Source organism: Flavobacterium hungaricum (genome assembly GCF_015182285.1).
Lineage (GTDB): Bacteria > Bacteroidota > Bacteroidia > Flavobacteriales > Flavobacteriaceae > Flavobacterium > Flavobacterium hungaricum.
In genome coordinates this window covers 692,060-747,453 of the sequence record NZ_PRDM01000003.1, presented here as the reverse complement: position 1 = coordinate 747,453, position 55,394 = coordinate 692,060, and the positions used below count along the sequence as shown (strand labels likewise).

The window sequence follows — 55,394 nt, the reverse complement described above, 5'->3', positions numbered from 1 at the left end:
GCATACGCGTTACGCACCCGTGCGCCGGTCTCTATATCCGAAGACATATACCCCTCGACTTGCATGTGTTAAGCCTGCCGCTAGCGTTCATCCTGAGCCAGGATCAAACTCTTCATCGTATATTTTTATATTATTAAACGATAAATACTATCAGTCTCTCTCGAATCTTACGACTCTATTACTCTTATTTTTTTGTCCCGATGTAATCGGGACGGCTGTCAATTCAATATGTCTACGAACGTGTATTTCTTTTTGTCTCGCTTGTTTCTCAAAGCGGGTGCAAAACTAAAAATTCTTTTTGTTTCCTGCAAGAAAAATTTAAAAAAATTTGAAACTTTTTTTTTCGTCTCTTTTTCTTAATTTCTCTATCAGTATCTCAAGGAACTTTCCGTGTTTCTGTTTAGTCAACTTCTCTTTTAAAAGCGTTTGCTAAACGTCGTTTGCGGGGTGCAAAGATAGGCTGTTTATTTAGATAAACAAGCGCTTTGCTCTATTTTTTTCTCATTATTTTTGATTTTTTTTCCTCCTTTTATATAACCTTCTGATTTATCATTATTTAGAATTAAAGCTTTTTTAGAAGCATCTTCTATTTTTCATTATAAAATCTCTTTTTAGTGATTATTCACTATTCAAAACAACAAAATTATAAGTCATTCAAACGTTTTTAGTCCTTAATCTATCTCCAAATCCTCGAAAATCTCAAATTATACTAGAAATAAACATACTTATATAGTATCCGACGAAATATCGTTGCTTTTGAATTTGAATATTTTTAAGTTAAATATTCTTATTATCAATATCTTCGTATAGCCATTTACAATCAAAAGTGTATATAATCCAATGCTAATACTTTTTATCGCATTTCATTTTGCTTACCCATACAAATCTCTATGCCTTAAATCTGCTGCAATGTGAAAGGAGTCAGTTGTATTAAAAAATACATCAAGCTGCGCTTCTCATAAATCTAAAAGCAAAGGAAAAATCTACAATTTAATTTATAAGTACTCAAAATTAGATATGAAAAAACACAAAGGCGTTAGTTTTAAACGAAAAGATGAAATTGCAAAAATGACGCTTCAGGATAAAACGTCCATTCGAGAATAGTAAAAAATGGAGAACATCATAATTCTCCATTTTTTATTTTATTTATTTGAAAATTCTACCAATGATTTTTCCAATTTCAGCAAAATCATCCAGATTACTTACTGCTCTTTTTTCAGAAGCATTTTTATATGTTTTAGAAAAAGGATAAATCAGCAGATAATTATTATTTAATTCTTTATTGAGTAATTCAGGCACTTCGCGCATTTGAGGAAAATAAGAGTACATGCCTCTATCGGCCATCATAACAATAAGTCCTTCATCTTCTTTTAGACTGTAGGCTTTTTGTACTGCTTCAGACCATGAAGAAATGGTATTAAATTCGGCTTCCAGATTGGCATTTTTTGCAATTCTTATTAGAATTTCGAGGGTTTTATCATTTCCAAAAAAACTCATTTTCGCACCAGAATTACGTCCGATATTCCAAATTCGAAGCATGGAATGAAAAAATCCAGCATCTTTTTCTGCATTTGAAGGAATCAAAACAACGTACCTCTTTATTGTTGATAATGGCTGTACACCGTGATACACCAAAACATTGATGTTTTTATTGTGCAGATAACCATTATACAAATTGTATATAAAACTAGGCGAAAAACCTTTTTGCCCTTCTAGTCCAATAATAAGATCGGTGATTCCTTGTTCTTTTATAACATTGCTAATGCCGTTTACAACATCATTATCGTGTCTTGTAATTGCTTTTAACTTGACATCTGCTCCAGCCGCCATTTGGCTTGCAGCGCCTAATATTTTTTCTGCATTTTTTTCAGACGATTCATTGGCTTCATCATTGATTATATTAATGGCAAAGAGATTTTTGTTCGCATTCGTTTTTACCATTAAACCCAGATTAACCATTTTTTCTACAGTAGCTTCATGATTTACTGCAAGAAGGATTTTTTCATCATCTTCGTTTTTTCCAGAAACGGTGTCGTCTTTATCAGCTTCGGCAATACGCTGCGCACTGGCCATAGAAACAAAAGAAGATATGGTACACGAAATCAAGATTAAAAGAATACTTCCGTTTAGAACGTGTTCGTTTAAAAGTCTTATTGGTTCTCCCGTTTCAGTTTCAGAAATAATAATATTATATCCTACCATAACCGAAGCTAAAGTTGCCGCTGCAGATGCTGCACTCAAACCAAAAATAAGCTGTCCTTCATCATTCGTCAAGCGAAAGGTCTTTTTAGTCAGCATTGCCGCAATGTATTTACCGCCGATTGAAGCAACTAACATTATCGACGCAACGCCCAGAGTTTCCCAACTTTTGAAAAAGGCTTTAAAATCAATCAGCATTCCGACACTAATTAGGAAGAAAGGAATAAAAATAGCGTTTCCCACAAACTCCACGCGATTCATAAGTGACGAGGTATGCGGAATCAATCTGTTAAGTGCTAATCCAGCAAAAAAAGCACCGATGATTGCTTCTATTCCTGCAAGTTCTGCCAGCAGAGCGGCAAGATAAATCATTACAATTACAAAAATATATTGCGAGATTTTGTCTTCGACATTTTTAAAAAACCATCTTGCTATTATCGGAAACAGCAATAAAACGATCGAAGTAAACAAAACCATTGAAACCGATAATTTGATCCAAAAAGCGGCACCGACTTCTCCCTGCGACATTCCCACAACAACTGCCAATACCAAAAGCGAAAGTACATCTGTAATCATAGTACCGCCGACTGTAATATTAACCGAAAGATTTTTGGCAATTCCCATGCCGCTTACCATGGGATAAACAATTAAGGTGTGTGACGAAAAAAGACTTGCGAAAAGAATAGACGTGAGAATTGAAAAATGTAATATATAATAACCTCCGACAAAACCCATAATAAAAGGTGCTGCAAAAGTGTAAATAGAAAAGGTAATGCTTTTCCATTTATTCTTCTTAAAATCTCCCATATCAATTTCCAGTCCCGCCAGAAACATTATATACAAAAGTCCGGTTGTTCCTGTAACCACAACACTGCTGTCTCTGGAAAGAACATTAAATCCGTTTGGGCCTATTACGGCACCTGCAATAATAAGACCTAATAAATGTGGTACTTTTATTTTGTTGAGTAAAAGCGGAATACATAAAATGATGATCAATTCTATGAGGAATTTTAAAAGCGGATCATCTATAGGAAGTGTAATATGTTGTATACTTAAAAACATGTGTTATTTTTTTGAAGAAGGTGTAAGTTCGACAGAGAATTTTGCGGTACAATTATCCTGTCCGATAATGGTTTGTGTGCCCTTTATAACACTTTCTTTAACATCATCAAGTACTATATTTATTTTTAATTTGTTTTTGGCAGTATTGTCTTCAGTAAAATCAAGGGTAATTTTTTCTGCATCATACAAGCCTGAGTAAACACGAATCAGTTTGTTGTTATTAATGACATTTGCATAATTTCCTGTAGAATCTGATACAAATTGCCAGACTTCATTTCGCTGGTCGCCAATAACATAATTACTGCAATTCGATTCTCTACAGACAATTTTACTGTTCCAGGACACTGCTATATTTTTTGGCCAGTTTTTAATTTTCGGAACAGAATCTTCTACCGTTTTAAGAGCGTTCAAACTGTCTCTCATATCAAGCAGTTTTTGGTATTCAGCTTCCTTGTCGGCAAATTGTTGTTCTCGTTTTAAAATTTCATTTTCTCTTGCTGTCAATTCCTGTTCTTTTTTGTGGCCGCAGGAAAGTAAAACAGAGAAAAAAAATAGTAAAAGTAGTTTCTTAAAAAGCATAAAAATGGTGTTTAGTCTTTACAATTTAAGGATTTTATTTTTTAAAATCGTTTAAAAAACAAATAAACAGCCTTAGACGCATCAGAAATGACACACTTCTTTCGCTAAAAAAACAAAATAATAACCTTCATTTAAAACAATAAAAACAACTTCAATTGGTATTTTCAGCCGTATTTTCATTTAAAAAAAAGCGATCTAAAAAACTTTCACAACTAACTATAAATCAATATTTTAAATAATTAAAAAAAGGGGATTTTTCCCCTTTTCTTGTACCTGTTGGTTTATCTATCTTCGACAAACTCTATAAGCCTCAATCTTTTACAATTTTAAGCACAGCTGTAAAATCTTTATTCATTATGATCTGTGTGCCGCTGTTATATTTTTCAAAAAGATTTTTAGTCCTCAAAATGTCGAATATAAAATAGTATCAAAATGGTTTTTGAAGTTATTCAAATAATTACAGAACAAGTTAATAACTATCTCGAAGAAATCGGGCTGGAAAAAACCGTTGTGGCAGAAAATATTGCTTTTCTAGAATCTCAAAATGACAACAGCACAACAACTTTAGAAGATAAAGTAGCCTTGACCTTAATCAATATAGATGAAGAAGCTGCTTTAAAAAATTTTCCAAATCATACTATCGAAAACACTAAAACTATTTACAAAAACAGTGTCATTAATTTGAATCTGTATTTACTTTTCAGTGCCAACAGACTTGCTTATATCAATTCTCTCAATGATATTTCAAAAATCATTGCTTTTTTTCAGGGCAAAAAACTTTTTACACAAGCCAATACAATTTACAACAGAAATAATGTAGCAATGGCCAACATCGATAATTTCAGATTTTCGGTAGAACTCTACACTCCCACTTTTGAAGAACTCAATTATATATGGGGCACTTTAGGCGGTAAACAGCTTCCGTCTGCTTTATACAAAGTGAGCATGATACAAATAGAACGCAACATACCACAGGGAGCAGGACAATTAGTAAGTACGATTCGAGGAACAGCCAAAACAAAAGAACAGTCATGAGTTTTAGTCTAACATACAGCCTTTTGTTTGAAGTAACTATTTTTCATAATTACTTTCTCAATAACGGAGAAGAAATCTTTGCGGGCATGAATGCCGCGGCAAAAGAAAAAATGCTGCAAAACTTTAATATCGATTCTTTTGCAGTAATTGCTCCAAGCGCACAAACCAATACGGTGCTTAAAAATTATAAAATGATTTTTAAAACCACTAAAACGGGTTTTAAAGTATATGTTAAAGTAAAAGAAACTGACGATACTGATCCGTTTGTAAAAATCCCTGCTGCTTTAAACTTACAATTTATCATTTCTATAAAAGAATATCAGTTTGAAAATTACACCAATTTGGATGATGCTGCTAATCAAATCTTTTTATTCAGCAATGTAAAACCAGCAGCAGAGCCGGATACATTTCAATATATTTCGAAAATAAATGATACTAAACTCATTTCAAATGATTATCTGGTATCCAAAGTAACTACAGCCGCTCTTATGGCAGCTTTGCCGGCATCACAAAAACAAGACGTTTTCGGGATTATTTCACTAAATCTTCAGGGCGATGCTGTTTCGGGAAACATTATAACAAACGCGGGAAAAATTGTTCATCCAAATTTTAAAATTCATTTCGATAATCGAAAAACATTTTGGAAATACATCAATCATAAAGCATCTACAGCAATTGAAACCAATGCAGCAAAACCGCTTACACGTTCTGGTTTTGTCGAAATTGATCCGCTCCTTGATTTTACGCCGCCGCAAGCTGCAGACAGTCATTATCCTAATCCATCTGTAAAATCAATACTAAAAATCGACGGTGATTTTTATTCAGAAATATTTATTTAATAATTAAATCAATTTAATCATGGCAACAACTTACAAAACACCTGGGGTATATGTTGAGGAAATCGTAAAGTTTCCTCCTTCTGTTGCTCAGGTAGAAACAGCGATTCCTGCTTTTATCGGCTACACAGAAAAAGCTGCTAAAAAAGTCGATAACGACTTAGACAGGGTTCCTACCCGAATTACTTCTTTACTGGATTATGAAACTTATTTTGGTTTTGCTTACCCAGAAGATTCTATTTCGGTAAATGTAACCGATGTGGTAACAGACAATATAGTAACAGAAAGAAAGATTGTGGTGAATCAGCCAAGTTCTCCAAAACCATTTTTAATGTATTATGCACTTCAAATGTATTTTGCAAATGGCGGCGGACCATGTTATATTGTTTCTGTTAGAAATTATGAGGATGTAAACAGCAACGAAAATCCTGTTGTTTTTGCCGATTTGACTGCAGGATTGAATTTATTAAAAGCAGAAGACGAACCAACTTTAATTTTATTTCCCGATGCTAAAGCGCTGTCTGAAATAGAATTTTATACTTTATATTCTAATGCATTGATTCAATGCCATGATCTTCAAGACCGATTTACTATTATTGACACCTATAGTTCTACTGATATTGGTGCCGATTCTTTGGCTTTAAGAGGCCAGATTGCGCTGGAGAAAGATTATTTAAAATATGGGGCGGCTTATTATCCGTATCTGGATACCATTCTGGATTACCGCTATAATGAAGACGATATTCTAATCAACCACGTTACGAATGTTCCCGACGCTATCGCCACGGCTTTTGGCGAAGTTGTAAATGCTTTGACCACTTTACCGCTTACTGTAGCTAGTCTGGTTACTGTAACCGACGACAGTGGTGATACTGTAAATGATTTAATTTCTGGAACCGTTGCCGATGCACTCACTTATATTGACAGTGCCGCTGGTTTTAACAATGCAGCCACAGGATCCGAAACTTTTCAGGTTGCCAAAACAGCCGCTTTTATTCCGATTTTAGAAAAGCTTACTAAAGATTTGAGCTCTTTAATTTCGGATAAAGATAAAATACAAAACGCGGCAGAATCTGCCATAGCTTCTGTAGAAGAAGCTGCTGGAGCTGGAAATGCGCTTCAGACTGCTCTGGACGTTTTTGTGGGTTTATTTGAAGGAAACAATAAAATCGAAAAAGTAAGAGACAATCTTATTGATCTAACTGCTAAATTAAAAGCGGCCAATACAGATCTAAAAGTTGCACAGAACGTTAAAACCAATACCACCAACGTGATTGGAGAGATTGGCAAACTGCTGACTTTTACGGTGCCTACAGCTCCAAACAATTCTATTACTCAATTACCAAATGATAATCTGAACATTTCTGTAGATGTTTTCAATCAGGCTGCTTTGACAGACAGTCTGACGGTATTGGTTCAAAACATCCGAGACGAAATCAACGATGTAACGACTACTGATGTAAACAACGGCGCTATGAATGGGCGTTATCTTGGTGATATTGAAGGTTTTGACAATAAATCGTACAATGCTATAAAAGCAGAAATTGGTGCTTTACCGCTTACACTGCCTCCAAGCAGCGCCGTGGCGGGAATTTATGCCCGTGTAGATTCTAACAGAGGCGTTTGGAAAGCACCTGCCAATGTGGGGATTAACTATGTAATAAGCCCAACACTAAAAATTACAAATGTCGATCAGGACAATTTAAATGTCGATACCGTTGCCGGCAAATCTATTAATGCTATAAGAAGCTTTACTGGAAAAGGAACCTTGGTTTGGGGGTCAAGAACTCTGGCCGGCAATGATAATGAATGGCGTTATGTTCCTGTTCGACGTTTTTTTAACATGGCCGAAGAATCTATCAAAAAAGCTACAGAGCAGTTCGTTTTTGAACCCAATGATGCCAACACTTGGATTAGAGTACGCGCTATGATCGAGAATTTTTTAATTCTGCAATGGAGAGCCGGAGCTTTGGCTGGAGCCAAACCAGAACAAGCTTTTTATGTGAGAATCGGTCTCGGACAAACCATGTCTGCACTGGATATTCTGGAAGGCCGTATGATTGTCGAAATCGGAATGGCTGTGGTTCGTCCCGCAGAATTCATCATACTTCGTTTCTCTCACAAAATGCAGGAATCTTAATTTAACAAATAACATTTAAAAATATAAATCATGAGTTATCCGCTACCAAAGTTTCATTTCTCAGTTGACTGGAATGGAACAAAAATAGGTTTTACAGAAGTTTCCGGATTAGACGTAGAAACTGAAGTTATTGAGTACCGTCAGGGCGCTAGTCCTGAGTACAGTAAAATCAAAATGCCAGGCATGCAGAAGTTCTCTAACATTACCTTAAAAAGAGGCACTTTTAAAAGCGACAATGAATACTATAATTGGTGGAATACGGTAAAATTAAATACCATCCAAAGAAGGGACATTACCATCAAATTACTGAATGAGGAGCACGAACCAGTGATTACCTGGAAAGTAAAAAATGCGTGGCCTACAAAAGTGCAGTCAACTGATTTAAAAGCCGATGGAAACGAAGTTGCTATCGAGTCAATAGAATTGGTTCATGAAGGTTTGTCTATTCAAAATGATTAATCATGTCTAATTATTATCCACCCGTCGGTTTTCACTTTCTAGTTGAGTTCGATAAACTGGGCACAAAAGAACAAGACCACCAATTTCAATCGGTATCAGGACTTTCTGTAGATCTTGAAACGGAAGAAATTGTCGAGGGTGGAGAAAATAGGTTTAAACACAAACTTCCGGTAAAAACCAAATATCCCAATTTGGTTTTAAAAAGGGGGATTCTTATTGATTCTGAAGTAATTGACTGGTGCCGAAAAGCCTTAGAAAATTTCGATTTTAAGCCCGTCGATTTAACCGTTAAACTCCTGAATCAAAACCATCAGCCTTTGATGCACTGGAAAGTGATACATGCTTATCCTGTAAAATGGGCAGTGGAAGATTTTAGTGCTTTAGAAAGTAAAATTGTTGTTGAAAGCTTTGAGCTTGCTTATAATTATTTCACACTTCATAAAAAATAATACTGCCATGCCAATTGAAATCAAAGAGCTTCACATTAAAATCAACGTGAACGAAAACTCAAATCCAGGTGCAAAACCAGCCTCTTCTTCTACTACTGAAAAAGATACTGTGGCTGATTGTGTTGAGCAGGTAATGAAAATTATTGAACGAAAAAAAGAACGCTGATATGACAACCACTGGTGAATTAAAGAAACTGAAGATCATTGCTTACAGCGATTCTCAATTCAACAATCCTGTTTCGGATATTGAAGAGTTCATTACTTTGATGAATCCCGAAAAATATATTTTTCATTACAAAATAGCGCAAGACACAACGCAGGCTCCCGGAACAAGCAGTCCGGCGCCACGATTTGCGGCTATTGCTCCAGAGGAATTGGAATTGGATTTTGTGTTTGACCGAACAGGCGTTATTGCAGGTAAAGAAACTACCGAAAATGGTGTTATTGAAGATATTGAGCATTTTAGAAAAGTAATTTTAGACTACAATGGCACAGAACATAAGCCTAATTACTTAAAAATTGCTTGGGGAAGCCTGCTGTTTAAAGGATCTCTCACAGAAATGACGATTGAGTATAAACTTTTCAGACCCGATGGAACGCCCATTAGAGCCCTTGCAAAAGGAAAATTTAAAGGAGTTGTTGAAGATGAGTTACGGGCAAAACAGCAAAACAATCAATCTCCGGATTTAACACATACCCGAATTGTAAAAGCGGGCGATACGCTTCCGTTAATGTCTTTTAGAATCTATGGCGATTCCAAATATTATCTCGAAGTAGCAAAAGCCAACAAACTCATCAATTTCAGAAAATTAAAAATCGGCCAGAAAATATTTTTTCCACCTCTGCAAAAACAACAATAGATGAACAATAGCGGCGTCATACAAACCAGTAAAAGTGCAGATTTAGTTACGCACAAATTACTCATTGAGGGAAATGAACTCTCTGGTATTTACCAAGTAATGAGCATTGTGGTACATAATGAGGTGAACAGAATACCTATGGCGCAAATTGTTTTGATCGATGGTGATGCCGCTGCACAGGATTTTAAACTAAGTAATGAAGATCTGCTCATTCCGGGGAAAAAAATAGAAATAAAAGCAGGTTATCACAGTGACGAAGAAACCATTTACAAAGGAATTGTTGTAAAACATTCCATAAAAATAAAAGACAATTCATCGCTGTTAATTGTAGAATGCAAAGACGAAGCTGTAAAACTGACTATCGGCAGAAAAAGCAAATATTTTTATGATGTAAAAGACAGTGATGTTTTTGAAGAAATTATAGGCACGTACGGATTGCAAAAAGAGGTTGAAAGCACCAATTACAGTCACAAAGAGTTAGTGCAGTACAATACTTCGGATTGGGATTTTATAGTCTCCCGTGCGCAGGCCAACGGAAAATTATGTTTTGTTGAAAACGGAAAAATTTCGATTAAAAAACCTGATTTGGCTGCTGCACCAGTTGAAACAGTTGCTTTTGGTTCCAGTATGCTCGATTTTGATGCCGAAATGGATGCTCGAAATCAGTTTGTCAAAGTTTCATCCTATAGTTGGAATGCCTCCAATCAGGAATTATTAGAAATGGAAGCCAAAGATCCGAGCGTCAATCTCAACGGAAATTTAGCTCCTTCGGATTTATCTGATGTGGTAAAGCTCGAAAATTTAGAACTGCGTCATGGCGGTAATGTTACCGATACCGAATTACAGGATTGGGCCGATGCAAAATTATTATTTCAGCAGCTTTCAAAAGTTCGCGGAAGAGTAAAATTTCAAGGAATTCCCGCAGTAAAACCCAACACGATTATTACACTGGAAGGCGTAGGAGATCGCTTTAACGGCAAAGCCTATATTACGGGAGTCTTCCATGAAATTGCAAACGGCAATTGGACTGTAAACGCGCAGTTTGGATTGAATCCTGAATGGTTTTCTGAAACTTACGATATCAATACACCATCGGCTTCAGGAATAATTCCATCCATAAAAGGACTGCATATTGGTATTGTCACCCAGCTGCAGGACGATCCCGACGGCGAAGACCGCATTTTGGTAAAAATACCGATTATCAATAACGAAGAACAGGGCATTTGGTGCCGAGTAGCCGCTTTGGATGCAGGTGACAACAGAGGTACTTTTTTCAGGCCCGAAATTGAAGACGAAGTAATTATTGGCTTCATCAACGAAGATCCTAATGATGCAATTGTACTCGGAATGCTTCACAGCAGTGCAAAACCTGCCCCTCTAAAAGCAGTTGACGATAACCATCAAAAAGGGATTTTTACAAGAAGCGAAATGAAAGTGCTTTTTGATGATGAAAAAAAATCGATAGCTATTGAAACTCCGGCAGGCAAAAAAATAACACTGGACGAAGACAAAGGATCTATAGTTATTGAAGACGAAAATTCTAACGTGATTACCATTGACAGCGCAGGAATAAAGATGGAAAGTGCAGGCGATATTTCGATAAAAGCAACAGGCGATGTCAAAATTGAAGGTACCAATGTAAACCTAAAAGCAACCGCCCAATTTAAAGCCGAAGGCAGTGCCGGCGTAGAAATGTCATCTGCCGCAGTTGCAATAGTAAAAGGCAGCATTGTTCAAATAAATTAACTTTTTGCTTCGCTGCCTTCAGTTATTAAATTCTTAAATAGAAGGTCAACCACTAAAAAAATAAGTATGGGAGCTCCAGCCGCAAGAATCAATGATATGCATGTTTGCCCAATGGTAACCGCAACTGTCCCTCATGTGGGCGGACCAATATTGCCACCGGGTACACCAACAGTATTAATAGGCGGCCAGCCTGCAGCCTGCCTGGGAGACATGATCGTTTGTACAGGACCGCCGGACAGCATTATAGCCGGCTCCAGTACAGTGCTGATTGGCGGAAAACCAGCCGCAAGAATGGGTGATTCTACTGCGCATGGCGGCACGATTATAATAGGATGTCCAACTGTTTTAATAGGGTAATCATGGAAAATAAAGAAGCTTTTTTAGGAACCGGATGGAGTTTTCCGCCCGAGTTTAAAAGAAACAATAAAGCGGTCGTCATGACAACTGACGAAGGAGATATTAAAAGCAGTCTGGAGATCTTGCTTTCTACCAAGATAGGCGAACGCATTATGCTGCCCAGATACGGTTGCAATATGGATGAACTGCTTTTTGAAACATTAGACAGAACACTCAAAACGTATGTTTCAGAACTCATAAAAACGGCGATTTTATATTACGAACCTCGAATTGATGTCGAAAAAATTGACATCACTCAAGGTGATGATTTAGAAGGAGAATTATTGGTCATAATCGACTACAAAATAAGAAGTACAAACTCAAGAAGCAATCTTGTTTATCCCTTTTACAAAGGAGAAGGCACTAATATTTAAAGTTTAAGCTATGAGTACCAACAGCCACATAGACAATGTTATTTTTAAAAGAAATGGAGTCAATCAGGAAGAACGCTTTAGTGACGCACTAGAGCCGGGCAACTTAAAACTACATGATTTTACTATTGAAGACTGGCTGTTATTTGCTTATAATTTTGCCAGAGAAGTCAACTTTTTTGATACCAATAACGATAAAAACCCTGAAGGAGACTGGCAGGAATTTTTCAGTTATTTCGGATTTTCAAAAGAAGAGCTTCCGTTTGGCATTCCGAAAAGAACGGATAAAGAATACGCTGCTTTAAAAGAAAACATCACCAAAACATTATCGAATGCTCATATAAACCAAGACCTTACTCCTCACCTGACCTTATTTGTATGTTTTCTGAAATTATTAGAATTATCTCAAAACAAACTTAATCTTATAACCAAAAAACATTTAGATTTTTTCTATAAAGACATTCTGCAAATCGAAAAACTGCCTGCAAAAGCAGACAAAGTGAATATTATTTTTGAACTGGCGAAAAAAATTGCCGAAGAAAAAATCGCCGTAAACACAGAACTTGATGCTGGAAAAGATCCCGATGGCAAAAAATTAATATACAAAACCACCGAAGAATTTATTGCCAATAAAGCCAGCATAGCGTACCTGAAAAATGTGTACAATGACGTTGATCGAGGTAAAATAAAATGCAGTGAAATAGCAAATTCCCTTGACGGAAAAGGAGAGCCGCTAAACGAAGACGCTCCATATTGGTTTCCTTTTGGATATACAGCTGATAAAGAGAAATATCCAGAATTGGACGATGCCAAATTAGGTTTTGCAATAGCTTCAGAATTATTCAATCTTAAAGAAGGCGATAGAAATATTGACATCACCATTACTTTTGATCAGGTTTTTGATTTTTCTGATATTCCCTTTACGACAGACGAACCTTTAAAAAACATCAGCATTTTATACAGCGGTAAAAAAGGATGGATTGGAAATTTTGAACTTGGCAAAAACGTTGGTTTTAAGAATGGATTTCAATCTTCCAGCATTGGCGGTAACCAATTGAAATTAGTTTTTCAGATTCCGAAAGATGATCCGGCAATTGTGGGTTATGACCCAAAAGTTTTAGGAGAATTTTTCTCGACAGAACTGCCTGTAATTCGGTTTTTAATCAATACGTCAGATAAAAACGGACACAGTCTTTTTAGAAATTTAGTTACAAAAACAGTAAACAGCATTACTGTAAAAGTGGAAGTGAATGATGTGAAATCGCTGTTATTAGAAAGTGATACCGGCCTGCTTAACGCTGCAAAACCCTTTTTCCCTTTTACAACACAGCCCGAAAAAAACAGTTCGTTTATCATAAATTATCCTGAAATATTCTCAAAAAAATGGACCGAAGCCGACATTAACATAAAGTGGAAAAATACTCCAATTTCATTTGAAACGCATTATGCCGCCTACAAAAAGAGTTTTCTAGAAACAATAAGCAAAAAGATTTTTATTGATGCCATTTTCATCAGTGCAAACAATGCTAAACTGAATGTCAACCAGCCTGAAGATGGAGCTGCAAAAAAAAATGATCCGAAAATAAAAGCTGTTGTAGCAACTAACACTTCAACCACAGTAAACACTGGAGATCCAATTGTTACAGCCAACTATTTTAAAGCAACAGCAGCTGTTTTAGATAAAGAAGTTTGGCAGGAGCAAAAAACAGACGTCAATTTATTTGATTATTCTGCAGAAGAACAATTATTTGAATCTACTATCAATCTAAAAGGCAGCGATTATGAGATTGGCAAAAGCGGCCCGATCCGATTGACCTTAAACCAATCGTTTTTGCATTCGTTATTTCCCAAAATATATACTTTGGCGATAATGAATGTGGCGGCAGACCCTGCAACACCAATTCCGAATGAGCCTTATACACCCGTTGTAGAAAGTATCAGCCTGAATTATGCTGCTGAGGAAGCTATTGATTTTAAGTCTTCTGCATACGAGTCTAACCGAATAAAATTGTTTCATGAAGCTCCTTTTGGGCAGCGCGAAGAGCATTCTTATTTGAAACAACAAGCCCTTAACAAAGAAATCTTAGATCCTGGCACGCCTGTAACAAATTATCTAGTTCCGGATTATTGCAATGGAGGTGAATTTTATATCGGACTTCAGGATGCCGAAATAGCACAGCAGATTTCATTATTATTTCAAATATTAGAAGGAAGCGAAAATACCGCCGTACCCACTTTTACAGGAAAACAAAAAGTAGAATGGTTCATCTTATGCGATAATTATTGGAAAAATCTGGAAAAAGATATTTTGGCAAATGGTATCGATAATTTTTTAAAATCGGGTATCGTTAAATTTAATATTCCGAAACAGGCCGCCAATGACAATACACTTTTTCCAGCCAATACCATTTGGGTAAAAGCAAAAATGCATAAAGAATATGATGCAGTCTGTAAAGTTATCGATGTAAAAACTCAGGTTGTTACCGCCCAGTTTTTTAATAACAATAACAATTTATCGCATTTAGACAGCACTTTACCAGCCAAAACTATATCGAAATTAATTACCAGAGTACCGCAGATTAAAAGTATCGACCAGCCTTTTAATTCATTTTCAGGAAAACCTTTGGAGTCTGATCCCTCCTATTATCTGCGCGTTAGTGAACGTCTGCGGCACAAAAACAGGGCGATAACACTTTGGGATTACGAGCATCTTATTTTACAGGAATTCCCAAATGTTTTCAGAGTAAAATGCCTTAACCATACTTTTATTTCGGGCACCAATACCTCTTTTTTAGCCCATGGAAAAGTAACACTGGTTGTAATTCCGGATATCGTAGACAAAAATGTATTTGATATTTATGAGCCGAGAGTAAGCACCGCCGTGTTGAACAGCATAGAGCGTTTTATTAATTCTAAAAATTCAATGCAGGTGCATGCAAAAGTGATTAATCCTGATTATGAAAAAGTCATAATCAAACTGGATGTAAAGTTTTATCCGCAATACGATGAGAATTTTTACAAGAAAAAGCTCAACGAAGATCTTATAAAATTTTTATCCCCCTGGGCATTTGACACCTCTAAGCAAATCATATTCGGAGTCGAACTGCAGCGCAGTATTGTTATAGAATATATCGAAAATTTACATTATGTAGACTTTTTATCGACGCTTGAAATGGCAATCTATATCGATAAAAAAACAGATAAAGAAAACCCTAAAATACTGGACGATACCGAAAACAACAAGACCAATATACCGCTTTTAGACTTTTTAACCACACTGTCACCGTCAAGTCCAAAAAACATTTTAGTGTCTGTTAAAAACCACATTATCAGTACCAATATCACAACTTGTAAAAAACCAATACCAGAACAACCTGAAAAATGTCGATACTAAACCAACATATCACCATTCCTAAAAAAGCAGCGACTGAGGACGATTTGGATTTCTTTTATTTGAGAAAAAAAGGAATCGAATACATAGAGTCTTTTGGCAGTAAACTTTGGACTGATTTTAACGAACATGATCCCGGCATCACAATGCTCGAGATGCTTTGCTACGCCATTTCAGATCTTGGCATGAGACTCAATCTGCCTATAGAAAATATATTAGAATCAAATGACAGCAATAAAGGCATTCCAAAACAGTTTTTTAAAGCTTCAGAAGTACTGTCGTCCAGTCCGGTCACGCAAAATGATTACCGAAAACTATTTATAGACATAAAAGGAGTGAGAAACTGCTGGCTGGCAAAACATGAAAAAACGGTTTATGTAGACTGTAAAAAAGATAAACTATCTTATGACATCAAGGACTTTGAAGATCTAGCAGCCACTCCAAATTTAAGAAAGTCTTTTGAGCTCAACGGTTTGTACGATCTGTATGTAGATTTTGAAAGCTCCAAACCCTCAGAAATAGAGATCGTAAAAGAAAAAATAAGAAAGCAGTACCACGCCAACAGAAACCTTTGCGAAGATCTTGTGGATATCAAAAAAGTGACAGACTATCCTATAAAAATATGTGCCGATATTGAAGTAGCTACCGAAGCCGATGAAGAACTGGTTCATGCCAATGTCATTGATGCTCTGGAAAGTTACTTATCGACAACGGTCAATTTTTATTCTTTAAAACAGATGATGGACAAAGGATATTCAACTTTGGAAATTTTTGACGGTCCTAGTTTAGAGAATGGTTTTATTGATACTAAAGAACTGCTTACCGCCGATTTGAGAAATGAAGTACGTCTTTCTGATATTATGAGAATCATCATGTCGGTACCGGATGTCGTGCTGATTAAAGATATTTCTTTGGGAAATTGCGGCGGTGACGATCTCGAAAACAAATGGCTTATATGCCTTTCAGAGTATCAAAAACCTGTTATTTGTGCCAAAAGTGTTTTCAATTACAACAAAGGATTATTGCCCCTGAATATCAATCAGGCTCAGGTAAAAATTTATTTAGATGCCATAAAAGCCGAAAAAGACAAAGCGACAACCAATGCCAGCCAGAATAAGGAATTAGAAATACCAAATGGCGAATATCTGAACACCGATTTTTATACCACCATACAAAATGATTTTCCTGAAACCTATGGTATTGGCGAAGTCGGACTTCCTTCAAGAGCATCTATCGAACGTAAATCTAAAGCAAAACAATTAAAAGGCTATCTTTTATTCTTTGATCAGATATTGGGAAGTTATTTTAAACAATTGGGTCAGGTAAGCGAATTGCTTTCTGTAAGCGGCAATTTAACCAGAACGCTTTTTACTCAAGTCGTTAATGACATTGAAGGTGCTGATGACATTGTAAACGGCTATGAAAATTACAACGACGAAACTATTACGGCACTGCTTTTTGACCAGCAGGACAATAATATTGAACGAAGAAATAAAATTCTAGACCATCTTTTGTCTCGTTTTGCCGAAAATTTTTCGGAATACGTATTTGTCAACAAAACCATTTATGGCAGCACCACAGATCAGGTGGTACTGCGTGACAAAGAAAACTTTTTAAAAGATTACAAAGTGGTCAGCAAAGAGCGAGGCAATGCTTTTTATTATTACAAACAGCCCATTGCCAATTTATGGAATACTAATAATGTTTCAGGAGCAGAAAAAAGAATTTCGAGACTCATCGGTATAAAAGATTACAGCCGCAGGAATCTTTCTAATTCGTTTGTCCAAATGTACAATTTCATTGACACAGACAATCAATCGGTTTATAGATGGCGTATTGTAGATCATAACGATGAGATTGTACTTTCTTCCACAGCAGAATACTTTGATACTTCGGCTGCCAATAAGGAGCTTTATTTTGCCGTATTGCAGATTATTCAGACTCGGGAATATAAAATAAAAGAAGCTTTTAAAAACGGCACTATACAGGATTTATCCATTATCGATAATGTTTTAATTCAGCAGTCAGATGCGGGGAAATATTCGTACGACATTATAAATCCGGCAATTAAAGACAAGAAAAACCCAAACCGTATTATTGCCCGCAGATTTGAATACTATAATCTGAAGGATTTAGAAAAATCGATTCTGGAATTAATCCGCTTCATGAAAGAAGATTTTACCGAAGAAGGAATGTTTTTGATCGAGCACATGATGCTTCGTCCCGATGTAAATCTGACCACAGTAAATCCGGATACCTTCATGCCTATCTGCGCAGATGAGTGCGATAATTGCGAACCCATAGATCCCTACTCCTATCGTGTGAGCGTAGTCCTGCCCGGATATACATTGCGATTTGCCAATACCGATTTTAGAAATTACATCGAAAAAATAATTAAGGAAGAACTGCCCGCTCACGTTCTGGCAAAAATATGCTGGATTGGATACCGGGAAAAAGATGTAAAAGACCCCGCAGAAAACCAGCTTATTCAATTTGAAAAAGCATACAAAGACTATTTGTTCGCCAAAACGGATTTAAATCAGGAACAGCCCGAACCCCAATTAATCAGTTTTATTAAAGCGTTAACCGTTCTCGACAATGTGTACCCAACAGGACGACTGTTTGACTGCAGTGATGAAAACGAGCGATTGTCAGATAAAATTATACTAGGAAAAACGAATTTAGGATCATTATAAAAACTATTCCAATGTCAGCTAAACTTTCAACAATAACAACACAATACCGACGATTTACAAAGAATCAGGTACTTACAGAAGGAAACCTTAATGAGGTTGTAGATTTTTTTGACGACCAGGACCGCCTCTCCCGCATTTACCTGAGTGGCGTTGGTATAGTTTGCGGCTTGTATCCAGCTTATGATGCGGTTCAAAATACCATATCCATAACACAGGGAACGGGTATAACTACTGATGGTGATCTTTTTAAATTATATCAGGCAGATATATTGGGAAACAAAAAAATCGATTTTGACTCCAAAACCTATACGCACTGCAAAATTTATGATAATGCAAAAGCGGCTTATAAACCTTTTTTTTATGGTGGGGCAAACCAGCAATTGCCTCTTTTTGAACTCTTAACAGAAGAGCAGCAAAAAAAAGAAAAAGATCCCAATTTTGCTCTAGCACAATTTACCGCCAATACAGGATTTGAGTTTAACGATGCCGTAATTCTTTTGTATCTGGAGTCTTATGAAAAAGAATCTGACCTTTGTGTTAGTCTTTCATGCGACAATCAGGGATTGGAAATTGTAGGCAATTTTAGAGTTTTAATTGTCAGCAAAGCCGTTGCCGCACAAATAATGAATCACGACAGCTTAATTGGTCAAATCAATTATACTAATCTTTACCATAAATTACCCGACGTAAAATCAAACCGAATTGTACTAAAACCAGATGATTTTACCCATCTTGAAGCCATAAAACAAAATTTCACCAAGGGAATTTTCAAAAACAATGTGGTTCAGAATTTACAGGACGGCTACAATATCCTATTGACGGGCTTAAACATGCCGCTCGTTTTAGATGCTTTTCAAAAAAATATAACCGAGTTGTTTAATTTTGAAGGAGACCCGGTACTTCCTCCCGATTTTCAATATTTATACGATCTGCTTAACGATTTAGTTGATACCTACAACGAAACCAAAGCACTGTTAATCAGTATTGATGATACTTATTGTGATCCCGATATTAATGCGTTTCCAAAGCATTTAATGCTGGGCGAATTAATAAAAACCGAACCTTGTTTTGAATTCCGTCATGCTTTTTACAAATCGCCTTTGCTTGCCCGAGAAAACTTCGGCACTTGTACCGATTGTCTTGCTGATGATGAAGATTCAGAAGAAAAAGACGCAGCAACAGATGAAATCAAACTATGTTACGGCGAAAATACGACCAAGCAAAGACTATACAGTCTTATTCTGCGAAGTCTGCAATTATTAGAAAACTACAATCCTTTGTATGATTTTATAAAAATTACACCTTCTTTACAACTGGGTAAATTGGGCAAAAAAGCCATTCCGTTTTACAATACTGTAAACGATTCGCTTATTAGCGCCTGGGATTTTGATAAAACCATTTTAGGACTGCAAAAAAACAATGTTAGTTACCATGATGATTTACTAAATATTAAAAAACCGCTCGAAATTCATCTGGATAGTGATTTTTATAGAATCGAAGGACATCAGGGGCGCAACTACAAAGAAGCACTTAAAGCGATACAGCAAATCAGGTTAGAAAATGGTCTCGGATTCAATATCATGATTCTGGCAGTAAACGCTAATGAACTCGATACAACCATCCAGAATTTCACCCAATATTACCTCAACAAAAACCACGGTTACGAGCATAAAGCGGGCGTAGCTCCGGGAGGCACATTTATAATGATTTATCTGGAAGAAAAAATTCCGTATTACTATTATTACAACAGCCACAGACCTTCTTTAACTGGTGATTTTGAAAAGTTTGCTGAAGGCATCCCCATTTTAAACCCCATTGTGGCCGATTTTTCGCTGCCTTATTTATGCTGCGACGAAAACAATATCAGCCTTAGTCTGCCTGTTTCTAAAATTTGTTTTGACAGTAAAACTCCACCTCTGCCTTTTAAAGTATCGCCAGCGGGAGGTTTTGTAAAAGCCAATGTTAGATACGATCAAAACGGAGGGATTAAAGTAAATGAATTTGGAGTTCTTGTTTTTGATCCCAATTTAGTGAGCAAAGAGCTGATAGGCCAGCCCATAACCTTTACCGTTAATAATTTTGAGACTAAATGCGAGATAACCATTTTTGAAAAACCAATATTCGATTTTACTGCAGTTCCCTTAAAACCATCCGGAACCACCGAAACCGAAGTTACTTTTACCGTAAGCGGAGAAAACCTTAACGGAACAAAATTTACGTGGAATTTTGGCGACAAAACCGATCCTGTTACTGACGAAAAAACAGAGATAAAACACCTCTACCAGTACAATAGCGAAAGTCAGAAAAAATTCACTTTTGAGGTTACGCTCCATGCAGATAATGGCAATTGTGGTTTTCAAATCACCCATCAAGTAAGTTTTGAAGTGGAAGATCCAAAAGTACTGATAGATAACAGATTGCTCAATAGTATTTCTTTTTGCAAAAACGATAATACGCCCTATCCACTTGCCCTTGAACCTGCCATAAAAGGCGCAATTTTATCCGGAGAAGGAGTTAAAACATTAAAAGGAGGAAAATTTCAGTTTATTCCGGCTAGTGTAACTTCGGGTGCTGCAAGTGTAACCATTTTAATCGACGGCAAACCATCCAATCTTTCTATTACACTCTTAGACCTGCCTACTGCCAGTTTCTCTTATGATATAGATGCGAATGGAATGTTAACCTTAAACAACAACTCTGCAAACGCTGCGGCTTATACTTGGAAAATCAATGAGGAATTAGTGATTACAGATAAAAAAGATCCAATCACAAGACCAATTTCTTTATTTAATGAATCTTCTATTTCCGTTTCGCTAACTGCAGAAGGCAAATGCGGTTCAGTAATCGACGGTCCAAAATCAATTGAAATTAGAAAACCAGTTGAAGAAAATACCTGTCTAAACAATGCTATATTATTTGTACGAAATTCACTTTCAAGCATTTCCTATCTTAAAGAAATTGGTGTTTCTAATAAATTCAATAAGGATACTACTAAATTCATTACTGAAACTCAAAACAAATTTGTAGAAATTGAAAGCAACCTTGAAAGTTATATCAGCGGTAGTTTAAATGCTAAATTACCTGAATTATTCAATCAGGACTATTTCAAGACGATAGTCGCAGCTGTTAATTCTTCGGTAAAACTGCAAAATTCAAATGAGATTACTGCGGTAGAAACGCTGGTAGCGTTAAACACTTCCCTGTTTTACACTATTTTAAGATGCCAGGATACCAAAACTCTTAAAGCTTTTGAAGAACAAATTACAGCAGCAGCAGTTCTTTATACTGATTTATTTAAAGGTTTCATTGAAATAGGATTTAATACCGATAAAAACGGATCGTTGAAAGAGTTTTTGTCTGCTATGTTAAAAGTATTTGCAAAAAGCGGTTTTATAATAACCAGCCTAAATAAGCAGATCGAATACCTGACAGCTGGTGGTAAGTAATAGTAAACATATTATCAATACAGTTTTCCTTGAGATAAATACCAATTCTAAAGAAAAAGGATATTATCTCAAGGATAATATTGATGCGTTTTTGCAAAAGGAAATATTCTCGCTTTTAGAAAATTATTTTAACGAGTTGGATTCTAAAAATCCCTCACACAGCATACAATTAGAAAAGCTCAACATTGATATTGCCATCAGTCAAAATTTGGATTTTGAAGATTTCAAAGAACAAATTCTAAAAAACATTTCGAAACAAGTGGAAGAAGTTTTTGAAAAGGAAGCAAAAAATAGTGACGGTTTTAAACGCATCAGACCGCAAGAAAAAGAAATAGAACGCTTTTTTCATTTCTTGGAGACGGGCACAGATACTTGGTGGAAAACTTTAAATAATGACTTTAAAATAATTGAGGATAAAATATTTATCGAAATATTAAATGATGAAAAATTTTCTTCTAAATGGAAAAATGCAGTCCAAAAACCAATTGCGCGAACACGGTTTATCAAACAATTTACGGACAGCCAAATTGCATCCATTATTAAAAAAGGAATACTGTTTAAAAAAAACCACACAGAAAACAATTCCAAAATAAAAAGCATTGAAGCCATACAGAAACAAATGGAGACCCGTATTGCAAAAAATCTAATGATTCCGAATCAAAGATTTTTAACATGGGAAATAGTTGTTTTAAGTCTTTTAGATACAAGCGCTGCCATTGTAAAACAAAAACTTTTGAGAATGATCTGCAATGCATTTGAATTTCATAAAAAGAACAACTTTTTACAACACAGGGAACTTTTTCTGAAGGAAATTAAAAATCAGATAGAGAATAAAAACGAACTGGAAGTGCTGGCAGATCTTGAAACTTTTGTTTTGAACATCGAAAAAAAACTAGAACCAATTATTTTAAAAATAACAGGAATAGAAAATGAGAAAATTCAGGAAAATAAAGAAGAAACAACAGCCAACCCAGATTTGATTTTCTCAAATGAAAAAGATGCTGCTGTGTCATCAAATGGATCAAAAGAAAAAAATTGGAATAATAACGAAGAAATAATCGACAAAAAAGAGCTTTCTTTTGAAAAAGAAGAAAAAGAAGCAGAAATACGAGATCCAGATAACAGCGAATTCTATTTCGACAATGCAGGTTTGGTTTTGATTCATCCGTTTTTGAAATCGCTTTTTGAAAATTGCAAACTGCTTAATAAAGACAATACTATAACGGATTCCGAAACTGCCGCACACCTTTTGCATTACATCGCCACAGGAAAAGAACAGGATTATGAGAACACTATGGGTTTTGAAAAATTCTTATGCAATATTCCTTTAGCCCAGCCTATTGAACGAAACATTGTTCTCTCTGAAAAAATGAAAAAAGAAGCTGCTACGATTCTGCAAGCGGTTTTGAGCAATTGGGAGGTAATGAAAACAACATCGGCAGAATTGCTGCAAAACGAATTTTTACAGCGCCCCGGAAAACTGAGTATCAACGGAGACGAAAGTCCCACAATAATTATAGAGCGAAAAACACAAGATATTTTATTAGACAAATTAAACTGGAATCTGAGCATTATAAAATTGGCTTGGAAAAAACGAATCATTTATGTGAACTGGTAAAAATGAAAATTATGAATGTTGAAAACACCTCTTTTTTAGAATACGATAAAAAAAATATTCGCAGCTTTCAGCAAATGGCTTTAGAATTTTTATTTAATAATGTAAACATGTCTAAAGTAGTCTTTTGCGGCGGTATTGCAGACTATCTTAATCTTCGTGAATATTATGATATTACCATTAACGATATAGATCTGCTTTTTGAAAATGAAAAGGATTTACTCCCCATGACCAGCAAACTGGCCACAAAAAGATATAGTTCTAAATTTTATAAAACCAAAAACGGAGAAGCATTAGTAAACATTTTCAGAGTTGGCGACAAGTCCATCAACATAGACAGTTTTCCAAGAGATTTTACTAATGCAACTCATACACAATCGCCTTTGCTGGGTAAAATGGTCTGGCATACCTCATTTGAAGACAGTCAAAAAAATCATAATAATGAAATACATCTCAATACATCAGAAGCAAAAGGTTCTGATTATCAATGGAGACGATTGTACAAGCACAGCCGTAAAGCTTCTTTGTACAACAACATAACTTTTCTGGAAGAAAAAAAATTAATTCATACCATTAAAAAAAATATGTTATGAGGGAAGAGCCTAGAATAATTTACAGCTTAGATGCATTTCCTATTAGTAATAACCGATGGAATGAAGGAAATAAATTTAAAGAAACAATTTATTCAACCGCACTAAGCATACTATACAGCCATTTATGGTATCAGGATATCGAGCTTTATGCAGATGAAACAGCGTATAAGTTTCTTTACATGCTTCCGTGCAGGGTTACAAAAATCAGCAGTAACGAAGACACTGTCATTTGGATGAAATCGAAAATTGATGTAATGGAAAAACAAACTAAACCCTTTGTACATCTTGATAATGATGTCTTTATAAAGAAAAAAATAAATTTTGATTTTGATAAAGTAATCGTTGAACAAAATGATTACGAATTATACAGCATGTACCAATATCGCTTAGATTTTTTCAATCAATATACTAAGGATTTAGACTATTGGAAACCCGATTTGGGATATGCTTTTAACTGCGGCGTATTAGGTTTTAGAGACTTGGAACTTCGGGATCAGTTTTTAAAAGTGTACTATACGTTAGAGGAAATTTTTATAAAAAATAACAATCCCAAAATTGCAAGAATAGAACCATGTATTGTTTTAGAACAATACAATCTCGCAGCCTTATTACACCACCACAATATTAAACCAACATTACTGCTGTGGAAAAAAAACTTGTTCGAAAACAGCCAGCTCGCAGACCGAATAGGCTACACACATATTGCAGGCCAAAAAAAATACAGAATTGACATTGTTGAAGAAATAGAAAACAGGCTTTTTAAACTGTTTCCGTATTGGTACAAAGAAGTAAAGACTGCCTTAGAGAAAGAAGGCATCGCTTAAAAACTATAAATAGCTATCGATGAAACACAAGATAATTTACAGTTTGGATGTACTTCCTATAATGAGTAACAGATGGAATATGGGAGACAAACTAAAGGAAACGATCTACATGACGGCTCTAAGCATATTATACAGTCATTTATGGTATGATGAAATTGAGCTTTATGTAGATGAAATAGGATTTAAGTTCCTGTATATGCTTCCTTGTGCTGTAACCAAAGTGCAAAATGACAACAGAATCGAACTTTGGATGAAATCTAAAATTAATGCCATGGAAGTACAAACAGAGCCCTTTGTCCACATAGACACCGACATATTTATTAAGAAAAAAATAGATTTTAGTTTTGATGACGTCATCGTAGAACGCAGGGAAGATACTTATGAAATCCATTACAGGAAACAGGTAGAATTATTTACGAAATACACTCATAACCTGCCCTATTGGCATTCTAATTTAGGCTATTCCTACAATTGCGGCATATTTGGTTTTAACGATCTCAAGCTCCGTGATGAATTTATAAAAAGCTATTATGATTTGGAGAAAATATACTTAGAAAACCAAAAAAGCTTTACGGTATTAAAACAAGAAGGTTATGAAACCTGTATTCTAATCGAGCAGTATACGCTCGCATCGCTGTTGAATTATAAAAACAATAATCCCACAATTCTGCTAAAAGGAGAAAACATAACTGAACAAGGAAAACATGCCGATTCTATCGGGTATTCTCATTTTTTTGGAATGAAAAAATATGAAAAGTATGTTGTTGATGAAATTGAACTTCGCCTCTCCAAGATCTTTCCGTTTTGGTACAAACAGATAAAAAGCGCATTAGAGCAAGAAGGTGTTACGGCAAATAGTCCGCAGTTTGTTTATTAAACAAATTATGAATCCAAATGGTAAAATAATACGTCATGAGAGAATTTGAACATAAAAAAGCATCAAACGGCTCCCCTTCACCTTTTTTTGGACCGAAAGTTCAAAAAAAACTAACTACAGGAACCGTTGGGGACAGGTATGAAAAAGAGGCTGATAATGTGGCCGACAAAGTGGTAAACAAACCGAAAACAGGCGGACTTTTATCAACAAAAAGAGAAGAAACTGTACAGCAAAAACCCCTTTCTGAAACCATTTCGAAGGTCCAAAAACAAGATCTGGCACAAGAAAAATCTCTTCCAAAAAGAGATAAAGAGGAAGACAAAAAGGTACAAAAGAAATCCGATAAAGAAGAAGACAAGAAAGTTCAGAAAAAAGCAGAAAAAGAGGAAGACAAAAAAGTCCAAAAGAAATCTGATAAAGAAGAAGACAAGAAAGTTCAGAAAAAAGCTGAAAAAGAAGAAGACAAAAAAGTACAAAAGAAATCCGATAAAGAAGAAGACAAGAAAGTTCAGAAAAAAGCTGAAAAAGAGGAAGACAAAAAAGTCCAAAAAAAATGTGCCGACTGCGAAGGCGAAGACAAACAAGTTCAGAAAAAAGAAGATAAGGAAGAAGAAAAAACAGTTCAGGCAAAATTAAATGAGTCCAACTCGGTAAACGAAGGAGTTGAAAGTGACCTTAACAGCTCTAAAGGCAGCGGTAACGGAATGGACGCAACCACAAAGCAAGAAATGGAAGCTGGTTTTGGTGCTGATTTTAGCAACGTAAACATCCATACAGACAGTAAAGCGGTTCAAATGAGCGAACAGCTGGGCGCACAAGCGTTTACACACGGTAATGATGTTTATTTTAATAAAGGAAAATACAATCCAGATTCTAAAGAAGGGAAACATTTGCTTGCGCATGAACTCACGCATACGATACAGCAAACAGGCACTAAGACAGCAAATAATGTTCAGAAAAAAAATATGCTTCAATTCTCTACAATACCTTGGAACATAAGCCGATGGACCACTCAAATAAGAGAGTCTAACAACTTTAGCGTGAGTAGTGGCGGAACAGTTACTGTAACATCAAATTTAGAATGGACTGGACCGCCAAGATGCAGCAATATCGCCTCTACAATGGAGGTAAAAATATATAGAAAAAGATTTTTGATAGATAGTAATGAGCATAGTGCTGCAATTCCATTATCAGGTGGAAGTACGTCTGTTTCTAATTTGACTGATGGCACTTACTATGTGCAAATTATTCTGAGCGGGTACAATGGCGATCCAACGCACTGCAGTTTAACAGGAAGCCTCAGCATAGATGCATCATAATGAAATGATTTTCCACAAAATACAATAATCAGATATGTCCGTCTTAACCAAAAAAACAAACTCAAATCCTTCGCACTCCGCGTCACATCATGACAAGGGGAAGGAATCTTTTTTTGGGGTACAGGCAAAATTGAATATAGGAAAATCTAACGATAAATACGAAGCAGAAGCCGACAAGGTCGCAGATCAGGTAGTAACCAATAAACAGACAACAAACCCAGACGCTTTCTTTTCTCCATCGCCGGTAGTACAAAAAAAATTAGCGGGCAATGTTCAAAAACAGGAAGAGCAAAATAAAGCAATACAGCGCAAAACTGCCAACCAAACCATAACGCCCGTTGTACAGCTAAAAGAAGAACTAATTCAAAACAAACTCGATTCGCGAACAACCGAAAAACGAGAAATCAATCCGGATTTTGCTGCATCAAAAACGTTGATCCAGAAGAAAGAAGTCCAAAAAATAGAAACTGCCTCAAGAAAAATCTCCTCCTTCAAACCTTTAATTCAAAATAAAGGGGAAGAAGAAAATCTACAGCAGAAAAAAGAAGAAGACAAACAAGCCAAAGACGACGAAAAACAAATACAAAAGAGTGCTGCCGGCGATGCCAACCCCAGTGATACTTCTAATTTAGAGTCTAATTTAAACAGCAGTAAAGGTGGCGGTTCTCCTCTATCCGGAAAAGTAAAAACCGAAATGGAAACTGGTATCGGAGCCGATTTCAGCAATGTCCGTATTCATAATGATTCCAACGCGGTTCAAATGAATAAGCAATTGGGAGCTCAGGCTTTTGCAACCGGGAACAATATTTATTTCAACGAAGGAAAATACAATCCAAATTCGCAGAGCGGTAAACATTTACTCGCCCATGAATTAACGCATACGGTACAGCAGGGCGCTGCCATTAGAAAAAAACCAGACTCCATCTCTCCTGCTCCCGAAATGATTCAGGGATCCTTATTGTCCTTTGCGATTCCTGATTTTATAAAAGACAATGTCAGACATATTCCCGGTTATACACTGCTTACCGTGGTAGCGGGTTACGATCCTTTGAATGATGTAAATGTCCAAAGAAATGCCGTCAATCTTATTGAAGGATTTATGGGTCTTGTTCCTTTTGGTACAGTCCTATTTGACAAACTGCAAGAATACGGCATTATTGATCGTGTTTTTGACTGGGTCAGCAATCGCTTGAGTGAAGTCGGTCTCAGTATGGATGCGTTACTCCAACTTGTTAAAGATGCTTGGGACGAATCTTCAATTTCAACTTTTATAGATGTTGTCAGAACTAAATTTAATACCCTGGTAGGTCGGGTAACTAGTTTTGCGGCTTCTCTTGTTGATCAAATTATAACCTGGATCAAAGAAGCCTTGATTGAAGTTGCAGAACCTTTACTGGCAGAAAACAAAGCATATTCACTTCTCAAAAAAATAATCAAATACGACCCTTTACGAGATAAAGAAGTTAGTGCCACAACAGTCGAAATATTAGAAGATTTCTTAATACTAATTGACAAGCAGACAGAACTGGAGCAAATGCGCGAAAAAGGCACGCTGCAAAAAACAGCCGACTGGCTCGACACTCAGGTTGGAACTTTCAATTCGCTATTAGGCGAACTCCGAGGTCTTATTACTGCTGCCTGGGATTCTATTCAGCCTTCTAATCTTGCTAACATTGATGCTAATCTTACCGCTTTGGCATCGAATGCAGGCGCCTTCCTGCAAAGAGTTTGGGATTTTGCTTCGGGCGTAGCTTTAAAAGTTTTAGAATTGGTAAAAGATTCTTTATTAGGTTATTTGTCTGCTCAGGCTGCAACGGTGCGGGGTTATTCGTTAATTAAAGTAATTATAGGACGTGATCCTTTTACCAATGAAACAGTCGAACGATCTGTGCCTAATCTTATCAGAGGTTTTATGAGCCTCATGGACGGCGGCGAAGAACAATACGCGCAAATGGTAGAATCTGGTGCAATAGCCAGAATTACAGGCGAAATTGAAGCCGCTGTCGCAACCTTAAACATGACTCCGGAGGCAATTATCCAGCTTTTTACAGATCTCTGGAATTCGTTTACTATTAACGATCTTATTAATCCGCTGGATGCTTTTACCCGAATTATTGAAAAATTTGGCGAACCTATAGGGCGATTGATTGCGTTTGTGGCAGAGATTGTGCGAATTGTAATTATCGCGATTCTAGAGATTATGAATTTCCCATTTGACCTTATCGGAAATATCATAACAAGAGCATTGGAAGCAATTGACGATATCAAGAAAGATCCAATTGGTTTCTTAAAAAATATACTCAGAGCGCTTAAACAAGGATTCATACAGTTCTTTGACAATATCGTAACCCATTTGATAAACGGTGTTACCGGCTGGCTGATGAGCGAGTTGAAAGATGCTAATATTCCGGTGCTTACTGATTTCTCTTTACAAGGGGTTATTACCTGGGTTATGGAAGTGCTCAATATCTCGATGGAAAAAATCTGGGAAAAACTAGCCGCGCATCCGCGTATTGGGCCGGCAAGAGTAGCCAGAATCCGAAGCATGATTAATACGCTCGAAGGTATTTGGACATTTATAAAAGATGTTCAGGAACGCGGTATGGCAGCGATTTGGGATAAAATACAAGAACAGCTTAGCAATTTGTGGAATACCGTTCTCGATGCCGTGAAAAACTTTGTCATGGAGCGCATTGTTAATAGAATAACCGCCAGACTTTTAAGCATGTTGGACCCAACGGGAATCATGGCCGTGATAAACGGTGCTATGGCTTTCTTTAACGCGATACAAAGTTTTATCAAATACCTGCGTGAAATGCTAGAAGTGGTTAATTCGTTTGTCAATGGTGTAGCCGATTTGGCCCGAGGAAATGTTGCCACAGCTGCAAATTATCTCGAAAGAACCATGGGACAAGCCATGCCGGTCGTAATAGGATTCTTAGCGAATCAGGTTGGTTTAACCGGCATTGGGGCAAGAATTGGCGAAATGATTATCTCCGTACAACAAATGGTCGACGAAGCACTTACCTGGCTGGTCAATAAAGCGGTTGATACAGGAATGGCGTTATTGGACAGGGTTATGGCAATGGGTGCTAGTGCCAGAGATGCTATTTTTGGCTGGTTAGGATTCAATACTCCTGTTACATTTTCTAACGGAGAAAATCACACTATCAAAATCGAAGAGCAAAATGGAACGAGAATAATAAACATATACAGTCAAAGACAGCGTTTAGAAGATTTTTTAAATGCTAAACAAACAGAAACTCAAAAAACACCAGACAGTCCTGAAAAAACTGAAAAATTAACTAAAATTTCAAATGCAAGACAAAATTATAATGCAGCAAATGTTTTAGTCGGCCAGCTTTATGCACTTGAAAATGCAACGCCGGCAACACCAGCTGTAACAAAACAAGCTAAAGAGCGTGAATTGAAAGATAAATTAAAATTAATTAAAGATGATTTACAATCATTAGGACTTGCACCTGGGCAAAATGCAATTACTACCAACTTTCAGGTAGCAGGAACAGCAAATGGAAGACCAACTCTTGTTAAGGCAGATCCTTTAACCACTCTTCCTGGTAATACTGTTGGATCACCACCAGGACGCGGAGCAAATTTTCCTCCAGGCTGGGATCATTTAACTCTATTAGACCGAGCTTCATTAATTGATATTCGCAGCTGGAATAGAATGCACCTTATAGCGGATAGATTACATGGTCCAGGAAATAATCCAAACAATCTTGTCCCAGCAGATAATAAAGTTAATACTCCAGCTGCACAAATCGAACAAAGAGCATTAAACAAATTAAGAGATCCGGCAAATGCTGACAAAGTATTGAAATATGAAACTAAAGTTGATTATCATCCGGCACCTATGCAAAATTTTCCAAGCAGTATAATTATTGAATGGCAACAGTGCAGCGTTACTCCGGCAGGACAAACAACACCTATTGGATCAGTTGACAGATGGGCATCCGGACTAATAAACCCACCTCCTTCACTAACTGGTGCTGGTTCATCGGGACCGACAATTTTAGATTTACGTAATGCTTCGATAACTGAATTTACCGAAGTATTTGGAAGAGGAATAGGTCGAAGATTACAATTAGCATATTCAAGAAGATTTTTAAGCCATTTACCTTATAGTCAATCTTCACTTAATACTGTTTATGGAATTTTAGCCGCAGAAGGAACAAATTCAATGCGTTATTCAAGTGATGCAGCAACTTCAGACTTTGCTTTACTTACAAGCAAAAATGGAACAACAATAACTATAGGAACAACAACTTATACAATTCAAATTTAGAATTTATGGAGAGTAAAAATTATTTCTTAGCAATTTCCGGTTTAATCAATGAACTCCTATTAAACAAGAATGTAAATATTATTAAGTATTCAATAAAATCTGGTTATCCTGAACATTATATTAAATTTTTAGAAGAAGAAAATAATATAATCATAGCTGACTCCATAAAGGCATTTTACAATAAGATTGGAAGTGTAGAAATACAATGGGATTCAGCAAATGGAGATTTAGATTTATTTGGTGAAATCAATATTGTTGACATTGACCAATTTTTAAATCTAAAAAATTATCAAGAGTATTGGATGAGACGCTTTAATGAAAATAATGATGAAGAACAAAACAAGTTTATGCTGATGGCTAAACCCTTTGATTATTTTAATTCTGATGAAACAGAAATTGCGTTTTTTAAACAGACTGATAATCAAATCAAAGATGAGTTATATTATTTTAAATCCGGATACGGTTACAGTAAATTAAATTTATCAATAAATGAATACTTCGATAAATTAATAGAAACCAAAGGTTTAAATTCATGGCAAGAACTGTTTTCAATAGGTAAGTTTGGAGAAATTCAAAATTCAGTTAAAACCATTTTTAATAAAGACAATTAAAAAACAGCCATATCCTTTCATGAACGAAAAAGCAATACAGTAACATCTAAAAACTTTAGTCATGCAAAAAACATTCTACCAAAAAGAACTTGTTATAAAAGCACCACAAGAAAGAAAAGGCGCAAATAATAACAAAAAAGACATTGAAAAAATTCAGTCCTGGCTTAATTTATTTGCTGTGCAAAATCCAAACTCTGGAACCGCTACAGATATTGATGGCGATTTTGGTCCGGCAACAGAAAAAGCAGTGCTGAATTTTCAAAAATCCAATGGCCTTCCTCAAAACGGAATTGTAAATCAAACCGTATTTGATGTACTTGTCTCTCCTCTTAAAAAAGCTTTTGAAAGCCCAATATCAGGGAATAATTTAAGGGAATTAATTCTGAATACGGCCAAAAATCATCTTAAAAATAATCCTTTTGAACTTGTCATAAATAGCCAAAGTAATACGGGACCTTGGGTTCGAAGTTATATGGACGGACATGAAGGAACAGAATGGTTTTGGTGTATGGGATTTGTTCAGGCCATTATTGATCAGGCAGCTGCTGTTCAGGGAAAAAGCTTTAAAACCCTGATGCCGTTAACTTACAGCTGCGATACCGTCGGTACAACGGGTATTCAAAAAAAGATCTTAACCCGTTATCAAACTGCCCGAACCAATCCTGCTCTAATAAAACCGGGAGACATATTTCTTCTTCAAAAAACACCAAACGACTGGATTCATACCGGAATTGTAACTGCTGTTCATGCCGATACCATAGAAACTATTGAAGGTAATACCAATGCCGGCGGTTCTCATAATGGAAACGCTGTGATGAACAAAATCAGAAACTATAAACAATCAAAACTTGATTTTTTTTCAATAGAATCATTAGTATAAAATGGAAAATATAGTCACTTACTTAAAAAATCAATTCGTATTCCAGCTTGATCATCTTTTTCAGGTCGAAAATCCGATGGAAAAACCTCTTTTTAATCAGCTTGATTCAAATGGTTTTATTGATGAATTTATTATCGAAAATCATTTAGTCGAAATTGATATTCTTCTCTTAGGATTAGCTCTGGTTCCACATATCAAGCCCGATTTTTTGAGTTCTACTATTGCCGAATATTTACCAAATGGCGGTGAACTGCCGGAATTTGGAGGGATTAAAACCAAAAATCACCGCGGTATTTTACCAACTGGAGAAACAGCTCAGTTTTTAATTGCCGGAAATGATCTGGAAAACCGGATCTCATTCTACAACTTTTTACACAATCAATCTTTTCTGTATAAAAAGGGAATTATAAAAATAGAATCTGTGCCGCACGGTGAGCCTAAATTAAGTGGTTTATTAATTTTGGAAGAAGAATACATCGAAAAATTCATCACCGGAAAAATCCTCAAACCGCAGCTCAGCAGTATTTTTCCTGCCCAGCTAATAGAAACCCAATTGGATTGGGAAGATCTTGTTCTCAATACTTCTACTTTAAATCAGATAAAAGAAGTAGAAACCTGGCTTAAATTCAACGATATTTTGCTTCATGAATGGAATATGAAAGCCAAAATAAAACCCGGTTTTAGAGTGATGTTTTACGGAACGCCGGGAACCGGAAAAACGCTGACCGCTTCATTATTAGGAAAATATACGAAAAGAGACGTTTATAGAATTGATTTGTCAATGGTGATTTCGAAATACATTGGCGAGACCGAAAAAAATCTTTCTTCTCTATTTGACAAAGCAATCGACAAAGACTGGATTCTCTTTTTTGATGAAGCTGATGCCGTTTTCGGAAAAAGAACCAACGTACGCGACGCTCATGACAAATATGCCAATCAGGAAGTTTCGTATTTACTGCAGCGCATCGAGAACCATCCTGGGCTGGTTATTCTGGCTTCTAATTTTAAAACCAATATCGATACCGCTTTTACAAGAAGGTTTCAGTCTATTATTGAGTTTGAAGTGCCGTCCTACGGTGAACGCTTACAATTGTGGAAAAACAATCTGCCTAAAGGAATCAAAATTGCCGACGATGTCAATCTTAACGAACTTTCAAAAAAATACGATATTACAGGCGCCAATATTGTAAATATCATTCAATACGCTTGTCTGCGAACGCTTGAAGACCAAAACCAAAGCATTAAGCTCGATCATCTTATTCAGGGCATTAAAAAAGAATATGCCAAAGAGGGAAAAATGATGTAACATTGCAAATCTCTTTATAATTTCTGTTATCACGAAGACAGCTATTTCTATGATTTTTTGACTATAAAAATCCGTTTGTATCCGCGTTTTTGCGAAAGTAAATTTGTTTCATCCGCGTTAAAATACATTCAAAGCACATTAACAAAAAAACGCCTCAATCTATATTTAAGGCGTTTTCGTTTTTATTTTTTTTCTTCGTTATTCAACTTATCGTCAAAATCGGGTTCTTCACCTTTAAATTTTTTCGTGTCAGTATCATAGTTTTCATCGTTTGTTAAGACCTCATCATGATCTTTATATTGATGTTTTCTAGTATCACTGCGATGGTCTGCACCATTGTTTGTATTTTGCGGAGTTTGATTATTTGCTTTCATAATAGTAAGTTTTTAATTAAAGTAAAGCTACAAAACGAAATATCATTGCACTTATACAATCTAACTTCTTAAATTATAGAATCTTACTATCAACCAACTGGAAATTAAATAACTATTGAATATAATTATGTAAAACTTTTTGAAGTGTCCTTTCTAATTTTGACTTGAACAAATAGAGATATTTAATGCTCAGAGAAAAGTGATTCAAACTTAAAATTTAGCACCATGAGAACTTACAACGAAAACTACACCGCACCAATAAACATTTCTGAAGATTCCCCTCTATACATGGAAACCTTTGAACGTAATCATGTGGAACGTTTTTACCAATCTACAAGTGAAGAACTTTTATGCTGGGGAGAAGAACCAAAATATATTCACAGTGAATTTTCTAATACCTTCGAAAGAAAAGATCAAGGCAATAGATTAGAATTGTAACCATCAATTTTATTCTAAACCAAAAAAATGCGCAAAAGCCAATGTAGACTTTTGCGCATTTTTTTATTTATATTGAACTTGTATTCTTAATAATACACGTACATCATAATTTTTGAATTAGAACTCTCTATGATTTTTTCAAGTCTTTTAAAGAAGATTTCGTTAACCATTGGACATCCGTGGCTGTTTGCGATATAATAGTCTTGCTCATCGTAGGGAACAGCAGAATAATGATGCAGTACAATCGCTCTCGAAAGTGCATTACTATTAGTTTCATCTAAGCCATTTAATCTAAATGCTTTACCAAACATTCCTTTATAAGAGCCGCCTACAGCATATTTACCCAACGAAGTGCAGTTTGAATTAGGAGTATTACTAAATTTAAGATCTCCTCTAACTCCGGTTTCAGAACCACTGCCATTAGCAACAAGCCCCTGATCAATAATTTTATCATTTTGCAGGTCGTAAACAAAAAAACGATTTTTTCCTGATTTGATTTTCATATCAACAAAAAAAGCAATTTTATTACTGTATTTACCCGTTTGGCAAACAGATTTGATTTCGTTAACGTGATCGTTAAGCCTTAAAAAATCAGCTTCATCTAGAATTTCCTCATTAGCAGTTGTACGAAAGTTTGTAAACGAACTTAATGAAATTAGCAGCGCAACTAAAAGTATTCTCATTCGCAATTAAATTAAATTTTAATAAATAGTAGATTGGGACTTCAAATTTATTGTGTTATAATTCTATAACCTTTATGCTGCAAAAATATATAGAAATTTTACATAATTCCCATGTTTGAATGTTAAATTTTACATAAACAGCTAAAAATAAGTTATTTATAAAAACATTATACTATAAAAAGAGAATTTTAAGTTCAAAAGCACTGCACTTGCTTCCCTATTTTTTCGATTGAACAGATTTTAGCTGCAGAAAGTTCCCATCACTTAAGTGTATAATCTATTCTAAAATTGGATATAATATCTGACAAAAGAGTGTTTTACGGGATCTTTTTTTTTTTATCTTTGAAACTCAGACTTTTTAACCTGAAAGGCTTTATCTTTGGGCTTTCAGAAAATTTATACTCATTATGGAACAGAAAATTCATCAGGGAAGAAACGTAAAACGTTTTAGAGAAATGCTTGGCATTAAACAAGAAGCATTGGCGTATGATCTGGGAGAAGAATGGAATCAGAAGAAGATTTCTATGCTGGAACAAAAAGATGTAATTGAAGAAAGTCTCCTAAAACAAATCTCAAATTCTCTGAACATTCCTGTTGAAGCTTTTCAAAACTTTGATGAAGAGCAGGCGGTGAATGTTATTGCAAACACATTTCATAATAATGATAGTGCAATTGGATTTGTAATTAATAATCATAATCCAATTGATAAATTAATTCAGCTTCACGAAGAAAAGATTGCCTTATACGAAAGAATGTTAAAGGAGAAAGATGAAATGATGGCAAGACTTGAAAAATTGATTAAATAGATATTTTGAAATTTACACTAGCCAAGTTAATAAGATAAAGAATTAAACACTAGCTTTTCCCCTTTTCTCTTCTGGAATAGTAGAATAAATTGGGGTATAAATAGTATTATAATATGAAGCTAAATCATCATGATTATCTAATTTATAATAGTCCTCAATCTTTTTACCTTCTTGTCTGATAACTTCCATAGTTAAACGTGTGGATATTGAACCGTAAGCTCTGTAGACAAATTTCTCTAAATGTTTTACTTTTTCATAATCAACAATAATTCTGTTATTCACTTCTGCATTATGGATATAATACCAAATTTTAGCATCTTTTTCATAAAGACTTAACAACGGACCAAAATCCTTAAAATCAGGTATCTCTAATTCATTTTCTTTTGGCTTAAGCAAACCAACTATTTCCCATATTTTATTTTTAATTGCTGGATATGGATTAAGCACATAGATACCTCCTAGTAATAAATCATTGTTGTCAATATTTTCTATTTCCAAATTTTCATTTTCGAAAACACGTTTATAGACATAAATAAATTCATTATACCCTATATCTTCTTTAATTTCTTTAAGATTTATAAACTTTGCTAAAACAAAACCAAAGTTATGTTCTAATGGAATTTTAATTATTGAACCTGTTTCTATTCTATTTTTTTTCATTTTTCTTCGACTTTATACGATACTAATAACTGAACTCTTTATTTTAAAAATATAAGATTTTACTTAATTTATCAAAAAGAAGCGAACGAATAAAGTCAGAGACTTTTTATAGACTTTCGAATTATTAAGATGGTAAAAAATTGCGCAAAGTCAGAGACATTTGCGCAGCTTTTCACTAGAACACTTCGGGGAGCGGGGGATCGGGTCTATCAATAACTATAAAGCGAAAAAGGAATCAGACCATTAGGTTGTTGAATATGATAAATTTTATATTTATCATTTATTTTTCTACTAATGATCAATTTTTTTGAATAATGATCCTTAAAAACTTTATCCCCTACTGAAATTCCTAATTTGTCAAATTCATTAAATCTATAGCTGGCAAAAAAATATTTATTATTAATACTGTCATAAAATGTTAAATCACCTTTAGCATCTATTTCTATATTAGATATTACAAAATCATATTTCTTTTTATACTCATGACGTGATGTTACTATTGCATTTACAAAAGTAAAACCAACAATAGCTATTAAAAAAATTATTAATAAAAATATTGCCTTTTTCATATTTAAAATTGTTTTTTGTTCCAAATGATGGTGTTGAATAATAAACTCCTCCATAAAATCAAGCTCTCTGCGCAAATGTCTCCGACTTTGCGTTTTTCATTATTATTTCTTTAATAACGTTCACATTTAAAAGTCTCCGACCGACTTTAAACGACACTAATAAGTATTAAGTTTAAAAATCGATTTTGGATCTAAAACATTTATAATAGGGTTTTCTGATTTTTCAATACTAACTAAACCAAAATCATTTATGTAATTGGATGCGCTCGAGTAGATATAGTCCGAAGCTTTGTGGGTCAATCTTGCTTTTACAGGATTTAAATGTATATAATCTAATTTGAACCACATAAATTTATTGCTGTAAATTTCTTCGGCATGGTTTCCGTACTGCCAAAACTGAAAAACTTTATTTCTTGTGTGCTGTTATGCCGCCAATTTAAAACGTTCCAGCATCCACTCTCTTCTGCTTTCTGGACTATTCTGAATCTTTTCTAAAATTGATTTTGCGGTAAACTTTTTAAAATCTCTTATCAAGTCTGATAATTTGCCATCTTCAGATTGTACAATCATATGAATATGATTGCTCATAATGACATAACCATACAATATCATCCCTTTGTTTTAATGCAATAATCTAAACATTCGATGATTATATCTCGATAACTCTGACGTGTAAAAATATCTATCCAATCTACAACTGTTGGTGTTATAAAATGCGGTAATGTCTGATCTCTTATTACATATCCCTCTTTCATTCTTTAATTTTTTGATTCAAAAATATAAGATTTTACTTAATTTATTAAACAAGTGAACGGATAAAGTCAGAGACTTTTATAGACTTTCGAATTATTAAGATGGTAAAAAAATTGCACAAAGTCAGAGACATTTGCGCAGCTTTTCATTAGAACACTTCGGGGAGCGGGGTAAAGTAAATGCATTTTAAGGTTTAAGAGACGATCTGCTAGTCGTCTCTTTTTTTATTCAATAATTAAAATTTAATCTCCTTTTTCAGTTAGTTAAGTGGTTAAATTATAAAAACACCTAATCTGTAACACTACCACATTACCAAGCACGGGGGTACATTACTACTTAATCTGAAACACTATCGAATTTTGTAAAACAAAAATCTTTACTTGAATTCGACAATTCTTTTAATAATTTTTCTGGCACTTTTATACTTTCTTTACAAAAATTTTTTAGTTTATAATTATTTAAACTGTCTCTCATCAAAACATTAGTAGTTTGGATATCGCTGGAATAAAACCAAATATTTTCTTGATTATCAACATATATTAACCAATCTTGATTCTTTGCAAATGATATAAATACACTTTGCTGGTAAATTAATTTATTATCTTTATCAGAAACTCCATACGTCAAGCTACCATCGTTGTATTCTTTCAGAACTATATTTATGCTCTTTGAATAATATAATCCTGTTTCATTAATAAAAATATCTCCTTTTATAATTTTACTTCTTTTCTTCTCACAAGAAAAAAAAGTCATAAGTATTATTAGTATTATTAGTTTTTTCATATCAATTTTATTTTTTTTTATCTTCTATAACCACGTCTTCCTCCTGTAGTAGTTCCTTTATTATCATTATACTCTTTAGCGTCTTTTTATTAACATTTACTGTTTGTGTCCATTTTATAGTTACGTTATAATCTTTTGCACTACCCTCCCCAAAGTGTTCCTTCTCAAAGTCGCTACGCAAATGTCTCCGACTTTGCGCTTTTTCCTTATTATTTCTTTAATAACGTTCACATCTAAAAGTCTCCGACTTTAAACGACACTAATAACTATTAAATCTAAAAATCGATTTTGAATCTAAAACATCAACTATAGGATTTTCTGCTTTTTCAATATCAACTAAACCAACATCATTTATGTAATTGGATGCGCTCGAGTAAAATTGCACAAAGTCAGAGACATTTGCGCAGCTTTTCATTAGAACACTTCGGGGAGCGGGGGGCAATTATTTTTCCTCGGTCATTACTACTTTCCACTTTCTATCTTTAATAGTTAAAAAAACTATGTTGCTGTAAGTATCACCATTTTCATATTCTAAAGATTCTTCTAAAAAGTATAGGTCATTATCTATCTCACTTATTTCTGAAAATTGCCTGTTAACATTAGTAAAATCAGGAAAACCATTATTTTGAATATTTTCAATAAGTGACAATTCCAGTAGTTTAGCTGTCTCTGCTATTGTTGCTTGATTAAATTCAAAATCTGCTCTTTGCAAAGTTATCTTTGCTTCAGTAATAAAATCTTTAGATGCAATCACATTTGCAATATCCATTTTAGAATATGCATTCTCTAAAGAGATTATTGCTTGTTCGGGTGTATCGTAGTTGTAATTCATAATTTATCTATGACCAACAAATTTCACCAGCATTTGGTGCTGGTTTGGTGCTGGTTTTGGTAACTTAGTTTTTTTAACAGAAGTATTATCTCTTTTAACAGGTGCTACCTCTGATTTTAAAAGGTCATTATTTTTTTTATCTGGATTGTTTTTAATTGTTTCTCAACTCCCCAAAGTGTTCCTGCTCAAAGTCGCTGCGCAAATGTCTCCGACTTTGCGCGTTTTACTTATTATTTCTTTAATAACGTTCACATCTAAAAGTCTGTGAATTTAAGCGAAACTATACTTCCTACATCATCTATTTTTTCAATTCAAAAATATAAGTTTTACTTTATTTAAAAAAAATGAGAACAGAAAAGTAAAAGACTTTATAAACTATCATATTATTAAAATGGTAAAAAAAGGCGCAAAGTCAGAGACATTTACTCAGCTTTTCATTAGAACACTTCGGGGAGCGGGGGCACATTCTCAAACCTCTAAAAAACATAAAAAAACCTTGCCAACTGGCAAGGTTTTTTATTCTTTGTCGATTCTCTTTGAGGGCACGGAAAAAATTTTCCGCGCTATCGTTGTCTAGAAATATAAACGATCGGGTACACTACCTATTTTATTCCTAAAATTTGTTCAATTTCAAAACGTTAGAATTCTAAAATCTCATATCACTAAATTTGGAACACTACCTTAGGGTGCCTTTTATTTTCCACTGCCGAATAGCACCTTCAAAAAATGTTTTAATTTCCTTCTTGTCGCCATCAACCCTTACTTTAAAACTTTTTCCATTTGTCTTTGTTACAAGAATATAAGGAGTATAAGTTGCACCAGCATTAAATACAGTGTCAATTTCCACTATTTCTTTATAGTAAGCAGAATTTATTTCATTTTTTTTTGAATTACGCTCGTCTACCCAGTAAGAAGCAATTCTTTGATTAGTAAAAAAACTACCAGCAACACTTTTCTTATATTCGCTATAAAAACCAAATATAATCTCTCCGTCTTTCAATAATTTTAAGCTTTTGATATTGTCTAGATCTTTCTTCTCAAGAGTTTCACCAGTTTCAATCTTATTACAAGAAAATAAGATCAAAAAAACAATTATAATATTAAAGTAATTTCGCATAACTTATTTAATTTTTATTTTCTATTTGCCATTTTCCAATTATCTTCATTTAACTATTTCCTCCTACTAAATCATGATATAAAAAATCTGTAACAATACTAATATTATTGCAAGCATTTGATCTTACTTGACTTGGACTTAAATCAAGTCCATCATTTAGTTCAAAGTCAATAACAATTGTTCCATCTGATTTTACGGTCGCATTATAACAAACTGAGGCGTGTCTAGTGCCACATGTTAATTGATTACCACTAACTGCTCATGTCGACTTTATTAAGATGACAAAAAATTTGCGCAAAGTCAGAGACATTTGCGCAGCTTTTCATTAGAACACTTCGGGGAGCGGTGGTTTTCTATTCTTTGTCGATTCTATTTGAGGGCACGGAAAAAATCTCCACGCTATCGTTGTCTAGAAACTAGAAATCTAAGCGATCGGGTTTCTCATGTCTTCAAAGCTTACGTTTTTATCTTCCTTGCTCCAAAATAAAAAAAAACAAAAAGAAATAGATGTACAAAATTAATTCCTAAAGCAACAGTATTATCATTTTTCACGTAATTAAAATAAGCAAAAACATTAAATAATTTCGTAGAAAGGCGAAGAAGGTTATCCGAAGAATCTACCAAATACAATGAAATATCTGGACCAATTATAAGCTTAAATGTGAATCCTAAAATGATAACACTAAAAGATTGTAAAAAGTGAACAACTGATAAAAAAATAAATGCTTTTTTTATATTCTTTCCTTCAAAAATAAAATATAATGATGCAATACATAATGAACTAAAAAAAATTAGGAATAATGTCTCAAAACTAAAACCTGATATGAACAACTCTGCAATGTTTATTATGAGGCAAATAAGATAGATAGCAAAACTAAATATTAAAATTGATTTTTTCATTGTTATTTAACTGGCGTTATATTTGTATTACTAGTATTATTTTGACTAAAATAGCTTTGAGTTGCACCTTGAAGATATGAGGTTACAAAATTAGCTAAATCTTTTAAATTATTTCTCAGCTCCCCAAAGTGTTCCTTCTCAAAGTCGCTGCGCAAATATCTCCAACTTTGCGCTTTTTATTGTATATCTTAGCAACATTCACCTCTAAAAGTATCCGACTTTAAACAATACGAATAACTTGCCTCGTAAAATTGTTCCTTTTTATTTCTTTACTTTTTGATTCAAAAATATAAGATTTTACTTAATTTATTAAAAAGAAGTGAACGGATAAAGTCAGAGACTTTTATAGCCTTTCGAATTATTAAGATGGTAAAGAATTGCGCAAAGTCAGAGACATTTGCGCAGCTTTTCATTAGAACACTTCGGGGAGCGGGGACATTTGCGCAGCTTTTTAGTTGAACTCTTCGGAGAGCGGGGGATCCTTGTCATTGTACTTATACTTTTATTTTTCTTTAAAAAAATTGTAGATCATTTTGTAATTGTTTAATTTTTCTTGTTCATTATCATCAATATTAAAGAAAGGCACATCATTAGAATGATATTTAAATATTACATTATCTTTTTTTATTAAAAAGGTATAATATTTACAATCATAACAATTACCACAAAATTGATAAAAAGATTTTTGTTCTAATGCATTTAAATGATTCAAAACCATTTCATTCTTAATTACAATTTCAGTTTCGAATTTAGTACCATTTTCTATTTTTACTTCATTCCATATTCCAAATTTTGTCTTAAAAAAACGTTGGAATTTATAGTTATCACTTCCTTCTAAATAATTATAAATAATTATATCAAAATCATTAAGCTCTGCGTAAAATTTGTTGAGTTCTATTGATTTTAAATCTTGATCATCATCAGAAAAAGAAACTTTAGCAAAATTATCTGAATATACCTTACAATTAATTTTAGAAGACATTATATTCTTTTGTTGTGATACACATGAACAAAAGAAAACACTAATTATGAAACAATAGAATTTGAAGTTAGTTTTAGTTAGTTTTTTTATAATAATCATAATTTTTCTTTATTGTATTGAAAGTTTTTTGATATTGTATTACTTCTTTTGTAAATAAAGTTCTTTTGTAAAGTTCCTTATTATTATAAGTCTCCCTAAGAGGAATTTTTTCACCACTTGGGTCTAACTGAGCTCAGCTCCCCAAAGTGTTCCTTCTCAAAGTCGCTGCGCAAATGTCTCCGACTTTGCATTTTTTCCTTATTATTTCTTTAATAACGTTCACATCTAAAAGTCTCCGACTTTAAACGACACTAATAACTATTAAATCTAAAAATCGATTTTGGATCTAAAACATTTACAATAGGGTTTTCTACTTTTTCAATATCAACTAAACCAACATCATTTATGTAATTGGATGCGCTCGAGTAAAATTGCGCAAAGTCAGAGACATTTGCGCAGCTTTTCATTAGAACACTTCGGGCAGCGGGGAATTAGTTGTATATTCTCAACTTCCAATTCTATTTTAAAATACGATTAATAAAAGGAAAATATTTATTAAACTCGACTTTAATCTTATCTCCAACTTTCATTCCTCTCACGTTACTATTTTCATTGTAAGTTGTTCCATCATAATCAAACTCATAAGAGTATGTAAACGAATCTGTTAAATGCCCTCTCCTCTCATAATTCTTCTCATCAATTATATATGCATAAGTTTTCTCTGTACTAAATAAATTTAAAACTGAGGAATAAATTATTGGTTTTCTGAATATAAATAGAAGAAAAATTAATACTAAGACTATTTTTACATAATCTTTTCCATACTTCTTTAAATGTTTTTTTTTATAAATCTGTTTTTTTCTTAAGGTCATCGACTTTTTGTTTAGTGTAAGCTGTACTAGTATTTTCAGTAGTTTTAGCTAATAAATTTTTAATGCCATTCCATTGCTAAACATTTTTGATATTTTTGTTATTTCCATTTTTTTGCAATTGCAAATTCAGCTTCCCAAAGTGTTCCTTCTCAAAGTCGCTGCGCAAATATCTCCGACTTTGCGCTTTTTCCTTATTATTTCTTTAATAACGCTCACATCTAAAAGTCTCCGACTTTAAACGACACTAATAACTATTAAATCTAAAAATCGATTTTGGATCTAAAACATCTACAATAGGATTTTCTGCTTTTTCAATATCAACTAAACCAACATCATTTATGTAATTGGATGCGCTTGAATAAATATATTCTGATGCTTTGAGTGCAAATCCTGCCTTTACAGGATTTAAATGTATATAATCTAATTTATACCACATAAATTTGTTGGCATAAATTTCTTCGGCATAGTTTCCGTACTGCCAAAACTGAAAAACTTTATTTCTTGTGTGCTGTTGTGCGGCCAATTTAAAACGCTCCAGCATCCATTCTTTTCTGCTTTCTGGACTGTTCTGGATTTTTTCTAAAATCGATTTTGCTGTAAACTTTTTAAAATCTCTTATCAAGTCTGATAATTTGACTTTCGAATTATCAAGATGGTAAAAAAATTGCGCAAAGTCAGAGACATTTGCGCAGCTTTTCATTAGAACACTTCGGGGAGCGGGGGTAATATTCTGGTTTATCTCTGCCTCATAAGCTTAATAAATATAATTTTCAACTCTAGTTTTTCCGCATGTTCTGCAAATATATCTTTGATTGCCAGACTTTGTCTTTCCATACTTTATCATCTTTTGAATGTCACCAACACATCTGTAACACCTAGTCTGGTTTGACTCCATTTTTTTCGATTTAAGGCATTATAAAATAAAAAAACAGCCCAGAGGCTGTTTTAATTTTTATGCGATATTAATATAAATATCTGATTTTCTGTAAATATTAGATGCAACAATTAACCACCAATACATCTGATACATTACCCATTTATAGAAGATCCTCCCTTATTTTGTCTGACCCTACTATTTCTAAATAAGTCTTATTTGCTACACTAAAAATAAGATTAACATCTAAAGATTCATCCCGCATTATTTCATCAATTGATTGATAAATAGTTTCTCTTGATAAATCTTTAACTACAAGTAAATCCTGAGCCCAAAACCATTTTTGATTATTATTCCTTAAGATAGTTTTTATATTTTCAAGCGTAAATACAGTAGCAATATAAACTTTTGAAAAATCGCTCTTTAAAACTATATAAACATCTGTATTGCCGTTGGTAATATCTTTAATTCTATAACCACCTGGAAATGATACAAAAAAATCAAACGCTAAAAAAAAATCATTATTTTCCATAAATCTTTATTAATCTATTTATAACATCTTGTTGATTATTTTTACTTGAATATCCTATAATCTCCATCATTTCTCCTTTCATTCTGTAATATATCCGTACTCCATTTCTTCCCCTCATCTCACTTATTGATTTGGTAATGATATTTCTTCCTATTCCAGCATCAATATTCCTCAGCCCCCCAAAGTGTTCCTTCTCAAAGTCGCTGCGCAAATGTCTCCGACTTTGCGCTTTTTCCTTATTATTTCTTTAATAACGTTCATATCTAAAAGTCTCCGACTTTAAACGACACTAATAACTATTAAATCTAAAAATCGATTTTGGATCTAAAACATCTACAATAGGGTTTTCTGCTTTTTCAATACTAACTAAACCAAAATCATTAACATAATTGGATGCACTTGAATAAATATATTCTGAAGCTTTGAGTATAAATCCTGCCTTTGCAGGATTGAAATATATGTAATCTTATTTACCCCACATAAATTTGTTGGTATTAATTTCTTCTTCAAGATTTCCAGCGTTCAATTACACCCAGTCTTACTGTAATACTAAAAGCGATTCAATATAAAAATAAGTATGTTTTTTACACTTAAAAAAGTATCACAATAAACCCATAAAGTGCAGTTTTAAACTCTTAATTTTTCAGCATTTTTCTCTAACTTAGCGGAGTCAATCTTAAATAGTAAGATTAAAACAAACTTATTTTCCCGCAAAGAACTGAATGAAAAAGCATTACTGATTTTTTTCTTACTTTTTTCGGGAAAAAACATTCTTCTAATAATTTTAGTTAATTGAAAACTATGAGCAAATTTGATTTTGGAATTGTAGGACTAGGTGTAATGGGCCGAAACTTACTTTTAAATATTGCCAGCCATAATTTTGCGGCTGCAGGTTTAGACTTAGATACCGAAAAAGTTAACTCTCTTCAACAGGAAGCCGATTCTGACCATACTATTGAAGCTACAACAGATGTCAAACATTTTGCATCTCTTTTACAAACACCTAGAGCTATCATGCTGCTGGTTCCTGCGGGAAAACCTGTAGACAGCGCTATAGCAAGTTTACTGCCTCATTTAGAAAAAGGTGACATTATTATCGACGGCGGCAACACATTTTTTACCGATACAGACCGAAGATTTTTGGAACTTTCTGAGAAAGGAATCCACTTTTTTGGAATGGGAATTTCTGGCGGTGAAAAAGGTGCTAGACGCGGCCCTGCGATGATGCCGGGAGGTGATCAGAAAGCATACGAAAGGCTGCGTCCTATTTTTGAAGCTATTGCCGCAAAAGTCGACGGAGAACCTTGTGTGGAATATCTTGGAAATGGTTCTGCTGGTAACTATGTAAAAATGGTTCATAACGGAATTGAATATGGAATCATGCAGTTGATCTCTGAGATTTACGATCTTATGAAAAGAGGTTACAATCTGGATGACACTACGATTCAGAAAACTTTTGAAGAATGGAATCAAACTGATGATTTGAGATCGTATTTGATCGAAATTACGGGTAACATTCTGAAACAAAAAGACGAAGACGGAAGTTTATTAATCAATAAAATTTCGGACTGGGCAAAATCCAAAGGAACAGGAAAATGGACTTCGCAAAACGCAATGGATCTACAAGTTCCAATTCCGACTATCGATGCTGCAGTTTTTATGCGCGATATGTCTAAAACTAAACCCGAAAGAATTGAAGCAGCCAAAGAACTTGTTTGGGATGCTGCTAAAACCGATGTAAATACTACAGAAGCAATTGCTGCATTAAAATCGGCTTTGTATTTTTCTATCGTTGTAACGTATGCGCAAGGATTAGCACAGCTTTACACCGCTTCTAAAGAATATAATTACGGATTAAATCTGGAAACTGTTGCCAAAATATGGAGAGGCGGCTGTATTATTCGTGCCACCATTTTAGAAGATTTCAGAAAAGCTTTTGTAAGCAAAGCAGATTTGCCAAATTTATTATTAGATTCCAGCATCGCATCAAAACTTACAGAAAGCCAGAACGGAATGAGAGAAGTGGTTTCATTTGCTGTGCAAAAAGGTCTTCCTGCTGCTGGACTTATGAATTCGCTGGCTTATTTTGATGCTTACCGATCTGCCAATCTGCCGACAAATCTAATTCAGGCGCAGCGTGATTATTTTGGCGCCCATACCTACGAACGTATTGACACTGCTGGTGTTTTTCACACACAATGGTCTGAATAAGAATTTTAAGCAACACAACTACACACAATGACTAAAAATAAACTTAAAAATCCAACGATCATTGTTATTTTTGGAGGAACTGGAGATCTGGCAAAGAGAAAACTCTTTCCGGCATTTCAAAATCTGTATCTTGACGGGCGTATGTCTGAAAAATTTCAGATTATTGCTCTTGGGAGAGCAGAAAAAAGTGATGAAGATTTTCGCCGTTATGTTTTAGAAAATCTAAATGAATTTTCAAGAAAAAAAGGACTTTCGGATACCGAAACTGAAAAGTTTTTAACGCACATTAGCTATCACAGTCTTGATATAGACAAAGAAGAATCGTATCAGGGATTGAATGAAAAGATTAACAGCCTGGATCAAATTTATGGAGAACGCGCTAACAGACTTTTCTATCTTTCTATTACGCCGTCTTTTATCTCGACGATTTCAAACAATATAAAAAAAATCGGTCTTGCAGCCAATTCGAAACAAGACCGTATTATTATCGAAAAACCTTTTGGTTACGACAAAACTTCTGCTATTGAATTGAATGCCATGCTTTCGCAGACTTTTAAAGAAGAGCAGATTTACAGGATCGATCATTATTTAGGTAAAGAAACTGTACAGAACATTCTGGCTTTCCGTTTTGGAAATTCAATGTTTGAACCGTTATGGAGCCGTAATTTTATTGATTTTGTTCAAATTACCGTTGCCGAAGAAGTTGGTGTTGAAGAACGAGGCGGTTTTTATGAAGGCGTTGGTGCATTAAAAGACATGATTCAGAACCATTTGCTTCAAATTTTGTGTATGACAGCTATGGAGGCCCCGGCTTCATTAGAAGCAGACGATATTAGAAACCGAAAAGCTGATGTCTTAAAATCGATTCGCCGTATTAAACCAGACGAAGTAGATCATTACATTGTAAGAGCTCAATACGATGCCGGCACCATAAAAGGAAAACCAGTTCCTGCTTACCGTCAGGACAAAGGCATAGCACCAGATTCGAATACCGAAACTTATGTGGCTATGAAAATTTATCTGGATAACTGGAGATGGCAGGGAATTCCGTTTTACCTGCGTACAGGAAAAAGAATGGAGGAAAAACAATCTTCTATCATTATTCAGTTCAAACCAGTACCGCATTCCTCCTTTTCTTATGGAAAAGAAGGCATGACACCGAATAGATTGATCATCAACATTCAGCCTGCAATGGATATTAAGCTGCAATTTATGACCAAAAAACCGGGTCTTTCACTTTCGTTACGACCTGCAGAAATGATCTTTGATTATTTTGCCTGTTCTACAATGTCGCCAGAAGCTTATGAAACATTAATTGCAGATGCATTGGCAGGAGATCCTACCCTATTTATGCGCTGGGATCAAGTTGAGCAAGCCTGGGATGCAATAGATACAATTCAGCATGTTTGGAAAACTACAGCTCCAACAAATTTCCCGAATTACAAAGCAGGAAGCTGGGGACCAGAAGAGGCTGACGAATTATTGGCACGCCAAGGACATAAATGGATTCCGAATACACAAACTAAAGAAGAAATTTTAGATGATACAGATATATAACAATACCGAAGAAATCAACAGTACAGCTGCAGATCTTTTTGTAAAAGCGGCAAATGAGTCAATTGCTAAAAAAAACAGATTCACAGCTGTTCTTACAGGAGGCTCTTCTCCTGCGGGGATTTATAAATTATTAGCTTCTGAAGATTACAAATCAAAAATCGACTGGAGCAAGGTTTTTATTTTTTGGGGAGATGAACGCTGGGTGCCGCTAAATGATGATCTTAGTAATGCAAAAATGTCTTACAATACATTGTTAAGCCACGTTCCAATTCCGTCCGAAAATATTTTTGCGATGTACAAAGACGGCAATACCCCAGAAGATTATGCTGTTGTCTATGAACAGACTATTAGAAAAATCTTGGGTGAAGAAGGTAAATTTGATCTTATCTTATTGGGAATGGGAGATGACGGACACACGGCTTCTCTTTTTCCTGGACAGGCAGTATTACACGAACAAAACAAATGGGTTGACGCCTATTATCTTGAACCTCAAAAAATGCACCGTATTACATTGACTGCGCCGTTAATCAACAAAGCAGCCAAAATTATTGTAATAGCTTTTGGCGATAAAAAAGCACCTGCACTTAACGAAGTTTTAAATGGAGAATATAATCCAGAAAAGTATCCAATGCAATTAATAAAACCTGTTTCTGGAGAGTTATTGTTTTTGGTAGATAAAAATGCTGCAGGAACAAATTAAAATCTGCTTCAATACTTATATTAATGAGTCTATAACTGTCAAGTATAGACTCATTTTTTGATTTTAAACGTCTTAGTCAATTTCTAAAATCAAATGATTTTCTTTGTAATGCACAAATAAGCAATTAACCATAATTTAAATAAGTAAATGGTAAGTAATGATGATGAATTGACCCAGATAAAGCTATTGGAAAATTCAATTGGTTTGTTTTCTGAATTTATGAGTTTATTATCAGACGGATATAATCCTGCAATTATCGACCTGAGAATTAGAACCGACAGAAAATTGGAGGATCGGGATCAATTTATAAATCCCTCGCCAAACAATAACGGTACGGAATTTCATTTTTTTAACATGAACCAGTCCACAAGAAAGGATGTTGACCATATTAAAGAGAGAATAAATGAAAATTTTTTATGGTGTCTTGACCATTTGGCCACGTTCAATGCGGCACCAGATCTATTCAAAAGCAGTTATCACTTAGATAATCTGAATCAATTAGCAGAAAAAGTAAAAAAGAACATTTTTAATTTGACCGATTTATGGACCACATCGAGTTATGAATATTTGATTGATACCAATGATGGAAGTTTAGTCAGAGTGCTTTTTATACATTCTGATACTAAATCATTAATTCTACACTTTGGAAATTATATTCACTGAAAAAATACCATAAAGAAACAACAGCATTTTAAATCAAAGCAACTCTGCCAGTATTTCTTTGAGTTCCTGAAAAGTATTCGGTTTGGATATGTATTTTACTGTAGTATTGTTTTTCTGAAACCACTGCACCATTACTTCTTCTGGAGGAGTTGACATGACAATGACCTCAATGTTTTTTAACTTCTCTGCGTTGCGCATACGCTTTATAAACTCTAGTCCGTTTACCGCCGGCATATTATAATCCAGAAATATAATATCGGGAAGATTCTCCGCAGCAGCCAATTCTTCAAATGCTTTGGAAGGATTTAATTCTGTGCGGCATACCACATTTTTATTTACAGCTTCTACTGCTTCAGTGAAGAATTCCGTGTCCTCAATGTCATCATCAATAAGAAGTATGTTTTTATAAGGCATAATTCAATTTTTAAAAGTGTTTTCTTAGGCGTTTACCAGTTTATAACTAAAGATACAGATTTTATAACGAACGCTCCAAATCTATTTGCTATTAATTTACGATCGGCAAAAGCAGCATTGTTGTTGGAATGACAATATTAGCCAGTCTATTTCAATTAAACAAAAATGCATCATCCAAAATTATATAAGCCCGCGCCGTAATTCTGTAATTCCAAAACCTCCCCCGCTGTCTATTTTTGCTAAAAACAGTAAAACATTAATTCAATACATTATGAAGTCATCACCAGACATGAATCTTATTAATACAGCCTTTCAAACTGAAAAACCTGCTCTAAACATTATAACTGCTTTATACAACAGAAATGAAGACGAACCCGATTTTGATTGCGAATTTTTATACGGGGACACAATGGACGAAGGCGAAAGTATCTTAGATCCTGAAGCAGATGAGCTGAATGATGATTATAACGATAATGAATGGAATACCGATCTGTACGATCCTTATCTGGAACAGACCTATTATTAATATAGAAACCTGCAGAACAATATCATTTCCCATTTCAGGCAAAAGTAAGTCCGGACAGATTTCTTTTTATAAAAAATAAAAATAAATCTTAAAACAAAAAAACTGTGCTCCTCTTTCGATTCGCACAGTCTTAAGCTTTTACTATTTCATTAGTAATGTATTGTTAGATCTCTTTCCGAACTACCTACAGTCCAGAAGAATTTATAAAAAAGTTCCGAATCTCTCAAAATGACAGGTGTATCCGTTGGGATTCTTCACCAGATAATCCTGATGATATCCTTCGGCTGGCCAGAAGTGCGCCGCTGGTTCCAGCTGTGTCACCACAGGCCCATTCCATCTGCCCGATTCATTGACAATCTTAATAACTTCCTCTGTAATTTGTTTCTCCTCATCGTTCTGTATAAAAACAGCCGACCTGTAACTCGATCCTTTGTCGTTTCCCTGTCTGTCGACGGTTGTCGGATCGTGCACACGGAAAAAGTAATCCAGCAGTTCCTTAAAAGAAGTCTGACGGGTGTCATAAGTAATCTCAATTCCTTCAGCATGTCCAGGATGGTTTTCATAGGTCGGATTCTCGTTGACTCCGCCAATGTACCCAACTTCTGTATCCACTACTCCGGGACGCACCCTGAACAGATCTTCCATTCCCCAAAAACATCCTCCGGCTATATAGGCTTTTTTTAAATTTTCCATATTTTTTATTTTCTAAACTTTATAAATCTGAACCTTTTCAGCACTTATAAAATTAATGGATTAATGTGTATTGTCTAAACAAAAACCATTTTAAATTGTTATTATCCTATCAATAAAAATTACAATTGACAAATTACCTACTCCACAAGCAATAATTTCATTTGTCAAAACTGCAAAACTGTTATCGTATTGAAAGACCTGCCGTTCTATACAATTTTAGAATTGCTTTTCTTTTTCTTTCTTCCCAGCCATATAATCAATCCAGTTATGGGCAGTGTTAAAGCAAACAGTGTTACAAAGAACGCAATTATTTTAGTTGGATATCCAAAAACACTTCCTGTATGAATCGGATATACAAGACGTTTTACTGTATCCCCTCTGCTAAAAGAGGCATAAGGTCTTATTTCAATATTTTCGCCTGTATATTTGTCAAAATATACAGCGCTGGATTGGTCTGGAATACTAATATCTAAATGCTCTTTTAAAACTTGTATGCTGTTAATGGTATCAGAAGGAATCCTGATTTGAATGTTTCCTTTATAAGGAAAAATACTGTCTGTTTTATTGTAGATATTTTGATAAAAACTCTTTTGATCCAGTTTAGGATCAATCTTGGTAGGATTCTCTACCTTTAATGAAACCTTTTTTACTGCTCCGTCCGCTAAAAAATACAATCCTTTTTCAAACCAATCAAAAGACCATACCAAACCTGTTAGTGCGATAATTAATAAAAATAAAAAACTATAGAACCCAAAGGTTGAATGAAAATCCCAATTGACTCTCTTGAATGAACTGTTCCATTTGACGGTTAACCGCTGCCTTAGATTTTGAACTTTTTTCGGCCACCACAAAATGAGACCCGAAAGTAACAGGAATACGAATATTAAACAGGAAACCCCAGTTATAATTTTTCCGATATCCCCAAGTAATAATTCCCTGTGCAGCGATAAAACAATTGAAAAAAATCTATCTCTATATAAAACAGTTCCCAAAACCTTTCCTGTATAAGGATCCATGGAGAAAATCTGCGATTCCTTATCTTTGTTTTTACCCGTAATAACTATTGTTCGGCTTTTATCGTCCCAAGTACTTATCCTGCTTATTTTTTTTATTGAATAGTCTTTCTCCAAAACACTAATACAATAATCTAAGCTCTTTTTAGAAGTTCCAATTGATGGTACATTGTAAAATTCGGGATTGATAAAAGAGTCTATTTCTTCTTCAAAAACCATCAGACTTCCCGTCAATGCCACTATAAAAACAACAAGCCCTGAACTTAGCCCAAGCCAAAGATGAAGCCATCCAATCTTTTTTTTCAATTTTTTATTCATTTTTTTCTAAAGAACACTTAAGTTTAATGATCAAGACAACAGACAAACAGCAGTATAATTTTAGCTTTAATTACCTTATTCAAATTTATATTTTTATTTAGATTAATTATAAAAGAAATTAAAAAAATCATTTTAATCTATATTTTGAATGTAAAAGGCAGTATTTTATTCTGTTAAAGCGTGAATTGTAATGTTTTTTTTTGGGATATAATATCTGACAAAAGGAATACTGTTTTTTGCTATATTTTTCTATCTTTGAAACTTAGGATTTATATCCCAATGGGCTTTTATTATTGAGCCTTTAGAAAAATTGAAACTCATTATGGAACAGAAAATACATCAGGGAAGAAATGTAAAGCGTTTTAGAGAAATGCTAAACATCAAGCAGGAAGCTTTGGCTTATGATCTGGGCGAAGACTGGAACCAAAAGAAAATTTCTATGCTGGAGCAGAAAGATGTAATTGAAGACAGTTTGCTGAAACAAATTTCTGCTGTATTGAAAATTCCTGTAGAAGCTTTTCAGAATTTTGATGAAGAACAAGCGATAAATATTATTTCTAATACTTTTGGAGATAATGCCTGCGTAGGAAACCCTAATTCTACATTTAACTTCAATCCTATAGAAGAGTTAAAAAAACTTCATGAAGAAAAAATTGCTTTGTATGAAAGGATGTTGAAAGAGAAAGATGAAATGATGGTGAGGCTTGAAAAATTTATTGGTAAATAATTAGTTAAGAGATATTGATTTTAGAAAGAGACTTTTTTGAGTCTCTTTTTCTATTTTTGACAGTATCATTCAATTTGTAATCGCATGAAAATAGCATTCGAATCCTGCTAGCTAGCGCGAGCGTCTCGCTCGTGTCCTGACTTTTCTTTCTCTCTAGTGAGAGAATTAAATCTGTGTGTTTTCAGAAAAAAAGAACAAAATCAAAACCTAAAAATATTTATTTATTAAGTGCACGAGCGAGACGCTCGCGCTAGCGGGTAGGCTTGAGAAATTGATTAGTAAATAATTAGTTAAGAGATATTGATTTTAGAAAGAGATTTTTTTGAGTCTCTTTTTCTATTTATGACAGTATCATTCAATTTGTAATCTCATGAAAAATAGCATTCGAATCCTACTACCTAGCGCGAGCGTCTCGCTCTTGCCCGCAACGATTATCAATTAATATCAATTTCTAAAACAGTTTGATCATTATCACCATAATTTCTTGCTGAGCTGTATTTCCAATCTACAGGATTAGTAACAAAACCTGTTTCCAGAGGATTATTATGAATATATTTTAATTTCTGTTCAAAGACTTTTAAAGACCAAATTTCGATGGGTTGGTTATTCTGCTGCCAAAATTGCCTAAATTTTACATTACTGCTTTTTTTGCCTGCTCTTTCAAACATCCAAAGCATCCATTCTTTTCTACTTTCTTGCGGATTTTCTTCAATTGTTTTAAGCATTTTTCGAGAAGTAAATCCTTTAAAATCTCTTATGAGACCTGAAGGATCTCCATTTGATGATCTAAAAATTAAATGAATATGACTCGGCATAATGCAATAGCCATAAAGTTCCATAAATTTATGTTTACGACAATAATCTAATGATTCAATTATATTTCCAAAATATTCTTCTCTTGTAAATACATCTATCCAATAAACAGTAGCAAAGCTTATGAAGTAAGCTCCTGTTTTTTCTCCAAACTTATATTTTCTGCTCATTTATATTTTTGACAAACATAAGAAAAACTTTACATACAGGCATCTAGTTCGTGCCCTTACTTTACGTTCACGAGCGGGACGCTCGCGCTAGCTGAGGAAAACCTTTACAATTACAAGAACTCTCGTTCAAGCCCTGACTTGACGTTCACGAGCGGGACGCTCGCGCTAGCTGAGGAAGTTATTATAAAATGAATAACAACTACATACAAACAAAAAAAGAGACATCAAATATAGTCTGACATCTCTCTCTTTAATAGTATTTGGAATTAATCCTGGCCAAAAACTTTTCCTAAATGTTCTTCCATAACAAAATACGGATCATCGGTATGCGTCATCGACCTCATATGAATCAAACTCGTTTTACTCATCATTCTGAGCA

At 34.5% G+C, this 55,394-nt stretch carries 51 protein-coding genes, 1 rRNA gene and 2 pseudogenes (1 of these 54 cut by a window edge); 30 read left to right on the top strand and 24 right to left on the bottom strand.

Translation table 11 applies throughout. The features are described from left to right. The 3 genes from C4F50_RS16280 to C4F50_RS16270 form a co-directional block, all read right to left on the bottom strand. Positions 1–119 (bottom strand): 16S ribosomal RNA (locus tag C4F50_RS16280); the annotation flags it as partial. A 1,027-nt stretch (positions 120–1,146) separates the two neighbouring features. Further along, positions 1,147–3,261 carry a cation:proton antiporter gene (locus tag C4F50_RS16275; protein ID WP_194139698.1) on the bottom strand — a complete coding sequence of 705 codons (2,115 nt, stop codon included), beginning with the start codon at positions 3,259–3,261 and terminating at the stop codon, positions 1,147–1,149. Positions 3,262–3,264: 3 nt separating this feature from the next. Then, positions 3,265–3,840: a hypothetical protein gene (locus C4F50_RS16270; RefSeq protein WP_194139697.1), complete on the bottom strand. Its 576-nt coding sequence runs from the start codon at positions 3,838–3,840 to the stop codon at positions 3,265–3,267. A 432-nt stretch (positions 3,841–4,272) separates the two neighbouring features. Here C4F50_RS16270 and C4F50_RS16265 point away from each other — a divergent pair, with 432 nt between their 5' ends. The 22 genes from C4F50_RS16265 (at position 4,273) to C4F50_RS16160 (ending at position 33,996) form a co-directional block, all read left to right on the top strand. Continuing rightward, entirely contained in the window at positions 4,273–4,875 is a 603-nt protein-coding gene (locus tag C4F50_RS16265; RefSeq protein WP_194139696.1) for a Pvc16 family protein, read from the top strand. Beyond that, positions 4,872–5,714 carry a hypothetical protein gene (locus C4F50_RS16260; RefSeq protein ID WP_194139695.1) on the top strand — a complete coding sequence of 281 codons (843 nt, stop codon included), beginning with the start codon at positions 4,872–4,874 and terminating at the stop codon, positions 5,712–5,714. Before C4F50_RS16265 ends, C4F50_RS16260 begins: the two co-directional genes overlap by 4 nt. 19 nt (positions 5,715–5,733) lie before the next feature. Then, positions 5,734–7,851, top strand: a complete 2,118-nt coding sequence (locus C4F50_RS16255; RefSeq protein WP_194139694.1) for a phage tail sheath C-terminal domain-containing protein — start codon at positions 5,734–5,736, stop codon at positions 7,849–7,851. 30 nt (positions 7,852–7,881) lie between these two features. Further along, positions 7,882–8,310, top strand: coding sequence for a phage tail protein (locus C4F50_RS16250; protein WP_194139693.1), 429 nt, complete (start codon positions 7,882–7,884; stop codon positions 8,308–8,310). A 2-nt stretch (positions 8,311–8,312) separates the two neighbouring features. Next, the gene (locus C4F50_RS16245; protein ID WP_194139692.1) at positions 8,313–8,759 is read left to right on the top strand and encodes a phage tail protein; all 447 of its coding nucleotides are present in this window, start codon (positions 8,313–8,315) and stop codon (positions 8,757–8,759) included. A gap of 7 nt (positions 8,760–8,766) precedes the next feature. Further along, positions 8,767–8,925, top strand: coding sequence for a DUF5908 family protein (locus tag C4F50_RS16240; protein ID WP_194139691.1), 159 nt, complete (start codon positions 8,767–8,769; stop codon positions 8,923–8,925). A gap of 1 nt (position 8,926) precedes the next feature. Continuing rightward, positions 8,927–9,619 carry a CIS tube protein gene (locus C4F50_RS16235; RefSeq protein ID WP_194139690.1) on the top strand — a complete coding sequence of 231 codons (693 nt, stop codon included), beginning with the start codon at positions 8,927–8,929 and terminating at the stop codon, positions 9,617–9,619. Beyond that, positions 9,620–11,365 carry a type VI secretion system tip protein VgrG gene (vgrG, locus tag C4F50_RS16230; protein ID WP_194139689.1) on the top strand — a complete coding sequence of 582 codons (1,746 nt, stop codon included), beginning with the start codon at positions 9,620–9,622 and terminating at the stop codon, positions 11,363–11,365. Positions 11,366–11,431: 66 nt separating this feature from the next. Continuing rightward, a complete protein-coding gene (locus C4F50_RS16225) occupies positions 11,432–11,722 on the top strand; it encodes a PAAR domain-containing protein (RefSeq protein ID WP_194139688.1) in 291 nt (96 codons plus the stop codon). Between the two features lie 2 nt (positions 11,723–11,724). Beyond that, a complete protein-coding gene (locus tag C4F50_RS16220; protein ID WP_194139687.1) occupies positions 11,725–12,135 on the top strand; it encodes a GPW/gp25 family protein in 411 nt (136 codons plus the stop codon). A gap of 10 nt (positions 12,136–12,145) precedes the next feature. Continuing rightward, positions 12,146–15,526, top strand: coding sequence for a baseplate J/gp47 family protein (locus C4F50_RS16215; RefSeq protein WP_194139686.1), 3,381 nt, complete (start codon positions 12,146–12,148; stop codon positions 15,524–15,526). Next, positions 15,514–18,219 (top strand): hypothetical protein, encoded by a 2,706-nt coding sequence (locus C4F50_RS16210; protein WP_194139685.1) that lies wholly within the window; start codon positions 15,514–15,516, stop codon positions 18,217–18,219. The genes C4F50_RS16215 and C4F50_RS16210 overlap by 13 nt, the downstream gene beginning before the upstream one ends. A gap of 11 nt (positions 18,220–18,230) precedes the next feature. After that, a complete protein-coding gene (locus C4F50_RS16205; protein ID WP_194139684.1) occupies positions 18,231–21,665 on the top strand; it encodes a hypothetical protein in 3,435 nt (1,144 codons plus the stop codon). Then, a complete protein-coding gene (locus C4F50_RS16200) occupies positions 21,655–23,283 on the top strand; it encodes a contractile injection system tape measure protein (protein ID WP_194139683.1) in 1,629 nt (542 codons plus the stop codon). Before C4F50_RS16205 ends, C4F50_RS16200 begins: the two co-directional genes overlap by 11 nt. An 11-nt stretch (positions 23,284–23,294) precedes the next feature. Continuing rightward, a complete protein-coding gene (locus tag C4F50_RS16195) occupies positions 23,295–23,873 on the top strand; it encodes a hypothetical protein (protein ID WP_194139682.1) in 579 nt (192 codons plus the stop codon). Next, on the top strand, positions 23,870–24,697 hold the full coding sequence (locus tag C4F50_RS16190) for a DUF6734 family protein (protein WP_194139681.1): 828 nt from the start codon (positions 23,870–23,872) through the stop codon (positions 24,695–24,697). The genes C4F50_RS16195 and C4F50_RS16190 overlap by 4 nt, the downstream gene beginning before the upstream one ends. 19 nt (positions 24,698–24,716) lie before the next feature. Further along, a complete protein-coding gene (locus tag C4F50_RS16185; protein WP_194139680.1) occupies positions 24,717–25,574 on the top strand; it encodes a DUF6734 family protein in 858 nt (285 codons plus the stop codon). A gap of 35 nt (positions 25,575–25,609) precedes the next feature. Further along, positions 25,610–26,893 (top strand): eCIS core domain-containing protein, encoded by a 1,284-nt coding sequence (locus C4F50_RS16180; RefSeq protein WP_228012055.1) that lies wholly within the window; start codon positions 25,610–25,612, stop codon positions 26,891–26,893. Between the two features lie 34 nt (positions 26,894–26,927). Then, positions 26,928–31,199, top strand: a complete 4,272-nt coding sequence (locus C4F50_RS16175; RefSeq protein ID WP_228012054.1) for an eCIS core domain-containing protein — start codon at positions 26,928–26,930, stop codon at positions 31,197–31,199. A 5-nt stretch (positions 31,200–31,204) separates the two neighbouring features. Then, complete coding sequence (locus C4F50_RS16170) at positions 31,205–31,810, top strand: hypothetical protein (RefSeq protein ID WP_194139679.1); 606 nt, start codon at positions 31,205–31,207, stop codon at positions 31,808–31,810. A 61-nt stretch (positions 31,811–31,871) separates the two neighbouring features. Further along, positions 31,872–32,690 (top strand): peptidoglycan-binding protein, encoded by an 819-nt coding sequence (locus tag C4F50_RS16165; RefSeq protein WP_194139678.1) that lies wholly within the window; start codon positions 31,872–31,874, stop codon positions 32,688–32,690. 1 nt (position 32,691) lies between these two features. Beyond that, positions 32,692–33,996, top strand: a complete 1,305-nt coding sequence (locus tag C4F50_RS16160) for an ATP-binding protein (protein WP_194139677.1) — start codon at positions 32,692–32,694, stop codon at positions 33,994–33,996. Positions 33,997–34,178: 182 nt separating this feature from the next. Here C4F50_RS16160 and C4F50_RS16155 read toward each other — a convergent pair whose 3' ends face one another. After that, entirely contained in the window at positions 34,179–34,370 is a 192-nt protein-coding gene (locus C4F50_RS16155; RefSeq protein WP_194139676.1) for a hypothetical protein, read from the bottom strand. Positions 34,371–34,595: 225 nt separating this feature from the next. Here C4F50_RS16155 and C4F50_RS16150 point away from each other — a divergent pair, with 225 nt between their 5' ends. Continuing rightward, complete coding sequence (locus C4F50_RS16150; RefSeq protein ID WP_194139675.1) at positions 34,596–34,808, top strand: hypothetical protein; 213 nt, start codon at positions 34,596–34,598, stop codon at positions 34,806–34,808. 86 nt (positions 34,809–34,894) lie between these two features. Here C4F50_RS16150 and C4F50_RS16145 read toward each other — a convergent pair whose 3' ends face one another. Beyond that, complete coding sequence (locus C4F50_RS16145; protein ID WP_194139674.1) at positions 34,895–35,491, bottom strand: murein L,D-transpeptidase catalytic domain-containing protein; 597 nt, start codon at positions 35,489–35,491, stop codon at positions 34,895–34,897. A 407-nt stretch (positions 35,492–35,898) separates the two neighbouring features. Here C4F50_RS16145 and C4F50_RS16140 point away from each other — a divergent pair, with 407 nt between their 5' ends. Next, a complete protein-coding gene (locus tag C4F50_RS16140) occupies positions 35,899–36,297 on the top strand; it encodes a helix-turn-helix domain-containing protein (RefSeq protein ID WP_194139673.1) in 399 nt (132 codons plus the stop codon). A gap of 42 nt (positions 36,298–36,339) precedes the next feature. Here the strand turns inward: C4F50_RS16140 and C4F50_RS16135 are convergent, their stop codons facing one another. The 14 genes and pseudogenes from C4F50_RS16135 to C4F50_RS16075 form a co-directional block, all read right to left on the bottom strand. Continuing rightward, positions 36,340–36,957, bottom strand: a complete 618-nt coding sequence (locus tag C4F50_RS16135; RefSeq protein ID WP_194139672.1) for an Imm26 family immunity protein — start codon at positions 36,955–36,957, stop codon at positions 36,340–36,342. Positions 36,958–37,166: 209 nt separating this feature from the next. Further along, a complete protein-coding gene (locus C4F50_RS16130) occupies positions 37,167–37,526 on the bottom strand; it encodes a hypothetical protein (protein ID WP_194139671.1) in 360 nt (119 codons plus the stop codon). A gap of 156 nt (positions 37,527–37,682) precedes the next feature. Beyond that, a pseudogene (locus C4F50_RS16125) lies at positions 37,683–38,281 on the bottom strand (REP-associated tyrosine transposase). 334 nt (positions 38,282–38,615) lie between these two features. After that, on the bottom strand, positions 38,616–39,062 hold the full coding sequence (locus C4F50_RS16120) for a hypothetical protein (RefSeq protein WP_194139670.1): 447 nt from the start codon (positions 39,060–39,062) through the stop codon (positions 38,616–38,618). A gap of 259 nt (positions 39,063–39,321) precedes the next feature. After that, on the bottom strand, positions 39,322–39,477 hold the full coding sequence (locus C4F50_RS16115) for a hypothetical protein (protein WP_194139669.1): 156 nt from the start codon (positions 39,475–39,477) through the stop codon (positions 39,322–39,324). Between the two features lie 27 nt (positions 39,478–39,504). Continuing rightward, positions 39,505–39,894 carry a hypothetical protein gene (locus tag C4F50_RS16110; protein WP_194139668.1) on the bottom strand — a complete coding sequence of 130 codons (390 nt, stop codon included), beginning with the start codon at positions 39,892–39,894 and terminating at the stop codon, positions 39,505–39,507. A gap of 676 nt (positions 39,895–40,570) precedes the next feature. After that, positions 40,571–41,011 carry a hypothetical protein gene (locus C4F50_RS16105; protein WP_194139667.1) on the bottom strand — a complete coding sequence of 147 codons (441 nt, stop codon included), beginning with the start codon at positions 41,009–41,011 and terminating at the stop codon, positions 40,571–40,573. Between the two features lie 456 nt (positions 41,012–41,467). Then, on the bottom strand, positions 41,468–41,911 hold the full coding sequence (locus C4F50_RS16100) for a hypothetical protein (protein ID WP_194139666.1): 444 nt from the start codon (positions 41,909–41,911) through the stop codon (positions 41,468–41,470). 502 nt (positions 41,912–42,413) lie between these two features. Further along, complete coding sequence (locus C4F50_RS16095) at positions 42,414–42,893, bottom strand: hypothetical protein (RefSeq protein ID WP_194139665.1); 480 nt, start codon at positions 42,891–42,893, stop codon at positions 42,414–42,416. A 350-nt stretch (positions 42,894–43,243) separates the two neighbouring features. Continuing rightward, the gene (locus C4F50_RS16090) at positions 43,244–43,399 is read right to left on the bottom strand and encodes a hypothetical protein (RefSeq protein WP_194139664.1); all 156 of its coding nucleotides are present in this window, start codon (positions 43,397–43,399) and stop codon (positions 43,244–43,246) included. Between the two features lie 51 nt (positions 43,400–43,450). Then, positions 43,451–43,804 carry a hypothetical protein gene (locus tag C4F50_RS16085; RefSeq protein WP_194139663.1) on the bottom strand — a complete coding sequence of 118 codons (354 nt, stop codon included), beginning with the start codon at positions 43,802–43,804 and terminating at the stop codon, positions 43,451–43,453. A 244-nt stretch (positions 43,805–44,048) separates the two neighbouring features. Then, positions 44,049–44,504: a hypothetical protein gene (locus C4F50_RS16080; protein ID WP_194139662.1), complete on the bottom strand. Its 456-nt coding sequence runs from the start codon at positions 44,502–44,504 to the stop codon at positions 44,049–44,051. A 57-nt stretch (positions 44,505–44,561) separates the two neighbouring features. Beyond that, positions 44,562–44,699 (bottom strand): annotated as a pseudogene (locus tag C4F50_RS25910) (IS1/IS1595 family N-terminal zinc-binding domain-containing protein); the annotation flags it as partial. A 142-nt stretch (positions 44,700–44,841) separates the two neighbouring features. Continuing rightward, the gene (locus C4F50_RS16075; RefSeq protein WP_194139661.1) at positions 44,842–45,210 is read right to left on the bottom strand and encodes a hypothetical protein; all 369 of its coding nucleotides are present in this window, start codon (positions 45,208–45,210) and stop codon (positions 44,842–44,844) included. 801 nt (positions 45,211–46,011) lie between these two features. On the opposite strand from C4F50_RS16075, the gene gndA reads away from it, so the two are divergent. From gndA to C4F50_RS16055, 4 genes are all read left to right on the top strand, one after another. Further along, entirely contained in the window at positions 46,012–47,421 is a 1,410-nt protein-coding gene (gndA, locus tag C4F50_RS16070; protein ID WP_194139660.1) for an NADP-dependent phosphogluconate dehydrogenase, read from the top strand. A 27-nt stretch (positions 47,422–47,448) separates the two neighbouring features. After that, positions 47,449–48,978 (top strand): glucose-6-phosphate dehydrogenase, encoded by a 1,530-nt coding sequence (gene zwf, locus C4F50_RS16065; RefSeq protein ID WP_194139659.1) that lies wholly within the window; start codon positions 47,449–47,451, stop codon positions 48,976–48,978. After that, positions 48,962–49,678: a 6-phosphogluconolactonase gene (gene pgl / locus C4F50_RS16060; protein ID WP_194139658.1), complete on the top strand. Its 717-nt coding sequence runs from the start codon at positions 48,962–48,964 to the stop codon at positions 49,676–49,678. Before zwf ends, pgl begins: the two co-directional genes overlap by 17 nt. A 147-nt stretch (positions 49,679–49,825) precedes the next feature. Next, positions 49,826–50,341, top strand: coding sequence for a hypothetical protein (locus C4F50_RS16055; protein ID WP_194139657.1), 516 nt, complete (start codon positions 49,826–49,828; stop codon positions 50,339–50,341). Between the two features lie 33 nt (positions 50,342–50,374). On the opposite strand, the gene C4F50_RS16050 is transcribed toward C4F50_RS16055, so the two are convergent. Beyond that, positions 50,375–50,755: a response regulator gene (locus tag C4F50_RS16050; protein ID WP_194139656.1), complete on the bottom strand. Its 381-nt coding sequence runs from the start codon at positions 50,753–50,755 to the stop codon at positions 50,375–50,377. 271 nt (positions 50,756–51,026) lie between these two features. Between C4F50_RS16050 and C4F50_RS16045 the strand changes: the two genes are divergently transcribed. Further along, the gene (locus C4F50_RS16045) at positions 51,027–51,281 is read left to right on the top strand and encodes a hypothetical protein (protein WP_194139655.1); all 255 of its coding nucleotides are present in this window, start codon (positions 51,027–51,029) and stop codon (positions 51,279–51,281) included. Positions 51,282–51,482: 201 nt separating this feature from the next. On the opposite strand, the gene msrA is transcribed toward C4F50_RS16045, so the two are convergent. Further along, complete coding sequence (gene msrA, locus C4F50_RS16040; RefSeq protein WP_194139654.1) at positions 51,483–51,974, bottom strand: peptide-methionine (S)-S-oxide reductase MsrA; 492 nt, start codon at positions 51,972–51,974, stop codon at positions 51,483–51,485. Positions 51,975–52,180: 206 nt separating this feature from the next. Then, positions 52,181–53,293, bottom strand: a complete 1,113-nt coding sequence (locus C4F50_RS16035) for a PepSY-associated TM helix domain-containing protein (protein WP_228012053.1) — start codon at positions 53,291–53,293, stop codon at positions 52,181–52,183. 334 nt (positions 53,294–53,627) lie between these two features. On the opposite strand from C4F50_RS16035, the gene C4F50_RS16030 reads away from it, so the two are divergent. Next, the gene (locus C4F50_RS16030; RefSeq protein ID WP_194139652.1) at positions 53,628–54,032 is read left to right on the top strand and encodes a helix-turn-helix domain-containing protein; all 405 of its coding nucleotides are present in this window, start codon (positions 53,628–53,630) and stop codon (positions 54,030–54,032) included. A 434-nt stretch (positions 54,033–54,466) separates the two neighbouring features. Here the strand turns inward: C4F50_RS16030 and C4F50_RS16025 are convergent, their stop codons facing one another. Together C4F50_RS16025 and C4F50_RS16020 are read right to left on the bottom strand one after the other, a co-directional pair. Next, positions 54,467–55,015, bottom strand: coding sequence for an REP-associated tyrosine transposase (locus C4F50_RS16025; RefSeq protein WP_194139651.1), 549 nt, complete (start codon positions 55,013–55,015; stop codon positions 54,467–54,469). A 266-nt stretch (positions 55,016–55,281) separates the two neighbouring features. Then, positions 55,282–55,394: the final stretch of a Fe(II)-2OG oxygenase family protein gene (locus tag C4F50_RS16020; protein WP_194139650.1), read on the bottom strand. 1,000 nt of this gene lie beyond the right edge of the window; 113 of the gene's 1,113 nt are visible here — the last part of the coding sequence; the start codon falls outside the window, past its right edge; it ends in the stop codon at positions 55,282–55,284.

Bases quoted from the DNA above. Each gene is read 5' to 3' on its own strand.
- C4F50_RS16165 (WP_194139678.1), top strand. From the start codon at position 31,872: ATGCAAAAAACATTCTACCAAAAAGAACTTGTTATAAAAGCACCACAA.
- C4F50_RS16140 (WP_194139673.1), top strand. From the start codon at position 35,899: ATGGAACAGAAAATTCATCAGGGAAGAAACGTAAAACGTTTTAGAGAA.
- vgrG (WP_194139689.1), top strand. From the start codon at position 9,620: ATGAACAATAGCGGCGTCATACAAACCAGTAAAAGTGCAGATTTAGTT.
- C4F50_RS16085 (WP_194139663.1), bottom strand. From the start codon at position 43,804: ATGACCTTAAGAAAAAAACAGATTTATAAAAAAAAACATTTAAAGAAG.
- C4F50_RS16270 (WP_194139697.1), bottom strand. From the start codon at position 3,840: ATGCTTTTTAAGAAACTACTTTTACTATTTTTTTTCTCTGTTTTACTT.
- C4F50_RS16215 (WP_194139686.1), top strand. From the start codon at position 12,146: ATGAGTACCAACAGCCACATAGACAATGTTATTTTTAAAAGAAATGGA.
- C4F50_RS16265 (WP_194139696.1), top strand. From the start codon at position 4,273: ATGGTTTTTGAAGTTATTCAAATAATTACAGAACAAGTTAATAACTAT.
- C4F50_RS16170 (WP_194139679.1), top strand. From the start codon at position 31,205: ATGGAGAGTAAAAATTATTTCTTAGCAATTTCCGGTTTAATCAATGAA.
- C4F50_RS16195 (WP_194139682.1), top strand. From the start codon at position 23,295: ATGAATGTTGAAAACACCTCTTTTTTAGAATACGATAAAAAAAATATT.
- C4F50_RS16190 (WP_194139681.1), top strand. From the start codon at position 23,870: ATGAGGGAAGAGCCTAGAATAATTTACAGCTTAGATGCATTTCCTATT.
- C4F50_RS16160 (WP_194139677.1), top strand. From the start codon at position 32,692: ATGGAAAATATAGTCACTTACTTAAAAAATCAATTCGTATTCCAGCTT.
- C4F50_RS16180 (WP_228012055.1), top strand. From the start codon at position 25,610: ATGAGAGAATTTGAACATAAAAAAGCATCAAACGGCTCCCCTTCACCT.
- C4F50_RS16175 (WP_228012054.1), top strand. From the start codon at position 26,928: ATGTCCGTCTTAACCAAAAAAACAAACTCAAATCCTTCGCACTCCGCG.
- C4F50_RS16210 (WP_194139685.1), top strand. From the start codon at position 15,514: ATGTCGATACTAAACCAACATATCACCATTCCTAAAAAAGCAGCGACT.
- C4F50_RS16155 (WP_194139676.1), bottom strand. From the start codon at position 34,370: ATGAAAGCAAATAATCAAACTCCGCAAAATACAAACAATGGTGCAGAC.
- C4F50_RS16030 (WP_194139652.1), top strand. From the start codon at position 53,628: ATGGAACAGAAAATACATCAGGGAAGAAATGTAAAGCGTTTTAGAGAA.
- C4F50_RS16255 (WP_194139694.1), top strand. From the start codon at position 5,734: ATGGCAACAACTTACAAAACACCTGGGGTATATGTTGAGGAAATCGTA.
- C4F50_RS16240 (WP_194139691.1), top strand. From the start codon at position 8,767: ATGCCAATTGAAATCAAAGAGCTTCACATTAAAATCAACGTGAACGAA.
- C4F50_RS16100 (WP_194139666.1), bottom strand. From the start codon at position 41,911: ATGAAAAAATCAATTTTAATATTTAGTTTTGCTATCTATCTTATTTGC.
- C4F50_RS16075 (WP_194139661.1), bottom strand. From the start codon at position 45,210: ATGGAAAATAATGATTTTTTTTTAGCGTTTGATTTTTTTGTATCATTT.
- C4F50_RS16225 (WP_194139688.1), top strand. From the start codon at position 11,432: ATGGGAGCTCCAGCCGCAAGAATCAATGATATGCATGTTTGCCCAATG.
- pgl (WP_194139658.1), top strand. From the start codon at position 48,962: ATGATACAGATATATAACAATACCGAAGAAATCAACAGTACAGCTGCA.
- C4F50_RS16220 (WP_194139687.1), top strand. From the start codon at position 11,725: ATGGAAAATAAAGAAGCTTTTTTAGGAACCGGATGGAGTTTTCCGCCC.
- C4F50_RS16275 (WP_194139698.1), bottom strand. From the start codon at position 3,261: ATGTTTTTAAGTATACAACATATTACACTTCCTATAGATGATCCGCTT.
- zwf (WP_194139659.1), top strand. From the start codon at position 47,449: ATGACTAAAAATAAACTTAAAAATCCAACGATCATTGTTATTTTTGGA.
- C4F50_RS16050 (WP_194139656.1), bottom strand. From the start codon at position 50,755: ATGCCTTATAAAAACATACTTCTTATTGATGATGACATTGAGGACACG.
- C4F50_RS16145 (WP_194139674.1), bottom strand. From the start codon at position 35,491: ATGAGAATACTTTTAGTTGCGCTGCTAATTTCATTAAGTTCGTTTACA.
- C4F50_RS16055 (WP_194139657.1), top strand. From the start codon at position 49,826: ATGGTAAGTAATGATGATGAATTGACCCAGATAAAGCTATTGGAAAAT.
- C4F50_RS16205 (WP_194139684.1), top strand. From the start codon at position 18,231: ATGTCAGCTAAACTTTCAACAATAACAACACAATACCGACGATTTACA.
- C4F50_RS16080 (WP_194139662.1), bottom strand. From the start codon at position 44,504: ATGAAAAGCTGCGCAAATGTCTCTGACTTTGCGCAATTTTTTTACCAT.
- msrA (WP_194139654.1), bottom strand. From the start codon at position 51,974: ATGGAAAATTTAAAAAAAGCCTATATAGCCGGAGGATGTTTTTGGGGA.
- C4F50_RS16185 (WP_194139680.1), top strand. From the start codon at position 24,717: ATGAAACACAAGATAATTTACAGTTTGGATGTACTTCCTATAATGAGT.
- C4F50_RS16135 (WP_194139672.1), bottom strand. From the start codon at position 36,957: ATGAAAAAAAATAGAATAGAAACAGGTTCAATAATTAAAATTCCATTA.
- gndA (WP_194139660.1), top strand. From the start codon at position 46,012: ATGAGCAAATTTGATTTTGGAATTGTAGGACTAGGTGTAATGGGCCGA.
- C4F50_RS16150 (WP_194139675.1), top strand. From the start codon at position 34,596: ATGAGAACTTACAACGAAAACTACACCGCACCAATAAACATTTCTGAA.
- C4F50_RS16115 (WP_194139669.1), bottom strand. From the start codon at position 39,477: ATGAAAAGCTGCGCAAATGTCTCTGACTTTGTGCAATTTTACTCGAGC.
- C4F50_RS16235 (WP_194139690.1), top strand. From the start codon at position 8,927: ATGACAACCACTGGTGAATTAAAGAAACTGAAGATCATTGCTTACAGC.
- C4F50_RS16245 (WP_194139692.1), top strand. From the start codon at position 8,313: ATGTCTAATTATTATCCACCCGTCGGTTTTCACTTTCTAGTTGAGTTC.
- C4F50_RS16110 (WP_194139668.1), bottom strand. From the start codon at position 39,894: ATGAATTACAACTACGATACACCCGAACAAGCAATAATCTCTTTAGAG.
- C4F50_RS16045 (WP_194139655.1), top strand. From the start codon at position 51,027: ATGAAGTCATCACCAGACATGAATCTTATTAATACAGCCTTTCAAACT.
- C4F50_RS16025 (WP_194139651.1), bottom strand. From the start codon at position 55,015: ATGAGCAGAAAATATAAGTTTGGAGAAAAAACAGGAGCTTACTTCATA.
- C4F50_RS16130 (WP_194139671.1), bottom strand. From the start codon at position 37,526: ATGAAAAAGGCAATATTTTTATTAATAATTTTTTTAATAGCTATTGTT.
- C4F50_RS16105 (WP_194139667.1), bottom strand. From the start codon at position 41,011: ATGCGAAATTACTTTAATATTATAATTGTTTTTTTGATCTTATTTTCT.
- C4F50_RS16250 (WP_194139693.1), top strand. From the start codon at position 7,882: ATGAGTTATCCGCTACCAAAGTTTCATTTCTCAGTTGACTGGAATGGA.
- C4F50_RS16120 (WP_194139670.1), bottom strand. From the start codon at position 39,062: ATGAAAAAACTAATAATACTAATAATACTTATGACTTTTTTTTCTTGT.
- C4F50_RS16095 (WP_194139665.1), bottom strand. From the start codon at position 42,893: ATGTCTTCTAAAATTAATTGTAAGGTATATTCAGATAATTTTGCTAAA.
- C4F50_RS16090 (WP_194139664.1), bottom strand. From the start codon at position 43,399: ATGAAAAGCTGCGCAAATGTCTCTGACTTTGCGCAATTTTACTCGAGC.
- C4F50_RS16260 (WP_194139695.1), top strand. From the start codon at position 4,872: ATGAGTTTTAGTCTAACATACAGCCTTTTGTTTGAAGTAACTATTTTT.